The sequence below is a fragment of the Caballeronia sp. LP006 genome (assembly GCF_031450995.1).
In the GTDB taxonomy this organism is placed as follows: domain Bacteria; phylum Pseudomonadota; class Gammaproteobacteria; order Burkholderiales; family Burkholderiaceae; genus Caballeronia.
The window spans coordinates 57672-114123 of record NZ_JARTVW010000005.1; the positions used below are offsets into that span (position 1 = coordinate 57672).

A 56452-nucleotide genomic window follows, 5' to 3' on the forward strand; every position below is an offset into this window, starting at 1 on the left:
AAACTAGCGTTCCGGTTTCATAGCCTCCCACCTATCCTACACAGATCGGTTCAAAGTCCAATGCAAAGCTACAGTAAAGGTTCATGGGGTCTTTCCGTCTAGCCGCGGGGAGATTGCATCATCACAAACACTTCAACTTCGCTGAGTCTCGGGAGGAGACAGTGTGGCCATCGTTACGCCATTCGTGCAGGTCGGAACTTACCCGACAAGGAATTTCGCTACCTTAGGACCGTTATAGTTACGGCCGCCGTTTACCGGGACTTCAATCAAGAGCTTGCACCCCATCATTTAATCTTCCGGCACCGGGCAGGCGTCACACCCTATACGTCCACTTTCGTGTTTGCAGAGTGCTGTGTTTTTATTAAACAGTCGCAGCCACCAGTTTATTGCAACCTCTTCACCCTTCCAGCGCAGGCTGGTTAAGCTACAGAGGCGTACCTTATCCCGAAGTTACGGTACCAATTTGCCGAGTTCCTTCTCCCGAGTTCTCTCAAGCGCCTTAGAATACTCATCTCGCCCACCTGTGTCGGTTTGCGGTACGGTCACTATTAGACTGAAGCTTAGAGGCTTTTCTTGGAACCACTTCCAATTGCTTCGCTTCCGAAGAAGCTCGCGCCACACCCTTGAATTATGTGCCCGGATTTGCCTGAGCACCTTCTCCAATGCAGCGACCGGGACGTCCAACACCCGGACAACCTTCCGCGATCCGTCCCCCCATCGCATCTAACAATGGTGCAGGAATATTGACCTGCTTCCCATCAGCTACGCATTTCTGCCTCGCCTTAGGGGCCGACTCACCCTACGCCGATGAACGTTGCGTAGGAAACCTTGGGCTTACGGCGAGGGGGCTTTTCACCCCCTTTATCGCTACTCATGTCAGCATTCGCACTTCCGATACCTCCAGCACGCTTTTCAACGCACCTTCGCAGGCTTACGGAACGCTCTCCTACCATGCATATAAATATGCATCCGCAGCTTCGGTGACTGGCTTGAGCCCCGTTACATCTTCCGCGCAGGACGACTCGATCAGTGAGCTATTACGCTTTCTTTAAAGGGTGGCTGCTTCTAAGCCAACCTCCTGACTGTTTTTGCCTTCCCACTTCGTTTCCCACTTAGCCAATCTTTGGGACCTTAGCTGGCGGTCTGGGTTGTTTCCCTCTTGACACCGGACGTTAGCACCCGATGTCTGTCTCCCGTGATTGCACTCTTCGGTATTCGGAGTTTGCTATGGCGTAGTAATCCGCAATGGACCCCACAACCATGACAGTGCTCTACCCCCGAAGGTGATACACGAGGCACTACCTAAATAGTTTTCGGAGAGAACCAGCTATTTCCAAGTTTGTTTAGCCTTTCACCCCTATCCACAGCTCATCCCCTAACTTTTCAACGTTAGTGGGTTCGGTCCTCCAGTACGTGTTACCGCACCTTCAACCTGGCCATGGATAGATCACTTGGTTTCGGGTCTACGCCCAGCAACTGATCGCCCTATTCGGACTCGCTTTCGCTACGCCTGCCTTAATCAGTTAAGCTCGCTACTGAACGTAAGTCGCTGACCCATTATACAAAAGGTACGCCGTCACCCCTTGCGAGGCTCCGACTGTTTGTATGCATGCGGTTTCAGGATCTATTTCACTCCCCTCCCGGGGTTCTTTTCGCCTTTCCCTCACGGTACTGGTTCACTATCGGTCGATCACGAGTATTTAGCCTTGGAGGATGGTCCCCCCATCTTCAGACAGGATTTCACGTGTCCCGCCCTACTTGTCGTACCCCTAGTTCTTCCACGCTGTTTTCGCTTACAGGGCTATCACCTGCTATGGCCGCACTTTCCAGAGCGTTCAGCTAACAACACAGATAAAGAGTACAGGCTGATCCCATTTCGCTCGCCACTACTCTGGGAATCTCGGTTGATTTCTTTTCCTGCGGTTACTTAGATGTTTCAGTTCACCGCGTTCGCTTCACTAAGCCTATGGATTCAGCTTAGGATGACCCATTCGGGCCGGGTTTCCCCATTCGGATATCGGTGGATCAAAGCTCGTTTGCCAGCTCCCCACCGCTTTTCGCAGGCTACCGCGTCCTTCATCGCCTGTGATCGCCAAGGCATCCACCACATGCACTTGTTCGCTTGACCCTATAACGAGTGTGTCTGCCAGCATTGCTGCCTTTAAGCCCACCGTCATAGGTTGAGTATTCGCGTTGTGCCGTATTCCAAAGCAATCTTTCGATCACCTTTTCATACTTGATACAATCACAACCCTGATTACCCTACTCACACCCATCTCTAAGTGCTTTCGAATAATCTCTTTACTACTTCTTCCAGATTGTTAAAGAACGACAGCCGATAGCATGATCAAATTCGATCACCTACCCGCGCTGACTGGCTCAATCGCCAATGCGCAACGTTGAACCCCGCGTTCAGCGCTGTGCATTGAGGATTGGTGGAGGATGACGGGATCGAACCGACGACCCCCTGCTTGCAAAGCAGGTGCTCTCCCAGCTGAGCTAATCCCCCCGTGTGTGCCTGACTCAGTCTGCTCGCTTGGTCGTTTTAAGCACCGCTTGCCCGGGTGGTGGGTCTGGTTGGATTCGAACCAACGACCCCCGCCTTATCAAGACGGTGCTCTAACCGACTGAGCTACAGACCCTTAGCCTGTCTTTCTGACAGCCGATAAGCGTGAACACTTGAGTGGGCGAGCGTTTAAGCTCGAGAAAGGAGGTGATCCAGCCGCACCTTCCGATACGGCTACCTTGTTACGACTTCACCCCAGTCATGAATCCTACCGTGGTGACCGTCCTCCTTGCGGTTAGACTAGCCACTTCTGGTAAAACCCACTCCCATGGTGTGACGGGCGGTGTGTACAAGACCCGGGAACGTATTCACCGCGGCATGCTGATCCGCGATTACTAGCGATTCCAGCTTCACGCAGTCGAGTTGCAGACTGCGATCCGGACTACGATCGGTTTTCTGGGATTGGCTCCACCTCGCGGCTTGGCAACCCTCTGTTCCGACCATTGTATGACGTGTGAAGCCCTACCCATAAGGGCCATGAGGACTTGACGTCATCCCCACCTTCCTCCGGTTTGTCACCGGCAGTCTCCCTAGAGTGCTCTTGCGTAGCAACTAAGGACAAGGGTTGCGCTCGTTGCGGGACTTAACCCAACATCTCACGACACGAGCTGACGACAGCCATGCAGCACCTGTGCGACGATTCTCTTTCGAGCACCCCAGGCTCTCACCCGGGTTTCGTCCATGTCAAGGGTAGGTAAGGTTTTTCGCGTTGCATCGAATTAATCCACATCATCCACCGCTTGTGCGGGTCCCCGTCAATTCCTTTGAGTTTTAATCTTGCGACCGTACTCCCCAGGCGGTCAACTTCACGCGTTAGCTACGTTACTAAGGAAATGAATCCCCAACAACTAGTTGACATCGTTTAGGGCGTGGACTACCAGGGTATCTAATCCTGTTTGCTCCCCACGCTTTCGTGCATGAGCGTCAGTATTGGCCCAGGGGGCTGCCTTCGCCATCGGTATTCCTCCACATCTCTACGCATTTCACTGCTACACGTGGAATTCTACCCCCCTCTGCCATACTCTAGCCTGCCAGTCACCAATGCAGTTCCCAGGTTAAGCCCGGGGATTTCACATCGGTCTTAACAGACCGCCTGCGCACGCTTTACGCCCAGTAATTCCGATTAACGCTCGCACCCTACGTATTACCGCGGCTGCTGGCACGTAGTTAGCCGGTGCTTATTCTTCCGGTACCGTCATCCCCACCCGGTATTAACAGGTAGGTTTTCTTTCCGGACAAAAGTGCTTTACAACCCGAAGGCCTTCTTCACACACGCGGCATTGCTGGATCAGGGTTGCCCCCATTGTCCAAAATTCCCCACTGCTGCCTCCCGTAGGAGTCTGGGCCGTGTCTCAGTCCCAGTGTGGCTGGTCGTCCTCTCAGACCAGCTACAGATCGTCGCCTTGGTAGGCCTTTACCCCACCAACTAGCTAATCTGCCATCGGCCGCCCCTATAGCGCGAGGTCCCGAAGGATCCCCCGCTTTCTTCCGTAGATCGTATGCGGTATTAATCCGGCTTTCGCCGGGCTATCCCCCACTACAGGACACGTTCCGATGTATTACTCACCCGTTCGCCACTCGCCACCAGGGTTGCCCCCGTGCTGCCGTTCGACTTGCATGTGTAAGGCATGCCGCCAGCGTTCAATCTGAGCCAGGATCAAACTCTTCAGTTCAATGCCTGTTACTGTTTTCGGTTGTTTTACCAACCGGTCGCTCACTCAACGTACTGACGATGATCAATCCGTCTTTCGACAGATAAACCTTCCTCTAATACTGTGTGAGACTTGATAACTTTCGCTAAACGTCCCAACCCCGAAAGGTCAGAACCGCTCGCGCCATCAAGTGCCCACACTTATCGGCTGTTAGTTTTTAAAGAGCACATTCGCCAAGACTTCCCGCCAAGCGCACCAAGCATTTTACTCAGCACCGCCTCGTCTTGCGTCGCTGCATCTGCAGCAGAGAAACGAGATTATGTACGTCGTTTCAGTTACTGTCAACAAGAATTTGAAGCTTTTCTTATTGACTTGCCATTCAGCTTCTTCAGACCACTGCGGAACATACAACCCGCTCAAACCAAACGGGTCGTGCGGACATCGCACGACCCGTCGACGTTAGTCTTGGTGCCGGCTGCAGGACTCGAACCCGCCACCTGATGATTACAAATCAACTGCTCTACCAGATGAGCTAAGCCGGCGAAGGACGGAATTCTACTTCATTTGACGACTTTGAGGTGCGATCGCCCAGATGATTTTGAAGCATCGTCATCCGAGCTTGCCGAAACGTCGTCGCTCGACGAAGTCCCGTCGGCGTCGGACAGTTCCTCTACCGCGTCTTCCACGATACTTTCGTCTCGCTCGACCGAATGCGGCGCAGTGCTCGCGCCCGACGCGTCGATAGCCGTTTGCGATGAAGGCTCGACCGGGAACGCCATTCCCTGCCCGTTCTCTCGTGCATAGATGGCCAGCACGTTCGTAACCTGCACTTCGATCTTGTGCGACTTACCCGAGAAACGCGCGCTGAATTCGATCCATTCGTTGCCCATCTGAAGCTGGCTCGTCGCCTCGAAACTGATGTTCAGCACGATTTCGTCGTTACGCACGAATTGACGCGGCACCCGCGTGGCGCCGTCGACCCGCACCGCGATGTGTGGGGTGAACCCGTTATCCGTGCACCACTCATAGAGCGCGCGCAGCAGATACGGCTTGGTGGAAATCTCTTGCATCAACTTTCCTCTACAGGAGCGCGGCGGGCGAAATGCGCGCCGCCGCGCTCCGATGCCCGCAAACTATCGACGCATCACCTTTTCGGAAGGCGTCAGCGCTTCAATATAGGCCGGACGGCTGAAAATGCGTTCGGCGTACTTCATCAACGGCGCAGCATTCTTCGACAACTCGATGCCGTAATGGTCCAGACGCCACAACAGCGGCGCGATGGCCACGTCGAGCATCGAGAATTCTTCGCCGAGCATGTACTTGTTCTTCAGGAAAATAGGCGCGAGCTGCGTAAGACGATCGCGAATTGCACTGCGCGCCTTCTCGTGGTTCTTCTCGGCGGCTTTGCCCTTCTCGTTTTCGAGCGTGCCGACGTGCACGAACAATTCTTTCTCGAAGTTCAGCAGGAACAGGCGCGCGCGGGCGCGTTGCACCGGATCGGCCGGCATGAGCTGCGGATGCGGGAACCGTTCGTCGATATATTCGTTGATGATGTTCGATTCATACAGGATCAGGTCGCGCTCGACGAGGATCGGCACCTGACCGTATGGGTTCATGACCGCGATGTCTTCCGGCTTGTTAAACAGATCGACGTCACGAATCTCGAAATCCATGCCCTTTTCGAACAACACCAGCCGGCAGCGCTGGGAGAACGGGCAAGTAGTGCCGGAATACAGAACCATCATGTCTTTAAAGTTCCTTCAGTAAACTCGAAAGGCCGGCCGCGACGCTTCCAAGGGAAACGCCGTCGTGCCGACCCACGCCGTCTAGGGCGCGCTATTTAATATCTTTCCAGTATGCCGCGTTCAGGCGCCATGCGAGGAAACTCAACAACGCCAGGAACAGCAGGACCCATACGCCGAGGCGCTTGCGAGTCTGCTGGGCGGGTTCGGACATCCACGAGAGGTACGAAACCAGATCGGCCACAGCATTATCATAATCCACGGAGGACATGGAACCCGGGCTAACCTGAGTGTAACCCACGAATCTCTTTACCTTTTCGCCGGTGTGCTCGTCGGTTTCGGTTTCGAATTTTGCATCGCGGATACCCTGCATCGTCCACAGCACGTGCGGCATGCCGACATTCTCATACACGCGATTGTTCCAGCCGGTCGGCCGCGCCGGATCGCGATAAAACCCCCGCAAGTACGTGTACAACCAGTCCTTGCCACGCGCCCGCGCTTCGACCGACAGGTCCGGCGGCGACGCGCCGAACCACGCTTTCGCGTCTTCCGGGCGCATTGCAATGGACATCGTGTTGCCGATTTTGTCTGTCGAAAACAGCAGATTTTCCTGAACGTCCTGTGGCGTGATGCCGAGGTCGGTCAGCCGGTTGTACCGCATCAGATTGGCGCTGTGGCAATTCAGGCAGTAGTTTACAAAGATTTGGGCGCCGTGCTGCAACGAAGCAAAATTGTCCGCGTTATCGGGCGCGCGGTCGAGCACCGCTTCTTCCTGCGCGTACGCCGGCGCACTCGCGCCGAACGCGAACATTGCCGCACCGATGATTGCCAGGGAACCGAGCCATTTTTTCATTGTGTTTGTCTCCGGACGAGTGCTCAGTGAGGTTTGAAAGTCACTCGCTCGGGCGGCGTCTTGAATCTGCCGCGCGGCGTCCAGAACGGCATGCCGAGGAAAAACGCGAAGTAGATCAGCGCGCAGACCTGCGCGATCAGCGTCCCCACCGGTGACGGCGGCCTCGTTCCCAAGAAGCCCAGCACCAGGAACACGACCACGAAAATGCCGTAGAACACTTTATGGAAAAACGGCCGGTAGCGAATGGACCTCACCGGACTGCGATCGAGCCAGGGCAGGAAAAAGAGCGATACGACCGCCGTGCCCATGACCACCACGCCCCAGAATTTCGACTCCGTCAGCGCCATGAAGACGATCACCGCGAGCGAGAGCACCGGCAAGCCGATCCGCCATTTGCCGCGCGCGCGTAACAGCGCAAAGAGGCCAAGCAGCGCGATGATGACCATCAGCACGATCTTGAACGGATCGGTGGTGGCGCGAAGCATCGCGTAGAAAGCCGTGAAGTACCAGACTGGCGCGATTTCGGGCGGCGTCTGCAACGGATTGGCCGGCACGAAGTTATTCGCTTCCAAAAAGTAGCCGCCCATCTCCGGCGCGAAGAAAATGATCGCCGCGAAGATCAGAAGGAAGACCGACACGCCCAGGAAGTCGTGCACCGAATAGTACGGATGGAACGGAATGCCATCGATAGGAATGCCGTTCGCGTCCTTCTTCGCCTTGATCTCGATGCCGTCCGGGTTGTTCGAGCCGACTTCGTGCAGCGCGACCAGATGCGCCACGACGAGGCCAATCAGCACGAGCGGAATCGCGATCACATGGAACGCGAAGAACCGGTTCAGCGTGACGTCCGACACGACGTAATCGCCGCGAATCCAGAGCGACAGATCCGGGCCGATGAAGGGAATCGCCGAGAACAGATTCACGATCACCTGCGCGCCCCAGAACGACATCTGCCCCCACGGCAGAAGATAGCCAAAGAACGCCTCGGCCATGAGGCACAGGAAAATTGCGCAGCCGAAAATCCACACCAGTTCGCGCGGCTTGCGATACGAGCCGTACATCAGCCCGCGAAACATGTGCAGATAGACGACGACGAAGAACATCGAAGCGCCTGTCGAATGCATGTAGCGAATGAGCCAGCCCCACGGCACCTCGCGCATGATGTATTCGACCGATGCGAACGCGAGCGTCGCATCGGGCTTGTAGTTCATGACGAGAAAGATGCCCGTGACGATCTGAAGCACGAGCACGAGCAGCGCGAGCGAGCCGAAGAAGTACCAGAAGTTGAAGTTCTTCGGCGCGTAGTACTCGGAAACGTGCTGCTTCCACGTCGCGGTGAGCGGAAAGCGCCGGTCGATCCAGCCGATCAGGCCCGTCGTCTCCACATCCTTGTCTGCGGTCGCCATTAAGCCTCTCCCTTTTCGTCCTTGCCGATCACGAGTTGCGTCGCGGAAGTGAACATGTACGGAGGCACGTCCAGATTCTGCGGCGCGGGCTTGTTCTTGAAGACGCGGCCCGCCATGTCATAGGTCGAGCCGTGGCACGGGCAGAGAAAACCGCCGGGCCAGTTATCGGGAAGATTGGGTTGGGCGCCTTCGGTGAAACGCGGGGTCGGCGTGCAGCCCAGATGCGTGCACACGGCCACCGCCACGAAAATGTTCTTGTGATCGGTGCGGGAACGGAACTCGTTGTTGCAGTACTCCGGCAACGGCATCGAGAATTCCATCTTCGATTTCGGATCGGCCACTTCGGTGTCGGCTTTCTTGACGTCCGAAAGCATTGCGTCGGTGCGGTTGACGATCCACACAGGCTTGCCGCGCCACGCGACGGTCATCATTTCGCCGGGCTTGAGTCCGCTGATATCGACCTCGACCGGCGCGCCTGCCGCCTTCGCCTTCTCCGACGGAGCGAACGATCCTACAAACGGAATTACTGTTGCTACACCTCCGACACCACCTGCTACGGTCGTCGCTATCAGCCAGGTACGGCGGCTACCGTCAACGCGCCCATCGTGCTTATCGTCCTTGTCTCGCATCACACGCCCCACTTCTGAGTTGGATTTATACCGTCACATCAGTGTTCCGTCGCTAGTGTGCGCGAATGGAGTTGGCATTTACAAGGCCCGAATAGGAAAAATCACTCCAAGTGATTGTTCTTTCCGGGTTTTCCCGCACGTTTTCGCGCCATCTTGTGAAGCAATCATTTAAGGCAACTGCAAGGCCGATTAAAACGATAATCGGCGCAAAAAATTTATACCGGATTGTCGATATCGATAAACACATGCTCGATGTCGAATTCTTCCGACAGGTGATTACCCAGCGCCTGGACGCCGTAGCGCTCGGTCGCGTGATGGCCAGCCGCGATGTAGGCCACGCCCGATTCCGCCGCAATGTGCATGGTCTGCTCGGAGACTTCGCCACTGACGTAGACATCCGCGCCCGCCGCGATGGCTTCTTCGAAGTATCCTTGCGCGCCGCCCGTGCACCACGCGACGCGACGCAGTTCGCGGTCCGAATCGCCGAATACGAGCGGCTTGCGGCCGAGCGCGTTTTCGACCGTTGCAGTGAAATGTTCGAGCGAAAGCGGCATGGTAAGCGGCGCGATCCACCCGAGATCCTGGCCTGCAAAACGGCCGTCCGCGATCAAGCCAAGGCGCGCGCCGAGTTGCGCGTTGTTGCCGAACTCCGGATGCGAATCGAGCGGCAAATGGTAGGCAAACAGGTTGATATCGTTGGCGATAAGCGTGCGGATTCGCTGATACTTGCGTCCCGTCAACTGCGGCGCCTCATTGCGCCAGAAGTAGCCGTGATGCACGAGTACCGTGTCCGCGCCCCACTCGAGCGCGGCTTCGAGAAAGGCGAGCGAGGCCGTCACGCCGGTTGCGATCTTCTGAACCCGGCGCGCGCCTTCCACCTGTAGACCGTTCGGGCAATAGTCCTTGAAGCGGCCGATTTCCAGCAGATTGTTCAGATACAATTCGAGTTCGATCCGATCCATGAATTCCTCTATCCCTTCAAATGCTTAGACGCTTCTGGCTATTTTTTGCCCAAGCGGTCACCGTGATTTTGGCCCTGATGTTCATCATCGCGACCTTGAAACCGCAGTGGCTTCAACGTCAGGGCCAATTCGGCAAGCAACTCGCCGAACCAATAGTCGCGCTGCAGGAAGTGGCGCCGAGCATAGGCTCGCGACCGCTTCAATCTTCCTATGCCGAAGGCGCGCAAAAGGCCATGCCCGCTGTGGTCAACGTCTTTTCCAGCAAGGACGGCAATCTGCCGCCGGACCCGCGCGCCAAAGACCCGCTGTTCCGCTACTTCTTCGGCGATAAAAACAAGCGCAAGAGCGACGAGCCGCCAGCGTCGAATCTCGGCTCGGGTGTCATCGTCAGCTCGGAAGGTTACATTCTAACGAACCAGCATGTCGTCGATGGCGCCGATCAAATCGAAGTTGCGCTTGCCGACGGCCGCACGTCCAGCGCGAAGGTAATCGGCGTCGATCCGGAAACCGATCTTGCCGTGCTCAAGATCAACATGACGAATCTGCCGACCATCACGCTCGGCCGCATGGACCAGACGCGCGTCGGCGATGTCGTGCTGGCTATCGGCAATCCGTTCGGCGTCGGGCAGACGGTAACCATGGGCATTGTGAGCGCGCTCGGGCGCAATCACCTCGGCATCAACACGTTCGAGAACTTCATTCAGACCGACGCGGCAATCAACCCCGGCAACTCGGGCGGCGCGCTCGTCGACGTGAACGGCAATCTGCTCGGCATCAACACGGCGATTTATTCGCGCAGCGGCGGCTCACTGGGAATCGGCTTTGCGATCCCGGTGTCGACGGCGCGCAGCGTGCTCGAGAGCATCATCACGACGGGCACGGTCACGCGCGGCTGGATTGGCGTGGAGCCGCAGGACGTGACGCCGGAGATCGCGGAATCGTTCGGGCTCGACCAAAAATCTGGCGCCATCGTGGCCGGGGTGTTGCAAGGCGGCCCGGCGGACAAGGCAGGCATCAAGCCGGGCGACATTCTCGTCAGCATCAACGACGACACCATCACCGACACCACGCGCCTCCTGAACGTGGTCGCGCAGATCAAACCGGGCACGTCGGTGAAGGTTCATTTAATGCGCAAGAACAAGGAACTCGATATCAACGTGACTATCGGCAAGCGCCCGGCTCAACCGCGCGCGCCACAGTTACCGGAAGACGAGGATCAAGGAAACGATCAGGGCGACGAATAAACTCGGTTCTCCGTTGAAAACAAAAAGGCAGCTTCGGTAATCGAAGCTGCCTTTTTTGCGCATCCGACATTTCACTGCCGCGGCAATACGCCGCACCTACTCGGCCGTTGCCTCTTCGCTTTTGATTGGCTGCTTTCCAACCACCAGCCGCGCCGCAATAATCCCCGCTTCGTAGAGAATGATGAGCGGAATGGCCAGGATCAGCTGCGAGAAAACGTCTGGCGGGGTAACGACCGCCGAAATGACGAACGCGCCGACAATCACATACGGGCGAATCTGCTTGAGCTTCTGAATGGACACGACACCCATGCGCGCCAGCAACACGACGACGATCGGCACTTCGAACGTTACGCCGAATGCGAGGAACATCGTGAGCACGAAGCTCAGGTAGTTGTCGATATCCGTGGTCATCTCCGCACCGAGCGGCGCGTTGTAATGCGCCATCACGCGAAAGATGGTCGGAAACACGACGAAATACGCGAAAGCCATGCCGCAAAGGAAGAGCGCGTAGCTGCTGAACACGAGCGGCGCGACAAGCTTCTTCTCGTGCTGATACAAACCCGGCGCCACGAACGCCCAAAGCTGATACAGCACAAGCGGCAGCGCGATGACGAAGGCGACGAGCATGGTCACCTTCATGGGCACGAAGAACGAGCCGGTCACGTCGGTGACGATCATCTTGCCGTCGGCCGGCAGGTTCTGCATCAGCGGCCGGGCCAGTAACTTGAAGATGTCCGGCGCCCAATACACCAGCGATACGAACACCACGATAACCGAAGCGCCCGCTTTAATGATGCGGTCACGCAATTCGACCAGATGCGAAATGAACGTCTCTTCGACGGGCTCGTCTTTATTTTGTAGCGGGTCGCTCACGCCGGCCCTCGGTATGGATCATCGATGAAAGGAAGTAGCCGGGATCAGAAAAACCGGGTCGGGCGGCGCAAGGTTTCTGGCGTATGACGCGCAACGCGAGCCGCGCCAGACTGAACCCGCGTGCGGCGCAGATTCGTTCGCTTGTACCAGTTGGGGATGGCGCTTTGTTTGACGCGCCAGTTCTTGCGCGCGGCGCGGATGCCCGATGTGCGCATCCACGGTTTGTCCGTGACCGCCGCGCTGCCGCCGATCGCCTCGGCCTCTTCTCTCGCGACACTCGGCGACACGGACGTGCCCTGGCTCCACGCGTCGTTCAATTCGGCTTCGTGGCGCTTCAGGTTGTCGTGAATCGACGTTTCGACGTTCGACGCAGCGGTTTCGAAGTCGGTGCGCATCTTCTTAAGCTCGTCGAGTTCCATCTCGCGCGCCACTTCGGATTTGACGTCGTTGATATAGCGCTGCGCGCGCCCGAACAGTGCGCCGGCCGTGCGCGCAACCCCGGGCAGGCGCTCAGGCCCAAGCACCACGAGCGCCACGACGCCAATCAGCGCCATCTTGGTCAGACCGAGATCGAGCATTGAAGAGTAAGTGAAAGATTGCGGTCGATGACCGGATTAGCGATAGTCGCCCGAACGGGTCTTGTCCTTCGCTTCCACGTCAACCGCACCGTTGCGCGGCAGCTCGCGCGGATCGGTGGTCGAAGCCGGCTGCTCACCATCGCGCATGCCTTCCTTGAAGCCCTTGACCGCGCCGCCCAAATCGCCACCGATGTTGCGCAGTTTCTTCGTGCCGAAGACGAGCGCCACGATCAAAAGGACGATCAACCAATGCCAAATGCTCAACGAACCCATGAATGAAAATTCTCCGTAATTCCGCCGCAACGGCTTTGTGCGAACGGAAGATCGGCCTTGCGGCCCGCGCCGAAAAAGTCACTTCGGCTATGAATACCGATTCTGCGCGTCCAATATTGCATTGGAAAGGCGTTTGCCGACAAAATTTGCGGTTTTCAGCCCATCCGGCGCCACGGACGCTCTCCTGCCAGCAAATGCGCGTGGATGTGAAAAACCTCCTGTCCACCGCCCGGCCCCGTGTTGATCACCGTCCGGAATCCCGTCTCGCCACCCGTGTAGGAAACGCCGAGATCTTTTGCCAGACGACCAACGAGACTTACCATTCTACCAAGCAGCGGCGCGTCGCTTTCCGTGCAGTGCGACAGCGTTTCGATGTGCTTCCGGGGAATGACGAGCACGTGAACCGGCGCAGCCGGATTGATGTCGTTGAAGGCGACGAACTCGTCGTCCTCATAGAGCTTCGTGCTTGGCAGTTGTCCTGACGCAATCTTGCAGAAAATGCAGTTGTCTTGGCTCATGAAATTCCCGTGTCTCCTGTTGCCAGGTGTTGCCGTTCAAAACCACGCGCGTGGGTCGAACGTTTTTCCTTCATAAAGATACAGCCAACCTTTGATGACACGATAAAGCGTCCAGATGCCGACCGCGAAAAGAATCACGAAGCCGATCCCGACGAAAATGAGCGCCGCGCCAACCAGATGTCCGAGGACAGCCCACCAGAACGTGCGGATCTGCCAGGTGAAGTGAGCTTCGTAAGGCGTTCCGACGGTATCGCCGCGTTTCAGATAATTGATGATGATCGCGACGAGCACGGTCAACCCGCCCGTCAGCCAATAGAGCGCGTAAAGCGCATACAAGACATGCGTGAGCGTCTTGAGGCTGCTCAGCCGCTGCGGGTCGAGCTGATTCTGATACACCGGCGGCGGGTACTGTTCGTGAGGCGTATTCACGGGGCCCTCCTTCGCAATGGGCGTCTCGTCAGCTGCCGTTCTGCTCGCGCTCGCGCGTTTTGCGCAGCGCTTTTTCTTCGATACCCGACAAACCTTCGCGCCGTTCCAACTCGGCGATCACGTCGGCGGGGCTCAGGTCGAAATGCGACAGCATCACGAGACAATGGAACCACAGGTCGGCGACTTCTCCGACGAGCGCTTTCGGCGCGCCGCCGTGGCGCGCATCCTTCGCGGCGAGTACGACTTCCGTCGCTTCCTCGCCGATCTTCTTCAGGATCGCGTCGTCACCTTTATGAAAGAGTCGCGAAACGTAGGATTGTTCCGGATCGCCGCCTTTTCGACCGTCGATAACCGCGGCGAGGCGCAGCAGCGTGTCCTGCGTGGTGGCTTGCGTCATTTGTAAATACTTACGGGGTCTTTCAGAACCGGCTCGACTGCGACCCACGCGCCGTCTTGCGCCGTTCCTTCGAATTTCTGGAAAAAGCAGGAATGACGGCCGGTGTGGCACGCGATCCCCGATACCTGTTCGACTTTGAGCAGCACGACGTCTTCGTCGCAATCGAGCCGCACCTCGTGCACATGCTGAACGTGCCCCGATTCCTCGCCCTTGAACCACAGGCGCTGACGCGAACGCGAAAAATAGACGGCGCGCTTCAGTTCGATGGTTTTGGCGAGCGCCTCGCGATTCATCCAGGCGAACATGAGCACGTCGTTGCTCGACGCTTCCTGCGCGATCACCGGCACGAGGCCGTTCGCGTCCCAGTTCACCTTGTCGAGCCAATCGGCTTGATCCGTCACCGTCAATTCCTCACCGAAATGCCTTGCTCGGCCATGAAGCGCTTGGCTTCGCCAACCGTGTGTTCGCCATAATGAAAGATGCTCGCGGCCAGAACGGCGTCGGCGCGGCCTTCCGTGATGCCATCCGCCAGATGCTTGAGCGTACCGACGCCGCCCGAAGCGATCACCGGCACGGGCACGGCGTCCGACACGGCGCGCGTGAGCGCGAGGTCGAAGCCGGACTTGGTGCCGTCGCGATCCATGCTGGTCAGCAGAATTTCGCCCGCGCCGAATTCGGCCATCTTGCGCGCCCATTTGATTGCGTCGATGCCCGTTGCCTTGCGCCCGCCGTGCGTGAACACTTCCCAGCGGGGCGGCTCGCCATCGGCGGAAACGCGCTTGGCGTCGATGGCAACGACGATGCATTGCGAACCGTGCTTGTCGGATGCATCGCGTACGAGTTGCGGATTCGCCACCGCCGACGAATTCATGCTGATCTTGTCCGCGCCGGCGTTGAGCAGGCGCCGCACGTCTTCGACGGCGCGCACGCCGCCACCGACGGTCAGCGGAATGAACACCTGAGACGCGACCGATTCGATGATCGGCAAAATGAGGTCGCGCTGGTCGGAAGTCGCGGTGATGTCGAGGAACGTGAGTTCATCCGCGCCTTGGTCGTCGTAGCGTCGCGCGATCTCCACGGGATCGCCCGCGTCGCGCAGTTCGACGAAGTTGACCCCTTTGACGACGCGCCCGGCGGTCACGTCGAGACAGGGGATGATGCGTTTAGCGAGAGCCATGTTCCGCCACTGCAGGTCCAAAACGAATGAAGGGCGGCAAGAGCCGCCGCCCGGCGTGCTGCAACGTGCTCGCGCCCGAAAGAGCCTCAGGCACCGTCCGCTTCGCGCAACGCATCCGCGCGCGTTTGCGCGGAAGTGAAGTCCAGGTCGCCGGAATAGATGGCGCGACCGCAGATCACGCCTTCGATGCCTTCGCCCTCGACTTCGCAGAGCGACTCGATGTCCGCGATGCTCGACAGTCCGCCGCTCGCGATAACGGGAATCTTCACGGCTTGCGCGAGCCGCACGGTGGCGTCGATATTGATGCCCTGAAGCATGCCGTCGCGCCCGATGTCCGTGTAGATGATCGACTCGCAGCCGTAGTCTTCGAACTTGCGCCCGAGATCCACTACTTCGTGGCCGGTCAGTTTGCTCCAGCCGTCTGTGGCGACTTTGCCGTCCTTGGCGTCGAGCCCGACGATGATATGCCCCCCGAACGCGCTGCACGCATCCTGCAGGAAGCCGGGATTCTTCACCGCCGCCGTGCCGATGATGACGAACGAGAGACCGTCGTCGAGATAGCGCTCGATGGTGTTCAGGTCGCGAATGCCGCCGCCTAGTTGCACGGGAATCTCGCTACCCACTTCGTCGATGATTGCGCGGATAGCGTCGCCGTTCCTCGGCTTGCCCGCGAAGGCGCCGTTCAGATCGACGAGGTGTAGTCTGCGCGCCCCTCGGTCGACCCAGTGCCGGGCCATTGCCGCCGGATCTTCTGAAAAAATGGTCGCCTGGTCCATATCGCCTTGTTTGAGGCGCACGCACTGACCGTCTTTGAGATCGATGGCCGGAATGAGCAGCATAGGTATCGCGTATTTTCTGGATTGAGTTGATCGAAACGGCTGCGCGTGAGGTCTCGGTGCCTTACAGCGGGCCGCTTCGCTAGTGTAGTACAAGTATTGCAACGCCCGGTTGCGCGCTTTACGGGTTCCAGTGAACGAAGTTGCGATACAGCCGCAAGCCCGCGTCGGCGCTCTTCTCGGGGTGGAATTGCGTGGCGAAGATGTTGTCGCGCGCCACCGCCGATGTGAACGCGGAACCATAAACGGTTTCGCCCGAAGTGTGCGCCGGGTTGTCCGGCACGACGTAGTAACTATGCACGAAGTAGAAGAACGCGCCATCCGCCACGCCGTCCCACACCGGATGCGCTTGCGTCTGATGCACGCGGTTCCAGCCCATTTGCGGCACCTTGAAGCGCGAGCCGTCGTCCTGCAACTGGCCTTCGAGTTGAAAGCGCACGACCTTGCCGGGGAAAAGCCCGAGGCCCTTCGTGTCGCCTTCTTCGCTCCAGTCGAACAGCATCTGTTCGCCGACGCAAACGCCGAGCATCGGCTTGTTGCGCGACGCTTCGATCACCGCATCCTGCAAGCCCGACGCGCCCAAATGGCCCATGCAATCGCGCATCGCGCCTTGACCCGGCAGCACGATACGATCCGCCGCGCGAATGGCCTCGGGCTGATCGACGATCGCCACGTCGGCGTCGGGCGCGGCCTTCTTAAGCGCCTGATACACCGAGCGCAGGTTGCCCATTCCGTAATCAACAATCGCTATCGAAGTTTTCATTTCAAAGATGGCATCAAGGCCTTCAACCCGTTGACGATGAACTCCACCGCCAGCGCGGACAACATCAAACCCATGAGACGCGTGCCGATATTGATACCCGTGCGCCCGACCCAGCGCGCGATCGGCTCGGCCAGATTCAACGCGCCGAAACACAACGCCGCGATGATCGCGCCCAGCACGACGAGCCCGAAGCGGTCGTACCAGTGCTGCGCATTTGCAGCATAGACGATCACGGTGCTGATCGATCCCGGCCCGGTGAGCAGCGGAATCGCGAGCGGCACAACGGCAACGCTATTGCGCTCCTCGGCTTCCATGCGCTCCTCGACGGTCGAGCGCGCGTTGCCGACTTGCGCGTTCAACATGCTGATCGCCATGAGCAGCATGATGATCCCGCCGCCGACTTCGAACGAGCCGACCGAAATGCCGAAGAACGCGATGATCTGCTGCCCGAGCAGCGCGGTGATCGCGATTACGCAGAACACCGAGATCGATGCCACGCGGATGGTGTTGCGCTTTTCGAGATCGGATTGTTGCGCGGTCAGGCTAAGAAAAAACGGTATCGCGCCGACCGGATTGATCAGCGCAAGCAAGGATATGAACGACTTGAAGAGATCCATCGCGGGCGAGCCTTTCGTGCGCGACGCATTGCTGCGTCGCTTGGAACGGGCTGATCAGAGACTGCCTTTGGTGGAAGGAATTTGTCCTGCGGCGCGTTCGTCGGCTTCGACGGCCATGCGCAACGCGCGGCCGAACGCCTTGAACACGGTCTCGACCTGATGATGCGCGTTGATGCCGCGCAAATTGTCGATGTGCAGCGTCACGCCCGCGTGATTCACGAAGCCACGGAAAAATTCGATGGTGAGATCGACATCGAACGTACCGATGCGCGCGCGCGTAAACGGCACATGGAATTCGAGGCCCGGACGGCCGGAGAAATCGATCACGACGCGCGACAGCGCTTCATCGAGCGGAACATACGAGTGGCCATAACGGCGAATGCCCTTGCGGTCGCCAATGGCTTTCGCCACCGCCTGACCCAGCGTGATACCGGTGTCTTCGACGGTGTGGTGATCATCGATATGGAGGTCGCCATGCGCTTCGACTTCGAGATCGAACAGGCCGTGTCGCGCGATCTGATCGAGCATGTGATCCAGAAACGGCACGCCGGTGGCGAGCTTCTGCTTGCCGGTGCCGTCCAGATCGAGCTTCACACGGATCTGCGTTTCGCTGGTGTTGCGAACGACTTCCGCAATGCGCATGGTGTTTCCTTGAGGCTTTCGAAAAGTGGGGATTTAGTTGAGCGCGAGCTTTTTGAGCGCCGCGACCATGTGCGCGTTTTCCTCGGCCGTGCCGACCGTCAAACGCACGCAATTTGCCAGCAAAGCATGCATTTTACTCACGTTTTTGACGAGAACCCGCGAAGTCAGCAGGGTTTCGAACGCGACGGCGGCATCCGGCACGCGCACGAGCAGAAAGTTGCCCGCGCTCGGATACACCGTCATGCCGGGCAGCGCGGCGACTTCGCGCGCGAGGACGGCGCGCTGCGCGCGCAGATCGGCGGCCTGGGCGTCGAGGACATCGAGATGATCCAGCAGGAAATCAGCGGTTGCCTGCGTTAGCACGTTGATGTTGTACGGCGGGCGCACCTTGTCGAATTGCATGGTCCACGCGGGCAGACCGACCAGATAACCAAGCCGGATGCCCGCAAGACCGAGCTTCGACACCGTGCGCATGACGACCACGTTGTCATACTCGGCCGCGCGCGGCAGCCACGTCTTTTCCGCGAACGGCTGATAAGCCTCGTCGATGACCACGAGACTCTTCTTCGCCGACGCGATCACGCGCTCGATGTCGGCATCGGCGTAAAGCGTTCCGGTCGGATTGTTCGGGTACGCGAGATAAACGAGCGCGGGCTGATGTTCGTCGATAGCCGCGATGAGCGCGTTTGCGTCTAGCGTGAAGTCCGCGTTGAGCGGCACGCCGATGAATTCGAGCTGCGCGAACTTCGCCGACATCTGATACATCACGAAGCCCGGCACCGGCGCCACGACTTTCGCGCCGGGCGTGGCGCACGCCATCGACATCATGCTGATCAGTTCGTCCGAGCCGTTGCCGAGCAGCACGTCGCAGGCTTCCGGCACCTTCATTGCACGCTTGATCTTGGCGAGCAGATCCGCCGGACGCGGCGATGGATAACGGTTCAGCGCCACGCCCGCGAGATGTTCGCCAAGACGCTTGGCGAGATCGGCGGGCAAGGAGTACGGGTTTTCCATCGCGTCGAGCTTGATCAAGCCCGTGGAATCGGCCACGGGATAGCTCGTCATGGAAAGGACGTCGGGACGCAGGATGTCTTGAGGTGTGGTCATGATGTCGCCGACGTCTTTGCGCCGGACATATGGCGGCTCTCAGGCCGCCTTGGTCGTCTAAGCCGGCCAGATTCAGCCGACGTTTTTCATCCGATACTCCGCGCTCTTCGCATGCGCTTGCAAGCCTTCGCCGTAAGCCAGTTCCGCCGCGATCTCGCCGAGCGTCTGCGCGCCTTCCGCGCTTACTTCGATCACACTCGAACGCTTCATGAAATCGTACACGCCGAGCGGCGACGAGAAGCGCGCCGTGCGTGAAGTCGGCAACACGTGGTTCGGGCCCGCGCAGTAATCGCCGAGGCTTTCGCTCGTGTAGCGGCCGAGGAACATGGCGCCCGCGTTGTGGATCTGCGCAGCCCACTGATGCGGATCGAGCGCCGAAATCTCCAGATGCTCGGGCGCGATATCGTTCGCGATCGCGCACGCTTCGGCCATGTCCTTCACCTTGATGAGCGCGCCGCGGTCTTCGAGCGAGCGCTGAATGACTTCGCGGCGCGGCATGGCCGGCAGCAATTCGACGATGGCTTCTTCGACGCGCCGAATGAACGTCGCGTCCGGACACAGCAGAATGGATTGCGCGAGTTCGTCGTGTTCGGCTTGCGAGAACAGGTCCATCGCGACCCAGCGCGGGTCGGTGGTGGCGTCGCAGATGACGAGGATCTCGGACGGCCCGGCGATCATGTCGATACCGACCGTGCCGAACACGCGCCGCTTCGCCGATGCGACATACGCGTTGCCCGGCCCGCAGATCTTGTCGACCGCCGGCACGGATTCGGTCCCGTACGCCAGCGCGCCAATCGCCTGCGCCCCGCCGATGGTGAACACGCGGTCCACGCCGCCGAGCAGCGCCGCCGCGAGCACGAGCGGGTTCTTGACGCCATCGGGCGTCGGCACGACCATCACGATTTCCTTGACGCCCGCGACGCGCGCCGGAATGGCGTTCATCAGCACGGACGACGGATACGCCGCCTTCCCGCCCGGCACGTAGATGCCCGCGCGATCGATCGGCGTCACCTTCTGGCCGAGCACCGTGCCGTCGGCTTCGGTGTAATGCCAGCTATGACTGCCGCATTCGATGCGTTGCTTCTCGTGATATCCGCGCACGCGAGCAGCCGCTGCTTCGAGCGCCGCGCGACGTTTCGGCTCCAGCCCTTCCAGCGCGGCTTCGAGTTCCGCCACGGGCAATTCGAGCGCCGCGACGCTGTGCGCCTTCAGACGATCGAACTGGTTGGTGTAGTCGAGCACGGCGGCGTCGCCGCGCGCTTTGACATCCGCGAGAATTTGCGCGACCGAGCGCTCTATTGCTTCGTCCTCGCTCGCCTCGAATGCGAGAACCGCGCGTAAAGCTTTCTGAAAACCGTCGGTGCTGGAATCGAGTTTGCGAATCTTGATAGACATGCTGGTTTTCCGTTTGCTGTGGCTCGCCGCGCGACTACGCGGCTGCCCTAATTATCCGTTCCTGCCGATGCGCGCTCGAAAGCGTCGAGATACGGCTTGAGCGCCGCGCGCTTCAGCTTGAGCGCGGCCTGATTCACGACGAGGCGCGACGAAATCTGCATGATCTCTTCAACCTCGACCAGATTATTCGCCCGCAGCGTGCCGCCCGAACTGACGAGATCGACAATGGCATCGGCCAGACCGACGAGCGGCGCCAGTTCCATCGAACCGTAAAGCTTGATCAGATCGACGTGCACGCCCTTCGCCGCAAAATGCTCACGCGCGGTTTCCGTGTACTTCGTCGCGACACGCAGACGCGCGCCCTGACGCACCGCGTTCGCGTAATCGAAGCCAGCTTTCACGGCCACCGACATCCGGCAGCGCGCAATGTTCAGATCAACCGGCTGATAAAGCCCGCTTCCGCCATGCTCGATCAACACGTCCTTGCCCGCCACGCCGAAATCGGCCGCGCCGTATTCGACGTAGGTAGGAACGTCGGTGGCCCGCACGATGATCACGCGCAAGTTCGGATTCGTCGTCGGCAAAATGAGCTTGCGCGAGCTTTCCGGATCTTCCACGACCTCCACGCCGGCAGCGGCGAGCAGCGGCACCGTCTCCTCGAAGATACGCCCTTTTGACAGCGCGAGCGTCAGCGGCGCATTGGCGGCAAGCGAGGACGACGTCTGCGGCAACGAACTCATTGTTCGCTCCCGCTGCCCTTGATACGGCTCACCCGCGCGCCGACCGCCGTCAGCTTCGACTCCATGCGGTCGTAGCCGCGATCCAGGTGATAGATGCGGTCGATGAGCGTTTCGCCATCGGCGCACATTGCCGCGATCACGAGACTTGCCGACGCGCGCAGATCGGTCGCCATGACCTTCGCGCCCGACAGCATGTCCACGCCCGAGACGAGCGCCGTGTTGCCGTCGATGGTAATGCTCGCGCCAAGCCGGTTCAGTTCCTGCACGTGCATGAAGCGGTTTTCGAAGATCGTCTCGACGACTTGCGACGTGCCCTTGGCAATAGTGTTCAGCGCCATGAATTGCGCCTGCATGTCAGTGGGGAACGCCGGATATTCGGACGTGCGGATGTTGACCGCTTCGGGGCGCTTGTTCATGCGCACGCGCATCCAGTCGTCGCCTTCCTCGATGCTCACGCCTGCTTCGCGCAGCTTGGCGGTGACGGCATCGAGCAGCGACGGCGTGACGTTGCGCAGCGTGACATCGCCGCCCGCGGCCGCGACCGCGCACAGGAACGTGCCCGCTTCGATACGGTCCGGCACCACGCTATGCTTCGCGCCGTGCAGCTTCTCGACGCCCTCGATGACGAGCCGATCCGTGCCGATGCCATCGATCTTCGCGCCCATCTTCACGAGCAAATGCGCGAGGTCGGTAACTTCCGGCTCGCGCGCGGCATTTTCGATGACCGTCTCGCCGTCCGCAAGCACTGCCGCCATCAGCAGATTTTCGGTGCCGGTGACGGTAATCATGTCGGTGACGATGCGCGCGCCCTTCAGACGCTTCGCGCGCGCTTCGATGAAGCCGTGCTCGATATTGATCTCGGCGCCCATCGCCTGCAGACCCTTGATGTGCTGATCGACCGGACGCGCGCCGATTGCGCAGCCGCCGGGCAACGACACCTTCGCCTCGCCGAAGCGCGCGACGAGCGGACCGAGCACGAGGATCGACGCGCGCATGGTCTTGACCATTTCGTACGGCGCGACGAGGTTGTCTACTTTCGATGCGTTGAGCGTCACGCGGCCATCGCTCGACGCTTCGGAGTGCACGCCCATCTGGCGCAGCAATTTGAGCTTCGTGCGCGTGTCCTGCAAATTCGGCACATTCGACAGATGGACGTCGTCGGCCGTGAGAAGGCTTGCGCACAGAATCGGCAGAGCCGCGTTCTTCGCGCCCGATACGGTGATTTCGCCGGAGAGCTTCGCGCCCCCCGTGATGACCAGTTTATCCATGATGACGTGTCCTTCGACCGAGCGTCCTGCTGCGGAGCCGCTTTCGGCGCCGCGGTTGTCTTGAATGATTCGCACTGTTTCCTGCCGGTGTTGCCGGGTGTTACGGGATGTTGCGTGTTGCGTATTGCTACGAATGTCGCGTATTTACGCGGCTTTGAATTCGTCGGGCGTAAGCGTCTTCATGCTGAGCGCGTGAATTTCTTCGCGCATGCGCTCGCCAAGCGCCGCATAAACCAGTTGATGCCGCGCGATCAGCCGCTTGCCGACGAACGCGTCGCTCACGATGGTCGCGAAGAAGTGCTGGCCATCGCCTTCAACTTCGAGATGCTGGCAGGCGAGGCCGCCAGCGATGTAGTCCTTCACTTGCTCGGGAGTCGGCAACATGAAAGTCTCCTAAAGAATTAGTGGCGCAGCTTGAAGCCGCTCGCGAGCAGACGCACGGCAATGAGCGCGAGCACGGCCAGAAATGCAGCGACGATACCCATGCTCACCAGCGGATTCACGTCCGAAAGACCGAAAAAGCCGTAGCGAAAACCGTCGATCATGTAGAAGAACGGATTCAGATGCGACACCGCGCGCCAAACCGGCGGCAACGTATGCGTCGAATAGAACACGCCGGAAAGGAACGTGAGCGGCATGATCAGGAAGTTCTGAAACGCGGCCAACTGGTCGAACTTGTCTGCCCAGATGCCGGCAATCAAACCCAACGTACCGAGGATTGCCGAACCGAGGATCGCGAACGCAATGATGTAGAACGGCGCGGAAAAAGACATCGGGACGAACCATATCGTCACGACGAAAACGCCGAGCCCGACACAAAGTCCACGCGCTACCGATGCCAAGACATACGCAAAGAACATTTCCCAATGCGCAATGGGCGGCAACAGCACGAACACGAGATTGCCTGTGATTTTCGACTGAATCAGCGACGACGAGCTATTCGCAAACGCGTTCTGCAATACGCTCATCATCACGAGGCCGGGCACGAGAAAGCTCGTATAACCAACGCCAGCATAAACTTGTACGTGCCCGGAAAGCGCGTGACCGAAGATGGTCAGATACAGCAACGCCGTGACGACCGGCGCGAGCACCGTTTGAAACGATACCTTCCAGAAACGCAAAAGCTCCTTGTAGAACAACGTCTGAAAGCCGCTCATGAAAGTCCCTCGACCACGTCGGGTTCGTTCATGACTTGCACGAACACGTCTTCGAGATCGGCTTTGCGAACCTCGATTTCATCCAACGCGCAACCGGCCGTGCGGCACTTCGCAAGAATCGGCTCGACATCGTCGTAGCTCGAAAGGCGCAGCAGATGCTGCATGCCGGACACCGCGTGCGGATCGACTTCCAGCGGACGCAGTTCCACAGGCAGCGAGCCGCTCGAAAAGCGCAGATAAAGTTGCAGACCGGAAAAGCGTTGCAGAAGCGTGCTCGTGCGCTCGAGCGCCACGACTTCACCACGACGAAGCATGGCGAGACGATCACACAGCGCTTCGGCTTCTTCAAGGTAATGCGTGGTCAGCACGATGGTGTGCCCTTCGCGATTCAACCGCGAGATGAACTTCCAGAGCGTCTGACGAAGTTCGACATCGACGCCCGCCGTGGGCTCGTCGAGCACGATCACCGGCGGCCGATGCACCAGCGCCTGCGCCACCAGCACGCGTCGCTTCATGCCGCCCGAGAGCGCGCGCGTGTTGACGTCCGCTTTCTCGGTGAGATCGAGATTGGCCATGACTTCGTCGATCCAGTCGTCGTTCTTGCGCAAACCGAAATAGCCCGACTGAATTCGCAAAGCCTCGCGCACGGTGAAGAACGGATCGAACACCAGTTCTTGCGGCACCACGCCAAGCGCACGGCGCGCCGCGCGGAAGTCGCTCACGACATCGTGGCCGCGCACGGACACCGTGCCGCTATCGGCGCGCGCGAGTCCGGCAAGGATGCTGATCAGCGTGGTCTTGCCGGCGCCGTTGGGGCCGAGCAAGCCGAAAAATTCGCCCTCTTCAACCGTGAGGCTCACGCCTTTGAGCGCCTGAAGCTGCTTGTAGCGCTTTCTGACGTTTCGGATTTCTATGGCTGACATTGACAGTGCGCGTGCCTCGTGTGGCCGCGCCTCGATTGTGCGGATAACGCTTGACGGACCCGGGCTCGATCGAAAAATTGCCGGGTGCGGGCCCGAAAAAGCATTTGATTATAGGGCAAACCGGATGGAGCCGACTTCGGAGCGATCCTGATCGCGGCAACGCATGCCGGGTTGCCGCACCTGATATGGCGTCAGGACAGGATCAATGTCGGAAGGAGAGCAGCGTGTCGACGCCGTAAGCTTGCGCGAGACTGGCAAGCTTGGAAGGAACATTCACGACGCCAAGCGCCGTGCCGCGCTCGGTGGCGGCGCGCTGCCATGCAAGCAGCACGGCGAGCGCGGATGAATCGAAATGCGTGAGCGGCGCGCAGTCGACTTCAGTTGCACCCGCCGCGATACGCGACAAACCCGCGTCGAGCGCAGCCTTCGCGCTTTCGTGGGTCAGCGTGGCGGCCGTTTGGAAGCGGCCGCCCGCGACTTGCGCATTTGCCTGCGTGCTCACGATGCCTTGCCGTTCGCGAGTTGCTGATTACGCTGCGTGAGGAATTGCAGCAAGCCAGCCACGCCATTCTGCGAAATCTGCTCGTTGAACTGTTGCTGATACGCCTGGATCAGCCATGCGCCGAGCACGTTGATGTCGTACACGCGCCAGCCTTGCGGCGTTTTGTACAGGCGGTAGTCGAGTTCGATCGGCGAGCCGTTGTTCATCACGACCGAGCGGACCACGACATCCGTGTCCTCCGGCGACGCGCGGAACGGCTTGTACTGTACCGTCTGATTACGAACCTGAGCGAGCGCGCCCGAATACGTGCGAATGAGCAGCATCTTGAATTGCTCGACGATCTGCTTTTGTTGCTCGGGCGTTGCCGTGTTCCAGTTGCGCCCCATCACGAGACGCGTGGTACGCGTGAAGTCCGTGTACGGCAGGATCTTCTGATTGACGAGTTCAGTGATGCGCTGGATGTCGCCCGACTGAATCTTGCTGTCGGACTTGATGTCGTCGAGCACTTGTTGCGTGACGGTCTTGATCATCACGTCGGGCGCGCTCGAGTCGACGGATTGCGCCGACGCCGCGCCGCAGAACGCGATCAGCATGGCGAAGATAGGAAGCAAAAAGATTTTTTTCATCGCAGATCCTGCAAAAAAAGGGGCTTGAGTTTGAGCGCGCTGGCTAGAACGAGTTCAGACCGCGCGCCTGTCAAACTGTAAAAAATGCTGCCAAGTATTTTACCGGCCGTTAGCGCCAGTCCGCTCAACGCAAGCGGAACGAAGGGAATCCCGGCGCGCGCGGCGGGACGTACTGATGTCCCGGAACCGTGTTGTTGCCCGTGTCGCTCGCTGCGCGCGGCGCGCCAGCGGCTCCAGAAGCAGGCGTCGCGCCCGATGCCGCTTCGGACGGAACCGCCGTGGCCGAAGCGCCCGCCGGAGTCGCGGCTTCCGCGCCTTCCGCATCGTAGTTTGGAAGCGGCGCTTCGCTGTAATCGGGCGAGGTGCCTTCGCCACCGGTAATCAGATATTGCCGCCGCTGCAGGTAAGCGTTACGAACGAAAGAGTATTTGTCGAGCGCGGCATCCGAAAGAATGTCGGATGCATCCAGCAGGTTCGCGCGTGTGTTCACGAGATTTACGCCGTACAAGGCCCAGCTCACGGAATCCGGCTGCACGTAACTCAGCGGATTACCGAAATAATCGACCGCGAGGCCGCCGGTATCGCGCACGGTGCTTGGTCCAAGGAGCGGCAGCACGACGTACGGGCCAGGCGGCACGCCGTAGTGGCCGAGCGTGAGACCGAAGTCGCCCGAATGCTTCGGCAGCTTGGCGATGGTCGCCACGTCGAACAGACCGCCCACGCCGAACACCGTGTTGATCGCGACGCGCATGATGTCCGACACGCCATCCGCGATTCTCAGTTGCAGAAGATTGTTCGCCGCGATGTAGACATCGCCGATATTCGAGAAGAAGTTCGTGACGCTGTTGCGCACGGGTTCCGGGACGGCCCAGACGTAAGCCTGCGCCACCGGCTTGAACGCGTATTGATCGACCTTGTCGTTGATCGTGAACATCGTCCGGTTGTAGCTCTCGAAGGGATCGCCCTTGGTCGGAGTGGTCACTGTCGCGCACCCGCCGAACATGCCCACCGTTGCCGCTAGAACGATTGCGCGCCGCATCCCTGTCGAGTGCATGTTGTTTCTCCTTATTGAGCCGTACCCGAGGCTGCGCTCGCGCCCATCGCGCTTGCCGCACCCGGAAATGCCGGTGCGGGAGCTGCCGTTGCCGCCGGCGCCGCCGAGGATTTCGACGCGCCGGAATCCGCTGCCTTGTTATAGAGGAACTGTCCGATCAGATTTTCCAGCACCACGGCGGACTGCGTCATCGTGATGGTGTCGCCGTTCTTGAGCATCTGATCGTCGCCGCCCGGCTCCAAGCCGATGTACTGCTCGCCGAGCAGACCGGAAGTCAGAATCTTGGCGGACGAATCTTTCGGAAATTGATATTGCTTGTCGATGTCGATGGCGACCACCGCCTGATACGTATTTCCATCGAAGCTGATCGAGCCGACGCGCCCGACCGTCACGCCCGCGCTCTTGACCGGCGCGCGCGCTTTAAGGCCGCCGATGTTGTCGAACTTGAGCTTCACCGCGTAGGTCTGCTGGAACGACAGCGAACTCATGTTGCCCGCCTTCAGCGCAAGGAACAGCAGCGCCACGAAACCGAGCACCACGAAGAGGCCGACCCAAAAGTCGAGAGCAATCTTTTTCATCGTCTTCCCAAAGAGAATCTTGTCGCAGAGCGCGTGTGAGGTCTGTGCCCTTCACAACGCCCACGCCCTCGCGGGCGTTTTGCATTTTGGTTCATTAGCTGGACATCAGCTGAACATCAACGCGGTCAGCAGGAAATCGAGGCCGAGCACCGCGAGCGACGCGTACACGACCGTTTTCGTGGTCGCGCGCGACACGCCTTCCGGCGTAGGCCGTGCTTCGTAGCCCTGGAATAACGCGATGAACGTCACCGCGAAGCCGAACACGATGCTCTTGATGACGCCATTGCCGACATCGCGCCACACGTCCACGCCGCCTTGCATCTGCGACCAGAACGCGCCGGAATCCACGCCGATCAGCAACACGCCGACCACATACCCGCCGATGATGCCGACCGCGCTGAAAATGGCCGCCAGCACGGGCATGGCGATGATGCCCGCCCACATGCGCGGCGCGACCACCACTTTCATGGGATCGACGGCCATCATTTCCATTGCCGTGAGTTGTTCGCCCGCCTTCATCAAACCGATCTCGGCGGTCAGCGACGTACCCGCGCGGCCGGCGAACAACAGCGCCGTGACGACTGGCCCGAGCTCGCGCACGAGCGAAAGCGCGACGAGCAGTCCAAGCGCCTGCTCCGAACCATAGCGGTTCAGTGTGTAATAACCCTGCAGCCCGAGTACGAAGCCGACGAACAGGCCCGACACCGCGATGATGACAAGCGAATAATTGCCGACGAAGTGAATTTGCTTCGTGACGAGACGCGGCCGCCGCAAAAGCGGGAAGAATTCGAGTACGAGGCGCAACAGCATGCGCATTGCATAACCGGCGGTTCCGAAACCGTCGAGCACCCAGCGTCCGAGTGCGCTGATCATGCTTTCCCTCCGATGCCGAAATCCGCCGCGAGCGGCTGGCTCGCGTAATGAAACTTGAAGGGACCGTCCGGCGTGCCGTCGATGAACTGACGCACGGTCGGGTCTTCCGACGCGCGTAATTGCTCCGGCGTGCCTTCCGCGTGAATGCCGCCGTTCGCGACGAAGTACACGTAGTCCGCAATGGCGAACGACTCGGGCACATCGTGCGAAACGAGAATGGACGTGGCGCCGAGAGCGTCGTTGAGCGTACGGATGAGTTGCGCGGTTATGCCGAGCGAGATGGGATCGAGACCGGCGAACGGCTCGTCGTACATCATCAGTTCGGGATCGAGCGCGATGGCGCGGGCAAGCGCGACGCGGCGCGCCATGCCGCCGGAAATCTCCGACGGCGCGAGATCGCGCGCGCCACGCAGGCCGACCGCGTTGAGCTTCATCAGGACGAGATCGCGGATGAGCTCTTCCGGCAGATCCGTGTGTTCCCGCAGCGGAAACGCGACGTTCTCGAACACGGTCTGGTCGGTGAACAGCGCGCCGAACTGAAACAGCATGCCCATCCGGCGGCGCAGCGCGTAAAGGCCGTCGCGCGATTGCGTGCCGACGTCCTTGCCCGCGAACAGCACCTGACCGCGGCTGGCTTTCACCAGCCCGCCGATCAACCGTAAGGTTGTCGTCTTGCCGCAGCCGGAGCCACCCATGACCGCAACCACCTGACCACGCGTGAAACGCATGTTCAGGTTCGAGAGAACGGGCCGATTACCGTAACCGAAATCGACGTCGCGAAGCTCTAGCAGGGGCTCGGGGAAAGCTGGCACGAGGTAAGAAATTCCTTGGACGCAAGAGGCCGAATTATAGGGCCTGCGCGCAATCGGTGCTTTACCTACGCTCTACCCGATATGATTTTCAGAACATTTACCCTTGATTTGCAAAGCTTTGTTGTAGCGACTCGACGGCGGCTTCGGTGTCCGCCGCTTCTGTCACGGCACGCACGACAGCAGCGCTTCCTACGCTGGTCGCCAGCACCTCGGGCAATACCTTGCCGTCGATACCGCCGATCGCGACGAGCGGCACACGTCCTTTCAGAAGCTTTACGTAGCGTGTAAGCCGCGCCAGGCCTTGCGGTTTGGTGGGCATGACTTTCGTCGTGGTGGGAAACACCGCGCCGAGCGCGAGATAGCTCGGCCGGAAGTGCAGCGCGCGAAGCATCTCGTAATAGCCGTGCGTCGAAAGTCCGAGGCGCAACCCGGCTTGCGCGATTGCCTGCAGATCGGCGGTTTCGACATCTTCCTGACCGAGATGCACGCCGTAAGCGCGTGCGGCGATCGCTTCGCGCCAATGATCGTTGATGAAAAGCTGCGCCTGATGCCGCTGCCCCGCCACGACCGAACGCTCGATTTCGCCGTGAAGGTCCGCTGCGTCGGTGGTCTTGCGGCGCAACTGCGCCGTGCGCACTCCGAGGTCCAGCACGCGTTCGACCCAATTCGCGCTCGGCAAGACGGGGTAAAGACCGAGCTTGTCCGGGCAAGCGGGAAAAGCAGGTTCCGGCGCGGGTGGAAGATCGCCGACGCGCGGGAACGTGTCGAAGTCGCTTGGCCACGCGTCTTCTTTCTGTTCGTCGCCGGCGCGCCATGCCATTGCCAGGACGAGCGCATCGTGCGGTTCGAAATTGCAGTCGAGGAACGCCGCCAGCGCGGCCAGCCAGTCGTCGGAACGCTCGCCTTCGAGAACATGGCGCGCGCCTGCATGCAGCAATATCACGCGACGTTCGTACGCTTCCAGCACCGTCGCATTGTCCGCGGCGTACGGCTCGTTGACGACGAGCAGATCCTGCGCACTTGGCGTATCCGGCACGGTCAGGCAAATGCGCCAGCGCGTTGGCGGCGCGGGCCACTCGCCGAGCCGCGCGCGGATACGTTCGGCGACTTCGGTCAACTCATCCGCCGGCGGCCAGAAAACTTCGTGTCCGAGCAAGCTCATGCAGCACCTCCGTCCTGATGCCAGAACGGCATGCCAACGACCGGCGTGCTGGCCTGCGCGCTGTCGCGCTCGGCCATCGGACCGGCGAGAAACGCCGTGCGTCCGGCTTCGACACCCAGCGCGAACGCGCGCGCCATCTGCGACGGAAAGGTCGCCTGCGACACGGCGGTGTTCAAGAGCACGCCGTCGAAACCCCACTCCATCACCTGGCACGCATGCGAGGGCACGCCGAGACCTGCATCGACGATCAGCGGCACGTCTGGCAGCCGCTCGCGCAACGTGCGCAGACCGTAGGGATTGGTCACGCCCTTGCCGGTGCCGATGGGCGCGCCCCAGGGCATCAACGCCTCGCAGCCGGCATCGAGCAGACGGCGGCCGATCACGAGATCCTCGGTGCAATAAGGCAGCACCTTGAAGCCGTCGCGCACGAGCTTGCCCGCCGCTTCGACGAGGCCGATCGGGTCGGGCTGCAACGTGTAGTCGTCGCCGATCAGTTCCAGCTTGATCCACGGCGTGTCGAAAACCTCGCGCGCCATGTAGGCGGTGGTCAGCACTTCATCGACGCTCTGGCAGCCCGCCGTGTTTGGCAGCAGCGCGACGCCGTGACGCTTGAGGACTTCGAAAAAACCGGCCTCGCCAGTCTCGGACTGACGGCGCAGCGCGACGGTCACCATGCCGGGCCGCGCGGCATCGATGGAATCCGAAAGCGATTGCAGCGACGGATAACGCGATGTGCCGAGCAGCACACGGCTCGGGAACGTCTGGCCGTAGAGCGTAAGACTATGGGCGGCGGTGTGTGAGGTCATGATTCGATCCTTCGGATTCGGTGGATTCAGCCGCCCGCGACGGGCGACACGACGTCGAGCTTGTCGCCGGCTCGAAGCGTCTTCGTGCCGTGCTCGCCGCGCGCGACGAACTGTCCGTTGAGCGCGACCGCGAACGGCGGTTTTGCGCCGAATGCGGCGAGCGCGTCGGTGACGGTGGCGGCATCGGTCAGACTGAATTCGCGCTGATTGATGTGGATGTTCATGGCTTTGACTTTCGATGACTAGAGCGCGGCCGCGATGGCCGGTTCGCTATGCAGAAGCTGGGACCAGCGCGCGCCGCCGCGATAATCCGCGAACGATGCGGCGTCCGCGACGGTTCCGCCCGCGATGGCTTGGGCGAGTGCGCAGGCGGCATCGGCGACTTCCGGCGCGATCATGAAGCCGTGCCGATACAGGCCGTTCACGCGCACGGTCCGCGCCCCGTCCCAGACGATGGCCGGCCGATGATCCGGCAGCGTCGGCCGGCACTGAGAATTGAGTTCGAGGATGCGCGCCTCGCCGAAACCCGGATGCACCGCGAATGCCGCACTCATCAGTTCCAGCGCCGAGCGCACGCTCACGGGCGACATGTCCTCGCCTTCGACTTCGGTCGCGCCGATCACGTAAAGATCGTCCTCTTTCGGCGCGATATACAGCGGATAACGCGGATGCAGCAGCCGCACCGGCCGCGACAACCCGATGCCCGGCGCATGCACGCGCGCCACTTCCCCGCGAATACCACGCAACGCGGGCCACGCCGTTTTGCCGCCCAGCCCACGGCAATCGATGATCCAGCGCGCGTCGGGCATGGCATCGACCGGAGAATTCCAGTGCGTGCGCACGCCGCGCGCCCCAAGTCCGGCCGCGAGCGCTCGAAGCGCCTGACGATTGTCGAGTTGACCTTCGTGCGGCAGCAGCCAGCCTTGCGCGAAACGCGTGCCGAGCGCGGGTTCCGCTTGCGCGACTTCCGCGCCCGCGAGCTTGACGAAGCCGCCATCGAGCAAGCTTGCAGGCGCGTTGGCGCGCAACCTGCGTTCGAATAGCGGCGCTTCCGCGCGATCCGCGCCGTGCCAGACGACGAGCGTGCCGTTGCGCTGAAAGTAAACCGGCTCGGGCAAATCGGCGATGAGACCCGGCCAGCGTTCCAGCGACGCCGCGCCGAGTTCGACGACGAGCGGCTCCGCACTCGTCGCCTCGGCGAGCGGCGCGAGCATCGCGGCGGCCACCCACGCAGCCGACTGCGTGCCCGCCTCGTCGCCGCGCTCGTATAGCGCGACGCCGTGGCCCGCGCCCGCGAGTTGCCACGCCACGAGCCGCCCGACGAGTCCTCCGCCGATGACGGCGAAGTCTGGCCGGCGCGCGGCGGGCTGATCGATCGTGTTCACTTTTCCGATGTCTCCTGTCGATCGAAACGAGGCTGTGCGCCGCTCCGGTCTTATCCACGACTGATAACGCCGTGCAGCAAACGCACGAACGCGAAGACAAAACTTGCAGAGGAGAGACCGGCCCGGCAGCGGCAACGCAAACAACGCGCGCCAGGCGGAAAAGAAAGATGATGGAAGAACCTGGAGGAAAGGCGCGACGGCCGCGCGTTCTCCGGAAACTTCCCTCGCCGGTATTACCCGGATCGGGTGCAAAGGGTCTCTCTCAGCCTCGCCGCGCCAGCACACCGATAATTCGATGACATCGCGCGCGAAGCACCCCTGTTTCGTCGAAGATCATTAGACCATGAAAGCCAAAGCCGCTGCAAACCGGGATTCCCCGCCTTTGGTCGCCTCGGTCGGCACTCTGGCACAATGCCGCGAGCATGGTTCTCCGCATGGTTGTGCGAATGAGCACGGAATTAAGCGGCAGTTAAGGGAACCTCTGAACAATCTGCGGGACAGGAAAGAGGCTGCGCGTGCGAGTATCGCGGCGCGGTGCGTCCATTCGTAACTCGGACCGGCATATCATCAGGAAGGTCATGGCCAATTCTCAACCGGAAAACACGCAGCAACAAGCCGACACGGTCTCTGCGTGGAGCCTCATCAAGCCCTACTGGGTCTCGGAGGAGCGCGGCTTCGCATGGGGTCTGCTCGTTGCCATCATCGCGATCAACATGACGGTCGTATGGATCAACGTGCGGCTCAACAGCTGGAGCGCGGCGTTCTACAACGCGCTGCAGAACAAGAACGTCCACGACTTTCCGCATTTGCTGCTGGTCTTCACCGGCCTCGCCTTCGCGTACATTCTGCTCGCGGTTTATGGGAGGTATCTGCGGCAGATGCTCGGCTTCCGCTGGCGCCAGTGGCTGACCAATAAGTATCTCGAACAGTGGTTCGGCGACCGCGCGTTTTACCGCATAGAACGCGACCGTCTCGCCGATAACCCCGACCAGCGGATCAGCGACGACCTGCAATCCTTCGCGACCACCACGCTGTCTCTGTCGCTCGATCTGCTTTCCACGCTCGTCACGCTCGTCACGTTCATCACCATTTTGTGGACGCTCGCGGGCGCGCTGACCATCACGGCATTCGGCACGCCGCTCGTCATTCCCGGCTACATGGTCTGGGCGGCGGCGCTTTACGCGATCATCGGCTCGGTCATCATCCAGAAGGTCGGGCATCCGCTGGTGTCGATCAACTACCAGCAACAGAAGGTCGAGGCCGATTTCCGCTTCGGGCTGATTCGCGTGCGCGAGAATGCCGAGCAGATCGCGTTTTACGATGGCATCGCCACCGAGACGGCCAACGCGAAGACCATTTTCCAGCGCATTCGCGACAACTGGTGGATGATCATGAAGTACACGAAGCGCATGACCTTCGTGCTCAGTTTCTACGGACAGATCGCCATCATCTTCCCGATCATGGTTGCCGCGCCGCGTTACTTCGCGGGCGCGTTCTCGTTCGGCGTCTTGATGCAGATTTCATCGGCGTTCGGCACGGTCAGCGATTCGTTCTCCTGGTTCATCAACAGTTACTCGACCTTGGTCGAATGGCGCGCCACGGTGAATCGTCTGCGCGAATTCAAGCGTGTGATGCGCTCGACGCATATCCGCGAGGAAACGTCGCCGGCAACGGCGCATGGCGGTATCAACCTGCATTACACGAGCACGAAAGCGCTGACGACCAAGGGGCTTGCGCTCGCGTTGCCGAATGGCACGCCGCTTTCGCGCGTGGGCGATGTGACGATAGAACCGGGATCGCGCTGGCTCATAGTCGGGCCGTCGGGCGCGGGCAAGAGCACGCTGATGCGGGCTCTGGCGGGCCTTTGGCCGTTTGGCGACGGTAGTATCGACGCACCCGTCGACGCGAAGATGCTGTTTATCCCGCAAGTGAGCTATCTGCCGATCGGCACGCTGCGCGCGGCGTTGAGCTATCCGTCGCCGGGTGGCACCTTCACCGACGAGGAATCGCGCGAGGCGCTGCGTCTGTGCAATCTGGCCGAGTATGGCGACCGCCTGGAAGAAAATGCGCACTGGGCGCGCAGCTTGTCGCCGGGCGAGCAACAGCGTCTTGCCGCCGCGCGCGTGCTGCTGCACAAGCCCGACTTCCTGTTCCTCGACGAAGCCACCAGCGCCCTCGATGCGGATAACGAACTGCATATCTACAACACGCTCGTCGAACGTTTGCCGAAGGCGGCGATTTTGAGCGTTGCGCACCGGGAGTCGGTGGCGCTGTTCCATGATTATCGGATCGAGATAGAGAGGACGATGGCGGAGGCTTGATTCCGTCTCTTGCTGAATGAAGAACCGCATCCGCGAGCAATTGTGGGTGCGGTTTTTTTTTGTTGGCATAGCCCCGCCAACAAAAAAGGGCGAACCCAAAACGGTCCGCCCTTTTCTCCCATCAACCCCGCTCTCTTATCGCGGCAATTCGCTACTGCCCATCAAATACGCATCCACCGACCGCGCGCACTGACGCCCTTCGCGAATCGCCCACACCACGAGCGACTGACCGCGCCGCATATCGCCCGCGGTAAACACCTTGTCCACCGACGTGTAATACGCCTTGTCACCTTCGGTCGAGGCGCGCACGTTACCGCGCGCGTCCTTGTCGACGCCAAACGCATCCAGCACCGGCGAAGCCGGCTGCGTGAAGCCCATGGCGAGCAGCACGAGGTCGGCCTTCAGCTCGAACTCGCTGTTCGGCACTTCCTGCATCTTGCCGTTCTTCCACTCGACGCGCACCGCGATCAGCTTCTCGACCTTGCCGTTCTTGCCTTCGAAACGCTTCGTCGCAACCGACCAGTCACGCTCGCAACCCTCTTCATGCGACGACGACGTACGCAGCTTGATCGGCCAGTAGGGCCACACGAGCGGCTTGTTCTCTTCCTCGGGCGGCTGCGCGAGCAGTTCGAACTGCACCACGCCCTTCGCGCCATGCCGGTTCGAGGTGCCGACGCAATCCGAACCCGTGTCGCCACCGCCGATCACGACGACATGCTTGCCCTTCGCGACCAGTTGCTCCGCGAGCTTGTCGCCTGCGTTGACCTTGTTCTGCTGCGGCAGGAATTCCATCGCGTAATAGATGCCTTCCAGCTCGCGCCCCGGCACCGGCAGATCGCGCGGCGTTTCCGAACCGCCCGCCACCACGACCGCATCGAACTGTTCTTTCAGTTCGTCCGGCGTGATGGTTTCCTTGGCCGTATTGCCGATGTGCCCCGGCAGCGCGTCCTTGCCGATGAACACGTTGGTGCGGAACGACACGCCTTCCGCTTCCATCTGGCGCATGCGGCGGTCGATCAGCCACTTCTCCAGCTTGAAGTCGGGAATGCCATAACGCAGCAAACCACCAATGCGATCGTTCTTTTCGAACACAACCACGTCGTGACCGGCGCGTCCCAGTTGCTGCGCGACCGCGAGCCCGGCGGGACCGGAGCCGACCACCGCAACCTTCTTGCCGGTCTTGTGTTTGGGCGGCTGCGGCGCGACCCAGCCTTCGGTCCACGCCTTGTCGATGATCGCGTGCTCGATCGACTTGATGCCCACCGGATCGTCATTGATGCCGAGCGTGCAAGCCGACTCGCACGGCGCCGGACAAATGCGTCCCGTGAACTCGGGGAAGTTGTTGGTCGAATGCAGCACTTCGATCGCGCTCTTCCAGTCCTGACGGAACACGAGATCGTTGAAGTCCGGAATGATGTTGTTCACCGGACAACCGTTGTTGCAGAACGGAATGCCGCAGTCCATGCAGCGCGCGCCCTGAACCTTGGCGTCTTCATCGGTCAGCGCGGCGACGAATTCCTTGTAATGCTTGACGCGGGTCAGCGGTGCTTCGTACGCCTCGTGGCGGCGTTCGAACTCGAGAAAACCGGTTGCCTTGCCCATGTGGTTCTCTTCTTTCTCTGTATTTGGTGAGGAACTTGCTCTCCGGCGTACCGGAGAGCTCTTCTATAGTGAGACCGCTCAGGCCGCGAGTGCGTCCTTTGCCTTCTTCGCGCCAATCTCGCCGAGCGCGCGCTTGTAGTCGGTCGGGAACACCTTCACGAACTGACGGCGCGACGCATCCCAGTTCTCGAGCAGCGCCTTGGCACGCGGCGATCCGGTGAACTGGAAGTGACTCTCGATCAAACCCTTGAGCAGCGCTTCGTCGGTCTTGCCGGCATGCCACAGCGCGCGATCCACCGTGCGCTCCTGTTCGGCCTGTTGCAGCACTGGATCGAGGGCCACCATGGTCTTGTTGCACTTGGCGCCGAACGTGCCGTCCGGATCGAACACGAACGCGACGCCGCCCGACATGCCCGCCGCGAAGTTGCGGCCCGTCTCGCCGAGCACGACCACCGTGCCGCCCGTCATGTATTCGCAGCCGTGATCGCCCGTGCCTTCGACGACTGCCGTCGCGCCCGAGTTACGCACGCAGAAGCGCTCGCCCGCGACGCCACGGAAGTACGACTCGCCTTCGATCGCGCCGTACATCACCGTGTTGCCGCAGATGATGTTCTCCTCGGACTTGCCACGGAAGTCGTTGGTCGGGCGAATGATGATGCGCCCGCCCGACATGCCCTTGCCGACATAGTCGTTACCGTCGCCGACGAGGTCGAGTGTCACGCCCTTGGCGAGGAACGCGCCGAAGCTCTGGCCCGCCGTGCCCTTCAACTGGATATGGATGGAGTCGTCGGGCAAACCGTCGTGGCCGTACTTCTTCGCAATCAACCCGGACAGCATGGCGCCGACCGTGCGGTTCACGTTGCGCACCGGCTGGATGAACGAAACGTGCTCGCCCTTCTCGATCGCCGCCTTCGACTTCTCGATCAACACGTGATCGAGCGCCTTGTCCAGACCGTGGTCCTGCACATCGACGTGCTTGCGCGCGACTTCCGCGCCCACCGGCACTTGATAGAACACGCGCGAAAAGTCGAGACCCTTCGCCTTCCAGTGTTCGACGCCCTTCTTCGTGTCGAGCAGTTCGGCGTGGCCGATCAGATCCTCGAACTTGCGGATACCCAGTTGCGCCATGATCTCGCGCACTTCTTCCGCAATGAAGAAGAAGAAGTTGACGACGTGTTCCGGCTGGCCAGTGAACTTTGCGCGCAGCACGGGATCTTGCGTCGCGACGCCGACCGGGCACGTGTTCAGATGGCACTTGCGCATCATGATGCAGCCTTCGACGACGAGCGGCGCCGTCGCGAAGCCGAATTCATCCGCGCCGAGCAGCGCGCCGATCACGACATCGCGGCCGGTTTTCATCTGGCCGTCGGCCTGCACGCGAATACGGCCGCGCAGACGGTTCAGCACCAACGTCTGCTGCGTTTCGGCAAGACCGAGTTCCCATGGCGTGCCCGCGTGCTTCAGCGACGACAAGGGCGATGCACCCGTGCCGCCATCATGGCCCGCGATCACGACGTGATCCGCCTTTGCCTTCGCCACACCCGCAGCGATGGTGCCGACGCCCACTTCGGACACCAGTTTCACCGAAATGCTCGCCGCGGAATTCACGTTCTTGAGATCGTGAATGAGCTGCGCCAAGTCTTCGATCGAATAGATATCGTGGTGCGGCGGCGGCGAGATGAGACCGACGCCCGGCACCGAGTAACGCAGCTTGCCGATATAGTCGGAAACCTTGTGGCCCGGCAGTTGACCGCCTTCGCCCGGCTTCGCGCCCTGCGCCATCTTGATTTGAATCTGATCCGCCGACGACAGATATTCCGCCGTCACGCCGAAGCGGCCCGATGCAACCTGCTTGATCTTCGAGCGCAGCGAATCGCCGTCTTTCAACGCGACGTCGGTGACGATTTCATCGCCGATCAGGGACTTGAGCGTGTCGCCGGTCTTGATCGGAATGCCGCGCAGTTCGTTCCGGTAGCGCTTCTCGTCCTCGCCGCCTTCGCCCGTGTTCGACTTGCCGCCGATACGGTTCATGGCAACCGCGAGCGTGGCGTGCGCTTCCGTGCTGATGGAGCCGAGCGACATGGCGCCGGTCGCAAAACGCTTTACGATGTCCTTCGCCGGCTCCACTTCGTCTAGCGGAATGGCCTTCGACGGGTCGAGCTTGAACTCGAAGAGACCACGGAACGTCATGTGACGCTTCGTCTGGTCGTTGATCAGATGCGCGTATTCCTTGTACGTCTGATACGAGTTGCTGCGCGCCGAGTGTTGCAGCTTGGCGATGGCATCCGGCGTCCACATATGCTCTTCGCCGCGCACGCGATAAGCGTATTCGCCGCCCGCATCGAGCATGTTCGCGAGAACCGGGTTGTCGCCGAAGGCATCGCGATGCAGGCGAATGGCTTCTTCCGCCACGTCGAAGATGCCGATGCCGCCGACCTTGGACGCCGTGCCACGGAAATACTTCTCCACGAGCTCCGAGGACAAGCCGACCGCTTCGAAAATCTGTGCGCCGGTGTAGGACATGTAAGTGGAAATGCCCATCTTCGACATGACCTTGTACAAGCCCTTGCCGACCGCCTTCGTGAAGTTGTAGATGACTTTCTCGGCCGACAGATCGCCCTTGAAGCCTTCCGCCATGTTGGCGAGCGTTTCCAGCGCGAGGTACGGGTGAACGGCTTCCGCGCCGTACGCCGCGAGCAGCGCGAAGTGATGCGTCTCGCGCGCCGACCCGGTTTCGACGACGAGACCCGTGCTCGTGCGCAGACCATGCTGCACGAGATGCGAGTGGATGGCCGACGTGGCGAGCAGCGCCGGAATCGCGACATTGTCGCGGTCCATCTTGCGGTCGGACACGATCAGCATGTTGTAACCGGACTTCACGGCATCGACGGCTTCGGCGCACAACGACGCAATGCATGCTTCCACGCCTTCCTTGCCCCAAGCCACCGGATAGCAGATGTTCAGTTCGTACGAGCTGAACTTGCCGCCGGTGTATTTGTCGATGGCGCGAATCTTCGCGATGTCTTTGAAGTCGAGCACGGGCTGCGACACTTCGAGACGCATCGTCGGGTTGATGTTGGTCGTGTCGAGCAGATTCGGCTTAGGACCGACGAACGAGACCAGCGACATCACCATGTTCTCGCGGATCGGATCGATCGGCGGGTTGGTCACTTGCGCGAACAACTGCTTGAAGTAGTGATAGAGCGTCTTGTTCTTGCCGGACATGACCGCGAGCGGCGAGTCGTTGCCCATCGAGCCCACGGCCTCTTCGCCCGACTGCGCCATGGGCGCCATCAGAAACTTGAGGTCTTCCTGCGTATAGCCGAACGCCTGCTGACGGTCGAGCAGCGCGGCGGCTTCGCGACGCTGCGTTTCGACGTCTTCCGCCTTCGGCTCGATTTCGTCGAGCTTGATACGCACGGCGTCGATCCAGCTCTTGTACGGCTTCGCGTTCGCGAGGTTGTCCTTGAGCTCCTTGTCCTCGATGATGCGGCCTTGTTCCATGTCGATCAGGAACATCTTGCCCGGCTGCAGACGCCACTTCTTGACGATCTTCGATTCCGGGATAGGCAGCACGCCCGATTCCGACGCGAGGATCACGAGGTCGTCGTCGGTGATGAGATAGCGCGCCGGACGCAGGCCGTTACGGTCGAGCGTGGCGCCGATCTGGCGGCCGTCCGTGAACGCGATGGCGGCGGGACCGTCCCACGGCTCCATCATCGGTGCGTGATACTCGTAGAACGCGCGGCGGTTGTCGTCCATGAGCGTGTGCTGTTCCCATGCCTCGGGAATCATCATCATCATGGCGTGGACGAGCGGATAGCCCGCCATCACTAGAAGTTCGAGGCAGTTGTCGAACGAAGCCGTGTCCGACTGGCCGGGATAAATCAGCGGCCAGAGCTTGGGCAGATCGTCGCCGAGCACATAGGAGGCGATCGCGCCGGTGCGCGCGTTCAGCCAGTTGACGTTGCCCTTCACGGTGTTGATTTCACCGTTGTGCGCAATCATGCGATACGGGTGAGCCAGTTCCCACGCCGGGAACGTGTTGGTCGAGAAGCGCTGGTGCACGAGCGCGAGCGCCGAGACCACGCGCTCGTCCTGCAGGTCGCGGTAATACACGCCGACCTGACCGGCCAGCAGCAGGCCCTTGTAGACGACCGTGCGCGACGACATGGACGGCACGAAGTATTCCTTGCCGTGCTTGAGCTTGAGCGCCTGAATGCGGTGGCTCGCCGTCTTGCGGATGATGTAGAGCTTCCGCTCGAGCGCATCCGTCACGACGATGTCCTTGCCGCGCCCGATGAAGATCATGCGGATGAGCGGCTCACTCGCCTTCACGGTCGGAGAAATAGGCATGTTGCCGTCGACCGGGACGTCGCGCCAACCGAGCACGACCTGGCCTTCCGCCTTCACCGTGCGTTCCAGTTCCTGTTCGCACGCGAGCCGCGAAGCATGTTCCTTCGGCAGGAAGATCATGCCGACGCCGTATTCGCCGGCAGGCGGCAAAGTCACGCCTTGCTTGGCCATCTCTTCGCGATAGAAGCCGTCCGGAACCTGAATCAGAATGCCCGCGCCGTCGCCCATGAGCGGATCGGCGCCGACGGCGCCACGGTGATCGAGATTCTCGAGGATCTTGAGACCCTGTTGAATGATCTCGTGGCTCTTTTTCCCCTTGATATGGGCGACGAAACCGACGCCGCAGGCGTCATGTTCGTTGGCAGGGTCATACATGCCCTGCGCGGCGGGAGGCGAACCGACTGCCGGTTGCTGATGATCGTTCATGGGGACACCGTCTCTACTGTGAGGGGCCGACTCGGCCGTTGAACCATTTTTTATGTCGCCCGCGGCGTTTATTTCGACTTGGAAGCCGCGAAGCCGGTCGTGCAACGGGCGCGCTGCGCCGCAAAAACCGCCGGAAATCGAAATATACGCGACCAATCAAAGAGATGGCAAATAAAATATGATGATGCGTCACTAATTATCGATATGGTGCACGCATGCCCCAAAATATTGGTTCCATATCGATATTGGGCAAAAGTAAACGGCGCGCCCGAATCTTCGTGCCGCCGTCCTTTTGAAGCGTCGTTTTCCGCGATGCCCGTGGTTATTGAGATTGAGGCGTCTCGCGCACTTTACGCGGCCGTCCGCGCGGCAATGGCGACACGCGCCGGTTCGCCGCACGCGATGCCCAATCGCGGTACGCATCGCTGCCGAGCACCCAGCCTTTCAGAGTGGCTTGCAGGAGACGATTAGCCTCACGCTCGTCGAGCGGCTGATCGCACAACTCCTTGTATGCATGCTGGCGTTCGAACGGCGTGTTGCCGAGCGACCAGAAGAGCGGATGGTCGGTGATCAGTCCGTCGAGCGTCAGCCCTATATGGTGCCGAAAACTCGACCACTTGTAGTCCTGCGGCACGGCAACCAGACCCGCGCGAACCGGCGCGGTTTCAACCACGCGCGTGGCAAGCAGGAAATAACGTTCACCCTCGATGACCGTTGCGCGATATCGCCCTTCCCACAACGTCCCGCGCCGCGTGTAACGGCGATTGAAATGCGCCACGTAACGACGCCCGACTGCCTGCATCGCCTTCGGAAGGCTCGATTCGTCGCGCGGCGTGACAAGCAGATGCACCGCCTGCGGCATCAACGCATATGCATGAATGGAAAGATGATGATCACGTGATGCAGTTCTCAAGCAGTCGATAAAAAGCTCGTAGTCCTGGTCGTCGACGAAGGCAGGTTGCTGGTCGAGACCGCGCAGGATGACATGCTGCGGCTGATCGGGAACATAGAGTCGTGCAAGCCGTGCCATTCTGGATATTCCATTGGTCGCGTTTGTGTTACCCCAATCGGGGACCTTGTGGAGATGTTGAGGCAGCGTGGACGAAACACATGCAAATGCCATGCAACACGATTCCAACGCCGCACACGTCTTAGGGAAAATGCTCTACGGCGACGCTATGGTTACTTTGAAATCTTATGCTCATAATGAGCGTGCTTTTCTGGAGGAGCACAAATTGAAAATAAAACAAGTCATGGTGGGAGCAGCGGCATTTGCGTGTGTAGCCAGCGCGGCGCACGCACAGTCGGCGGGTTCCTTCTACGCAACCGCTGGCTGGTTTCACTTCGCCCCGCAAGACAGCAGCGGCCCGCTCAAAGAGACAAGTGTAGGCGGATCTCCCGTCAATATCGACGTACAGGGCACGGGCGCCGGCATTTCAAGCGCGGATACGGCAGGCTTCACGCTTGGTTACTTTGCCACCGACCACATTGCGGCGGAATTCGAAATGGGCATTCCGCCCTCCTTCGACCTCGAAGGCACAGGCTCGTTCTCGCAATACGGCAAGCTCGGCAGCGCGAAACAATGGAGCCCAACGCTGCTTTTCAAATACTTCTTTAATGCTCCTCAAGCGAAGTTTCGTCCATTCGTCGGCATTGGCGTAACGCGCACCTGGTTCACCGACGCCAAGATCACGAACTCATCGTTCGAAGGCAACGTCCTGCATGGTCCGACCTCCGTCGACACGGATAGTTCTTGGGCGCCGGTGTTCAACGTGGGCGCCGTCTATAACTTCACGGAGCATTGGTTCGCGGGTTTTTCCGTGTCGTTCATTCCGTTGAAGGCAACGGCGACTTTGAACTCGCAAGCGCAGACGCCGGTTGGCACGTTGAACGTGCAGTCGAAAGCGAAGATCACGTTGAATCCCATCGTGACTTATTTGCGTGTCGGCTATCGTTTCTAAGAACACTGGATTAACCACGGCGTTCCCAAAATTTTATTTGCGGGCATGCAAATAAAAGCGCCGCCATGCATGAAGCGTGGCGGCGTTTGATTTTACCGGCTCTTGTAAATGTGACCCGCGCATTTGCGGAGCTTGCGCATTTATTACGCTGTAGCAACGCCGTTCACCGACAGTCTTGCTGGTGACACGACCGTGCGCGCTCATGGGCATCGAATTTGCTGCATCGTCGATTTCCCGCTCTTCGCGAGCGGTGTGGTCATCCATCCACGATTCATCCATCGACGGAGCGATCTATGAACGCATTGCCTAACACGCGAGACGCCATCGGAGATTCCTGGAGCAGCACCAACCGCCGTGCGCGCCGTATGGCGCGTCATGGCCGTGATGCCGCCGAGGACATCAGCGGCGAGTTGCGCGCGCTGCTTTCCGATCTTGAAGAAACGCTGTCGAACGGCGCATCGGCCGATGCCGCCATCTTGCGCAAGCAAATCAGTTCGCAACTGGACGGCGCACGTTCCCGTCTGAACGACACGCACGCCGCGCTCCGACAACGCGCCGGCGCTGCTCTAGACGACGCCGATGCGTATCTGCACGAAAAGCCCTGGCAGACGATTGCACTCGTCGGCGGCCTGGCGCTCGTCGCGGGCGTTTTGCTGGCCCGCGCTCGCTGACCGAACGAGCGGCGCCAGTATCAATGGCGCCGCGCGCGTCGTTCAACTTCCCGCGAGAAAATCCGCACCAATGATATCGATGCGATCCGTGCAGATCGCATCGACTCCCCATTGGGCGAGCAACTTCACGCGCTCAGGTTCATTGGGCGTATAGGCAAGCACACGCAAGCCCGCGTCCTTGATTTCGCGAACGAGTGCTTCGCTCAAATGCCGGTAACTCGCATGCAGCGACACGCATGCGAGTGCCGACGTTTGCTCGCGCCAGTCGACCGGAACTTCCTCGTACAGCATGCCGCGAGGAAGCTCTGGTGCCGCGTTGCGCGCGGCTTGCAGCGCCTCGTATGAAAACGACGACAATAACGGCGCCGGTTCCGCACTCGCCCACAAGCGCGCCGCCTCACGCGCGACAAGCTCACCCGTCTCGACTTCGCGTCCGGGACACGGCTTGATTTCCACGTTTGCCGCCATGTCGAGTTCCGTGCAACGCGCGTGTACTTCAGCGAGCGTCGGCATATGCGCGCCCGCGAATGGCTTGCCGAACCACGAGCCCGCATCGAGTGCACGTATTTGCGCGTAAGTCATCGAGCGCGCGGGTCCATGACCGTTCGACGTGCGATCGACGTCATCGTCGTGCAGCAGAAAAACCACATTGTCGGCCGAGAGCTTTGCATCGAATTCGATCATGCGCAGACCGCGCCGCGCGCCTTCGTCGATGCCTTCGAGCGTGTTCTCGGGCGCGAGCTTGCCGCCGCCGCGATGCGCGACGATTGCGGGATAAGGCCAGGTTCTCATCGCGGATACTCCCTTCAGTTGACGCGCCGACCGCTCGCCGGATCGAAGAAATGCAGTTGTTGCGGCGGCACGGACACCGCCAGCTTTTCGCCACGCTGCGGCCGGTGCGTATGCGGCAAACGCGCCGCCACGTCGTGCTTGCCCCACTTGCCGTGCGCGAGATTGTCGGCGCCGAGCAGCTCGGTGGAATCGACATCGAGCGTCGCGCTCGCCGCGCCGACGATGCCCGGCGTCATATGCTCGGGACGAAGGCCGATGATCCACTCGCGGCCGTGCATCGTGCCGTTCAAACCGGCAGCGCCCGCAACCGGCAGCTTCGGTCCGCCGTCCGCCACCTCGAACGTCGAGCCGTTTTCCGACAAGCGCCCTTCGAGCAGATTCATCGCGGGCGAGCCGATGAAGCTCGCGACGAACACCGTCGCCGGCCGCTCGTAGACTTCGGTCGGCGCGCCGATCTGCTCGGCGTGTCCCTTGTTCATGACGATGACGCGTTGCGCGAGCGTCATCGCTTCGATCTGGTCGTGCGTAACGTAAAGGCTCGTGGTTGCGAGTCGCGCGTGAAGCCGTTGAATCTCGAGACGCATTTGCACGCGCAGTTTGGCGTCGAGATTCGAGAGCGGTTCGTCGAAGAGGAATACGGCCGGTTCGCGCACGATCGCGCGGCCCATGGCAACGCGCTGACGCTGCCCACCCGACAGTTCGCGCGGCTTGCGCGCGAGCAGCGGTTCGAGTTCGAGAATGCGCGCCGCATTCGCCACGCGGCTCTCGATAGTCGCGCGATCCGCGCCGCCGATCTTGAGCGCGTAAGCCATGTTCTGCGCGACGCTCATATGCGGATAGAGCGCGTAGTTCTGGAACACCATCGCGATGTCGCGATCCTTTGGCTCCAGCTTGTTGACGACCTTGCCGCCGATCTGGATCTCGCCCTCGGACACGCTTTCGAGCCCCGCGACCATGCGCAGCAACGTCGATTTTCCGCAGCCCGAAGGACCGACCATGACGACGAACTCGCCATCCGCGATTGCCACGTCGATGCCATGCAGCACGAAGTTCTTGCCGTCGTAGCTTTTCCTGACCGCCTTGAGATTCAACGCAGCCATCGATCAGTCCCGCAGCGCGCCGCACACCGTCGCGAAATGCGCGACCGCGATGCCCGGCTCATAGAAGCGATGCAGCAGCGCGCGCCATTGCTGGTAACCCGCCGATTGCCGAAAGCCCGGATCATGCGCCGCGACCGAATCCCAACGCACCAGCAACACGTATTGCGAGCCGTTGCCGGCGTCCGCCCCGCGCACGAGCTCATGCGAACGATAGCCCGGCTGCGCCGCGATGATCTTCTGCGCTTCGTCGAAAGCGGCTTCGAATGCGCTTTCCTCGCCGGCCATGACCGGCAACTGCGCGATTTCGAGAATCATGTCTGAAGTCTCCCGTTTGAGCCCGAGCGGACGCTTTCTGTTCTCGGGCGTCATGCCAAGGTGGTTGCGTTATTTTTCCGAATCGACGAGGCCGCGCACGAACCAGCGCTGCATCGTCAGGACGACCGCGAGCGGCGGCAACATGGCGAGCAAGGTCGCGGTCATGACGAGATGCCACTCGGTCGCGGTATCGCCCGATGCGATCATGCTCTTGATGCCCACCACCGCCGTTTGGAGCGACTGCTCGTTGGTGATGAGAATCGGCCACAGATACTGATTCCAGCCGTAGATGAACGTGATGACGAAGAGCGCCGCGATGTTCGTCTTCGACAGCGGCAGCACGACATCCCAGAAGAAACGCAGCGGCCCCGCGCCGTCGATGCGCGCCGCTTCCATCAGTTCGTCCGGCAGCGTCATGAAGAACTGGCGGAACAGAAAGGTCGCGGTCGCCGATGCAATGAGCGGCAGCGTCAGCCCGGCGTACGTGTTCGACAGATGCATCGACGACACGACCTGCACCGTCGGGAAAATACGCACTTCCACCGGCAGCATGAGCGTGACGAAGATCAGCCAGAACGCTAAGTTCTTGAACGGAAAGCGGAAGAACACGATCGCATACGCCGAGATGATCGACACCGCGATCTTGCCGATGGAGATCACGAGCGCCATCACGAGGCTGTTGATCAGCATGCGTCCGAAAGGCGCCGCCGCGTTGCCGCTGCCGTGCGTCCAGATGTTCGCCACGTTTTCGAAGAGATGCGTGCTCGGCACGAGCGAGAGCGGCACGGTGAAGACTTCCTTCGAATTCATCGTGGCCGCGCAGAACGCGACATACACCGGAAACACGATCAGCGCGACGCCTACGAGCAGCACCGCGTGACAGAAGATATCGAAGCCGCGTCGGTTCTCGATCATGAATATTGCACCCTGCGTTCGACGAAGCGGAACTGCACGATGGTCAACGCAACGACGATCACCATCAGCACGACCGATTGCGCGCCCGAACTACCGATGTCGAGACCCTGAAAGCCTTCCGCGAAAATCTTGTAGATGAGTGTCTTGGTCGACTGCGCCGGGCCGCCGCCGGTGGCGGCGTCGATCACGGGGAAGGTGTCGAAGAATGCATAGACCAGATTCACGACGAGCAGGAAGAAACTCGTCGGCGAAAGCAGCGGCAGCGCAATGCCGAAAAAGCGTCGCACGGGACCGGCTCCGTCGATGGCCGCGGCTTCGATCAGCGACTGCGGAATTGCCTGAAGTCCCGCATAGAAGAACAGGAAGTTGTAGCTGACCTGCTTCCACACCGACGCGAGCACGACGAGAAACATGGCTTGCGTGCCGTTCAGCGCGTGGTTCCACACGATGCCCTGCTTCGCGAGCGCATATGTCACGAGCCCGATGCTCGGGTTGAACAGAAACGACCACAACACCGCCGCAATCGCGGGCGCGACGGCATATGGCCAGATGAGCAGCGTCTGATACGCTTTCGCGCCGCGCGTCACGCGGTCGGCGCACGCGGCAAGCAGCAGCGAGATCACGAGTCCCGACACGGTAACGAGCGCGCAGAAGATTATCGTCGTATTGAACGACGACAGATAAAGCGGGTCCGCGAAAAGCTGCTTGAAGTTCGCGAGGCCGACGAATTCGCTCGACGTGCCGAACGCGTCCTGACTCTGCGTGGATTGCCAGAGCGCTTCGCCCGCCGGCCACAGAAAGAACAGCGCGGTGATCGCGAGCTGAGGCGCAACGAGCAGATACGGCAGGACGCTCGTATCGAAACGAGACCGTTTTTCCATCGATGTTTCCTGAAACGGCGCCCGCGAGAAGCACGCGGGCGCGCTGCGTCATGGGCGCTTAACCACCGCTCTTTTCGAAGCGGCGCAGCAGTTCGTCACCGCGCGAAACCGAAGAATCGAGCGCCTGTTGCGGCGTCTTCTTCTCCGCCCAGACCTGCTCCAGTTCTTCATCGACGACGGTGCGAATCTGCGGCATGTTGCCAAGACGCAAACCCTTGGTGAAGGCGAGCGGCGGCTTGTTCAGCATCTGCTTGATGGCGATATCCGCGCCGGGATTCTTGTCGTAGAAACCCTGCTTCTGCGTGAGTTCGTAGGCCGCTTGCGTGACCGGCAGATAGCCCGTGTCTTGATGCCACTTCGCCGCGACCGGCGGCGAGGTCAGATAAGCGAGAAACTTCGCGACGCCCTTGTACACGGCCGGGTCCTTGCCCGACAGCACCCAGAGACTCGCGCCACCGATGATCGCGTTCTGCGGCGCGCCCTTCACGCTCGCGTCGTAAGGCATCATGCCGACGCCGTATTCGAACTTCGCGAACTTGTTGATGGTCGCGCGCGAGCCCGACGAGTTTGTGATGATGCCGCAATCGCCGCTATAGAACTTCGAGACCGGCTCGTCCTTGCGGCCCACGTAGGTGAAGTTGCCTTCTTTCGCCATCTTCTGCAGGAAGGCGATATGCGCGACTTGCAGCGGCTTGTTGAAGTCGAGCTTGGCGTCGATCCCGTCGAAGCCGTTGTTCTTCGTCGCGAACGGCGCCGCATGCCACGCGCTGTAGTTTTCGAGCTGAATCCAGCTTTGCCAGCCCGACGAATAACCGCACGAGTAACCGGCGGCCTTGATCTTCTTTGCGTCGGTTTCGACATCGGCCCAGGTCTTCGGCGGCTGGTTCGGGTCGAGTCCCGCCTTCTTGAAGGCGTCCTTGTTGTAGTACAGAACCGGCGTGGAGCTGTTGAACGGCATCGAGATGAGATGGCCGGTCTTCGCGTCGCTGTAGTAACCGGAGATGGTCGGCACGAAGGCCTTCTCGTCGAGCGGCACGCCTGCCTGCTTGAAGACGTCATAGACCGGAACGACGGCTTTCTTGCCCTGCATCATCGTTGCCGTGCCGACTTCGTAGACTTGCAGGATCGCGGGCGCGTTGCCGCTGCGAAACGCCGCGATGCCCGCCGCGAGCGTCTGATCATACGTACCCTTGAACACGGGGACGATCTTGTAATCGCTCTGCGACGCGTTGAAGTCGTTGGCTATGTCGTTGACGCGCTCGCCGAGCGCGGCTTCCATGGCGTGCCAGAACTGGATTTCCGTCGCGGCCTGCGCTGCGGTGCTGCCGGCGAACGCGAGCACGGCAGCTGCTGCGATCGAGCGGAACGAGGGCATGCGTCTCATCGAGAAAGTCTCCTTGAATTGATTCTTGCGCGTTGAAACGCGCGATATTAGTTGTTGTCGATGACAAACAGGCGTTGATACTCCTTCAGTGCATAGCGGTCGGTCATGCCCGCGATGTAATGCGCGACGAGCCGCGCCTGCGAGCTGTCGTGGCCGGTTGAACTCGCGTCGTTGGCCGACTCCTCCACCGCGGCCTGACGCGCCTGATAAGCGGGCGGCAACAGGCGCGGGTCGTCGGTGAACGCGTCGAAGAGACCCGTCACGACGCGCTTCGCCTTGTTTGCCATGCGCATCACGCGATAGTGCCGGTACAGGTTCCTGAACAGAAAACGCTTGAGCGCGGCAGCTTGCGCGGCAATTTCATCGCTATGCGCGACGAGCGGCGGCGCGTTGCGGATATCGTCGATGGACTTCGGCGCCACGCGCGTGAGATTGCGGCTCGTCGCCTCGATCAGATCGACGATCAGCGTGTTGATGATGCTGCGAATGGTCTCGTGAATCAGCCTGCGTCCGCCGGTGTCCGGATACGCGGCGCGCGCCACATCGAAATGCGTATGCCAGAGGCTGACTTCGGAAAGCTGTTCGAGCGTGATGAAGCCGGAGCGCAAGCCGTCGTCGACATCGTGATTGTTGTAGGCGATTTCGTCGGCGACATTGGCGATCTGCGCTTCGAGCGACGGCTGCTTGCCCGTGAGAAAGCGTTCGCCGAGATCGCCGAGCTTGCGCGCATTTTCGCGCGAGCAATGCTTGAGAATGCCCTCGCGCGTCTCGAAGCAGAGGTTGAGGCCGTCGAATGCGCCGTAATGCTCTTCGAGCTGATCCACCACCGCGAGGCTTTGCAGATTGTGCTCGAAGCCGCCGTGATCGCGCATGCATTCGTTGAGCGCGTCCTGGCCCGCGTGACCAAACGGCGTGTGGCCGAGATCGTGCGCAAGCGAAATCGCTTCGACCAGATCTTCGTTCAAATTCAGATTGCGAGCGACCGAACGCGCGATCTGCGCGACTTCGAGACTATGCGTGAGACGCGTGCGAAAGAGGTCGCCTTCGTGATTAACGAACACCTGCGTCTTGTATTCGAGCCGCCGGAACGCAGTGGAGTGCACGATGCGGTCGCGGTCGCGCTGGAATTCGGTACGGGCGGCAGGCGGCGCTTCGGCATACCGGCGTCCGCGCGACAACGCCGAATGCGCCGCGTACGGCGCGAGATACGCTTCGAACGAGCCCGATGGCGGCCCGCTCGACGGAAGTAGACTTTCTATTTCGCTCACCGGCTGCTCCGCTCAAGTCGTGGTTCCGGTTGTCTCCGGCATTGCCGCCGGGTCGGCGCCGATCCGATTCTCAGACGCTTGCGGCGAGCGTCTCGCGCACGGCGTGGTCGGGCGCCTTTGCTATTTCGACCTCGCCGAAGCGGGTCAGCAAAATGAACTTGATCTCGCCGGCTTCGGCTTTCTTGTCGACCTTCATCAGATCGATATAACGCGCCGCGCCGAGCGTGGGCGCCACGACCGGCAGCTTCGCGGCTTCGATCACGCGCACGAGACGCTTGCGCGCGGGTTCATCCAGTTTGCCGAGGCGCACGGAAAGATCCGCCGCCATCACCATGCCGCAGCCCACCGCTTCGCCGTGCAGCCATTCGCCGTAGCCCAGGCCCGCTTCGATGGCATGCCCGAAGGTATGACCGAAGTTGAGAATTGCGCGGCGTCCGCCTTCGCGTTCGTCCGATGCCACCACCGACGCCTTGATCTCGCACGAACGCTTGACCGCGTGAGCAAGCGCTTCTTCGTCGCGGTCGTTCAGCTTCGCGATGTTCGCTTCGATCCACTCGAAGAACTCGGCGTCCGCGATTGCCGCCGTCTTGATGACTTCCGCGAGTCCCGCAGCGAGTTCACGGTCCGGCAGCGTGCGCAAAGCGCCGATGTCCGCGATCACCGCTTGCGGCTGATAAAACGCGCCGATCATGTTCTTGCCGAGCGGATGATTGATGCCCGTCTTGCCGCCCACCGATGAATCCACTTGCGAGAGCAAAGTGGTCGGCACTTGAATGAACGGCACGCCGCGCATATACGATGCCGCCGCGAAGCCGGTCATGTCGCCCACCACGCCGCCGCCGAGTGCGATCAGCGTGGTCTTGCGGTCGGAGCGTTCGCTGAGGAGCGCGTCGAAGATCGTGTTGAGCGTTTCCCAGTTCTTGTGCGCTTCGCCATCCGGCAGCACGACGGTCGTCACCTTCTTGCCGAGCGTGGCGAGTGCGGCGCGGAGTTCGTCGCCGTAGAGCGGATCAACGGTGGAGTTGGTGACGATGGCGACCGACACGCCCTTGACATGCGGCGCGAAAAGCTCCGTGCGACCGATGAGGCCCGCACCGATATGAATGGGATAGGCGCGTTCGCCCAGTTCGACGTCGACGGTAATCGAGGGGGAAATCATGACGGACATTATGACTGAGCCGGTTTGATGACGCCGGCCACCTCCAATTGCATCAGGACCATGTTGACGAGCGCGTTGACGGTAGGTCGGCCGGTTTCCACGACGAAATGCGCGCACTCGTTGTAGAGCGGATCACGCGTCTGAAAGAGCGCTTCCAGCTTGCCGCGCGGATCGTCGGTCTGCAAAAGCGGCCGGTTCTTGTCGCGCCGCGTGCGCTGCCAGAGATCGTGCGGATTTGCACGCAGATAGATGACGACGCCGCGATTCTTCAGATGTTCGCGATTCTCCGGGCGCAGCACCGCACCGCCGCCCGTAGCGAGCACGATACCGCTCTTTTGCGACAGCTCGTCGATAACGTTGGCTTCGCGCTGACGAAAACCCGCCTCGCCTTCGAGCTCCCAGATCACCGGGATGCGCGCGCCGGTGCGCGCCTCGATTTCCTGATCCGAATCGATGAATGAGCGCTGCAAGCGGCGCGCAACCGCGCGGCCCACGGTGGTTTTACCCGCCCCCATGAGTCCGACGAAAAAGATGTTCGCGTTCGCGTGCCCTTCCTGCAACTCGGTTTCCTTCAAGTCAATCGAATTTTGTTCGTGCGGCAGCTTAAGGGCAAATAGCCCGCTTTGTCGAGTCGGGCCGCCCGCTCGCGGCCCCGCTTTCCGCTTCTTTCCGCCTTCATCCACTCGAAGCAATGACGCGCGGCGTAATCAGGATCACCAGCTCGTTGCGCGAGCTGCGGCGCGCGTCATGGCGAAACAGCCAGCCGAGCCACGGCAGCTTCGACAGTCCGGGCACGCCCGTGACGTCGTTGCGCTCGTCTTCCGAGTAGATGCCGCCGATCGCCACCGTGCCGCCGTCCTCGACCTCGACGCGCGTCTGGACGTGCTTGGTGTTGATGGCCGGACCCGCGTCGGTCTGCTCGCCGACGCTGTCTTTCGCGACATCGAGATCAAGAATGACATGCCCGTGCGGGGTAATCTGCGGCTCGACCTCCAGTTTGAGCGCCGCGCGCCGAAACTGCACGCCGGAAACGCCGTTGCCCACTTTCGCCTGATACGGCAGCTCCGTGCCCTGCTCGACCAGCGCCTTCGCGCGGTCAGCCGTCACCACACGCGGCCGGGAGACGATCTGACCGCGTCCCTCGGCTTCGAGCGCGCTCAGTTCGATGTTCAGAAGCCGTGTGGCCTGAGCCGCGAACAGCGTGAGTCCGGCCGTGGCGGCGTCGAAACCGTTGATCGGCCGCGCCGATAAATCGTACACGACGCCGTCCTTGCCGCCCGAGAGACCGCGCGCCGGGTCGTTCACGCCCGCGACGCCCAGCTTGACGCCAAGCGTGCGCGAAATGCCCGCCTCGCCTTCGAGGATCTTCGCTTCTATCACGACCTGCGGCGTGGGCTTGTCGATCTGCGCGACGAGTTCGGCAATTTGCTTCACGCGCGCGTCGAGGTCCGTCACGAAGAGCAGATTGGTGCGCGTGTCGGCCATGGCGGAGCCGCGTTTGGACAGCACGCGCTGGCTCCCGGAGCCTGTCAGCAGCTTGCGGACGTCTTCCGCGCGCGGATAGCGCAGCACGAACGTGCGGCTTGCGAGCGGTTCGAGATCGGCGGCGCGCGCGTGCGTCTCGTAGCGCAGCTTCTCGCGTGCGGCGAGTTCCGCGAGCGGCGCGACCCAGATCACGTTGCCGTGCTGCTCCATGGCGAGGCCGTTCACGTCGAGCAGCGTGTCGAACGCACGGCGCCACGGTACGGCGACGAGATTGATCGACACCTGGCCGCGCACCTTGTCGCTCGCGATGATATTGAGCCCGCTGAAGCGGGCAAACGCATGCAGCGCGGCGCCCAGGTCGGCGTTCTTGAGATCGAGCGTGATCGGCTTGCCGTCGTCGGCGCTGCCGGGCGATTGCGTGCTCAGACGTTCGGGCTGCGGCATCGGCACGGGCGGGCCTTCGAGCGCCTCGCTCGTTTCCGTCGATGACTTCGCGGCAGCCACGGGCTCCGCACTCGCCGCAACGGGCGGCGACAAGAGCGCGGGCGGCGCGCTCGTATCGATGGCGAACTGGTCGGTCGGCAAAGTCTCGTAGCCCGCGGGCAACGGCGGCAAAGGCGCAATGGGTTCGCTTTGATCGGCTTCGGCCCAGACCGCGTGCGACGCGAAAAGGAGCGCCAGCGCCAGAACGACCCTCTTGAAACGAAAAGTTGGCGGCGCGATCACTTGCGGTCCTCCACGAAACTCAGCGTGCGCGAAGCGCCGTCGTCACTCGCGAGCTCGACCGCGCGCGGCCGCACGCGTCCGAGCCATTCGTCTCCGATCTTCTCGCCGGGCCGGAAGTCGCCAACGCCCTCGCTGCTCTGCATCAGCGCCATCGCGCGATGACGTCCGAGAAGCGTCCCGACGAGCAGCAAGTCCGCGCTGCGCGAAAAGCCGCCGGCGCTTTCCTTGCCGAACGGATCGATGACGAAGGCGTTCGTGCGCGCCGGTTCGGGCAGCGGCACGGCCGGAAGATCATCGTGGATGCGCAAGGTCGTATCGATGGAAAGTACACCCGTCTGCCGCCGGATTTGCACGCCTTCCGGTATGACGAGACGCGGCAAACCCGCGAGCGCCTCGATGAACCGCTTCATCTCGGCAAAGCCGCCTTCCGCGCGAAACCGGAGCGCGCGCGGTGCCTGGACCTCGGCGAGTTTCGTCTGAAGCGGCTCGATCTCCGTTACGTGCAACCCGCTTTGCGCGGCGAGACTGGCTACGGCGTGCAGCGCATCGGCGGCAGTCCAGTGTTCAGGGTTCAGACCGCCCGCCGCCACGCGTTTGCGCAGATCGGGCAATTGCGCCTCGATACCGCGCAGTTGGCCCGCTTTCTCCTGCGCGGCGGAGAGCGCCGCGTGGCTTGCCTCGAGATCGATCAGACCGGCCGCGCGCCAGCCCTGCACGCCGATGACGCAGATGATCGCCGCGAGAAGCATCGCGCCGCAGAGCGTCCATCGAAGCGGCCATTCATGGAAGGCCGCGACTGAGCGCAGACGGCCGGCATCGTTGAAGGACATCGTGTTCATTGACTGCTCCCGTGAGCGGTGTTGGTCGTGCGGCGGACGGCGAGCGCGGGTTGCGCGGTCTTTGCCGCCGCCGCGGTTTTGCGTGCGTAGCGCACCAGCGCCGTGAATTCGTAGCGTTCGACGTTCGATACGGCATCGCGCCTCGCCGGCGCCGGCGTGGTTGGCCGCCGCTTCATCTCGATCACTTCCACCGACTGCACGTCGCGCACGTCCTCCAGACGCTTGAGCCAGTTCGCCGCCGCTTGCGAATCGGGTGCGAGCGCCGCGAGTTCGACTTCGTCGGTCCGTTGCGAGACGCGTTGCAGCTCGACGCCGGGTTGCCGGGGCGCGTCAGCCAGCGCGTCGAGAAGCGCGAGAAAACGGTCGCGCGGCGCGGCAAGCGGTTGCGCGTTTTGGCGCGCGCGCCGCCGGTCGGCTTCGGCACGCGTGAGCCGTGCGTGCTCTTCGAGCTGCGCGCCCGACGTCCGTAGCGACGCTTCCAGCGCGAGACGCCGTTCATCCAGACGCGCGCGCTGCAAGGCATCCCAGCCCGCGACCGCGCCGACCGCCGCGCATCCGGCAAGACTCGCCGCCGCGAGAATCGCGAGCCGCTGACGGCGCATCTCGCGGCGCTTGCGCAAGCGGTAAGGAAGCAGGTTGAAGCCTTCGACCACGCTCGCGCCGCTCATTGCAGCACCTCGCGCAACGCCAGACCGAACGCCACCGCGAAGAGCGGCGAATGTTTGAGCGACGCATCGATGCCCGCCACGCCATTGCAATACGGCGCGCACTCGAACGGCAGCGCCGGGCAGCCGAACATCTTCGCCAGCGCGGGAAGTGGCAGCGCGGCCTGCGCCATCAGGTCCGCTTCGCCGCCGACGTACACGCAGTCGAGCGGCGCATCGGTGCCAGCGAGATCGCGGAGCGCGTCGGCGAGACATGAATGCTCGGGCGCCGGATACCGCACTTCGGACTCGACGCCGTGAGCGCCGGCGACCCAGCCGTGCAGCCCCGTTTTTTCGAGCCAGCAAAACATGAAGCGCGCATCCGGACCGAGCTCCACCTTGCCGGAATGACGCATTGCGCGCATGGCGGCCGCCGGTTCGCCGTCGATGGCGGACAGCGCGATTCCCGCCGCAGCCGCCGTTTCGACGCGCGCCTCGACATGCCGGCGCGCAGTGGCGGCAATCGCGACTTGCGCGCGGCCGTCCTCCTGCGTTTCGACTGACCAGTCCACCGCGAGCGCGCCGCGTTCGATGCCCGAGATGCGCTCGGCCTCCGCGAGCACGGCGGGTTCGAGCACGCCGCGCGGATCGCCGTCCGCCACGAGCGCGGGCGCATCGCGCGTCTCCAGCAACGCGGTGAGCGGCACGCGCGTGGTGAGCGTCGCGGACGACGGCAAGCCCATTGCGCAACGCAGCGCGCGCGACACGCCGTTCTGCGGCAAGCGCTCGACCGTACCGCAGAGCGCCGCGATCACGGCGGCGCGATCGACGAACTCGCCGTCGATCACCGCGCCCGGTTCGAGCGCCACCCAATCGATATGCTCGACGCACACCGCCGAGGGCGAACGCACGCGCTTGCTGAGCACCACTATCCGCACCGCGCTTTCGCTCACATCGATACCCGCTGCAAAGCGGCGCGTAACTGTCAATAAGGCCTTGTTCATGACTCACTCCATCGTCTCTTGCGCGCCGAACCTTTCGAGCGCTTGCACGAGAAGAATT

At 61.1% G+C, this 56452-nt stretch carries 55 protein-coding genes, 3 tRNA genes, 2 rRNA genes, 1 pseudogene and 1 riboswitch (1 of these 62 running past the window's edge); of the genes and pseudogenes, 4 read left to right on the forward strand and 57 right to left on the reverse strand.

Features of this window, described 5'->3' with window-relative positions:
* The 11 genes from P9250_RS16820 to P9250_RS16870 form a co-directional block, all read right to left on the reverse strand.
* A 23S ribosomal RNA gene (locus P9250_RS16820) occupies positions 1-2128 on the reverse strand; it reaches 753 nt to the left of the window's first position.
* Between the two features lie 305 nt (positions 2129-2433).
* Positions 2434-2509: transfer RNA gene (locus P9250_RS16825), tRNA-Ala, on the reverse strand.
* Positions 2510-2565: 56 nt separating this feature from the next.
* Positions 2566-2642, reverse strand: a tRNA-Ile gene (locus tag P9250_RS16830).
* Between the two features lie 64 nt (positions 2643-2706).
* Positions 2707-4239: ribosomal RNA gene (locus P9250_RS16835) — 16S ribosomal RNA — on the reverse strand.
* Together the 16S and 23S rRNA genes with 3 tRNA genes alongside form the textbook arrangement of a ribosomal RNA operon.
* 445 nt (positions 4240-4684) lie before the next feature.
* Positions 4685-4760, reverse strand: a tRNA-Thr gene (locus P9250_RS16840).
* A gap of 18 nt (positions 4761-4778) precedes the next feature.
* A complete protein-coding gene (locus tag P9250_RS16845; protein WP_250465797.1) occupies positions 4779-5288 on the reverse strand; it encodes a ClpXP protease specificity-enhancing factor in 510 nt (169 codons plus the stop codon).
* Positions 5289-5351: 63 nt separating this feature from the next.
* Positions 5352-5963, reverse strand: a complete 612-nt coding sequence (locus tag P9250_RS16850; RefSeq protein ID WP_008344155.1) for a glutathione S-transferase N-terminal domain-containing protein — start codon at positions 5961-5963, stop codon at positions 5352-5354.
* Between the two features lie 91 nt (positions 5964-6054).
* Positions 6055-6813, reverse strand: coding sequence for a cytochrome c1 (locus tag P9250_RS16855; RefSeq protein WP_244826358.1), 759 nt, complete (start codon positions 6811-6813; stop codon positions 6055-6057).
* A 23-nt stretch (positions 6814-6836) separates the two neighbouring features.
* On the reverse strand, positions 6837-8219 hold the full coding sequence (locus tag P9250_RS16860; protein WP_250526309.1) for a cytochrome bc complex cytochrome b subunit: 1383 nt from the start codon (positions 8217-8219) through the stop codon (positions 6837-6839).
* Positions 8219-8848, reverse strand: a complete 630-nt coding sequence (gene petA, locus P9250_RS16865; RefSeq protein ID WP_310394247.1) for a ubiquinol-cytochrome c reductase iron-sulfur subunit — start codon at positions 8846-8848, stop codon at positions 8219-8221. The genes P9250_RS16860 and petA overlap by 1 nt, the downstream gene beginning before the upstream one ends.
* A gap of 215 nt (positions 8849-9063) precedes the next feature.
* Positions 9064-9810, reverse strand: a complete 747-nt coding sequence (locus tag P9250_RS16870; RefSeq protein WP_250465803.1) for a Nif3-like dinuclear metal center hexameric protein — start codon at positions 9808-9810, stop codon at positions 9064-9066.
* A 20-nt stretch (positions 9811-9830) separates the two neighbouring features.
* Here P9250_RS16870 and P9250_RS16875 point away from each other — a divergent pair, with 20 nt between their 5' ends.
* A complete protein-coding gene (locus P9250_RS16875) occupies positions 9831-11054 on the forward strand; it encodes a S1C family serine protease (RefSeq protein ID WP_244826361.1) in 1224 nt (407 codons plus the stop codon).
* A 96-nt stretch (positions 11055-11150) separates the two neighbouring features.
* Here the strand turns inward: P9250_RS16875 and tatC are convergent, their stop codons facing one another.
* The 29 genes from tatC to P9250_RS17020 form a co-directional block, all read right to left on the reverse strand.
* Positions 11151-11927 (reverse strand): twin-arginine translocase subunit TatC, encoded by a 777-nt coding sequence (gene tatC, locus P9250_RS16880; RefSeq protein WP_244826362.1) that lies wholly within the window; start codon positions 11925-11927, stop codon positions 11151-11153.
* Between the two features lie 44 nt (positions 11928-11971).
* Positions 11972-12505, reverse strand: coding sequence for a Sec-independent protein translocase protein TatB (gene tatB / locus P9250_RS16885; protein ID WP_244826363.1), 534 nt, complete (start codon positions 12503-12505; stop codon positions 11972-11974).
* 36 nt (positions 12506-12541) lie between these two features.
* Positions 12542-12778, reverse strand: coding sequence for a Sec-independent protein translocase subunit TatA (gene tatA / locus P9250_RS16890; protein WP_250465805.1), 237 nt, complete (start codon positions 12776-12778; stop codon positions 12542-12544).
* Between the two features lie 155 nt (positions 12779-12933).
* Entirely contained in the window at positions 12934-13296 is a 363-nt protein-coding gene (locus P9250_RS16895) for a histidine triad nucleotide-binding protein (RefSeq protein WP_310394251.1), read from the reverse strand.
* Positions 13297-13332: 36 nt separating this feature from the next.
* Positions 13333-13725 carry a hypothetical protein gene (locus tag P9250_RS16900; protein ID WP_244826366.1) on the reverse strand — a complete coding sequence of 131 codons (393 nt, stop codon included), beginning with the start codon at positions 13723-13725 and terminating at the stop codon, positions 13333-13335.
* A gap of 28 nt (positions 13726-13753) precedes the next feature.
* A complete protein-coding gene (locus P9250_RS16905) occupies positions 13754-14122 on the reverse strand; it encodes a phosphoribosyl-ATP diphosphatase (protein WP_250509558.1) in 369 nt (122 codons plus the stop codon).
* Positions 14119-14523 carry a phosphoribosyl-AMP cyclohydrolase gene (gene hisI, locus P9250_RS16910; protein ID WP_310394254.1) on the reverse strand — a complete coding sequence of 135 codons (405 nt, stop codon included), beginning with the start codon at positions 14521-14523 and terminating at the stop codon, positions 14119-14121. The genes P9250_RS16905 and hisI overlap by 4 nt, the downstream gene beginning before the upstream one ends.
* 2 nt (positions 14524-14525) lie before the next feature.
* Positions 14526-15299: an imidazole glycerol phosphate synthase subunit HisF gene (gene hisF / locus P9250_RS16915; protein WP_310394257.1), complete on the reverse strand. Its 774-nt coding sequence runs from the start codon at positions 15297-15299 to the stop codon at positions 14526-14528.
* A gap of 86 nt (positions 15300-15385) precedes the next feature.
* A complete protein-coding gene (gene hisA / locus P9250_RS16920; protein WP_244826370.1) occupies positions 15386-16138 on the reverse strand; it encodes a 1-(5-phosphoribosyl)-5-[(5-phosphoribosylamino)methylideneamino]imidazole-4-carboxamide isomerase in 753 nt (250 codons plus the stop codon).
* Between the two features lie 118 nt (positions 16139-16256).
* Positions 16257-16898, reverse strand: coding sequence for an imidazole glycerol phosphate synthase subunit HisH (gene hisH / locus P9250_RS16925; protein ID WP_250509559.1), 642 nt, complete (start codon positions 16896-16898; stop codon positions 16257-16259).
* Complete coding sequence (locus P9250_RS16930; protein ID WP_244826372.1) at positions 16895-17515, reverse strand: MarC family protein; 621 nt, start codon at positions 17513-17515, stop codon at positions 16895-16897. The genes hisH and P9250_RS16930 overlap by 4 nt, the downstream gene beginning before the upstream one ends.
* Before the next feature lie 54 nt (positions 17516-17569).
* Positions 17570-18157, reverse strand: a complete 588-nt coding sequence (gene hisB, locus P9250_RS16935) for an imidazoleglycerol-phosphate dehydratase HisB (protein WP_244826373.1) — start codon at positions 18155-18157, stop codon at positions 17570-17572.
* A 33-nt stretch (positions 18158-18190) separates the two neighbouring features.
* Positions 18191-19264, reverse strand: a complete 1074-nt coding sequence (hisC, locus tag P9250_RS16940; RefSeq protein ID WP_244826374.1) for a histidinol-phosphate transaminase — start codon at positions 19262-19264, stop codon at positions 18191-18193.
* Positions 19265-19336: 72 nt separating this feature from the next.
* Positions 19337-20659, reverse strand: coding sequence for a histidinol dehydrogenase (gene hisD, locus P9250_RS16945; protein ID WP_310394260.1), 1323 nt, complete (start codon positions 20657-20659; stop codon positions 19337-19339).
* Between the two features lie 47 nt (positions 20660-20706).
* Positions 20707-21399, reverse strand: coding sequence for an ATP phosphoribosyltransferase (gene hisG / locus P9250_RS16950; protein WP_244826376.1), 693 nt, complete (start codon positions 21397-21399; stop codon positions 20707-20709).
* Entirely contained in the window at positions 21396-22667 is a 1272-nt protein-coding gene (gene murA, locus P9250_RS16955) for a UDP-N-acetylglucosamine 1-carboxyvinyltransferase (RefSeq protein WP_244826377.1), read from the reverse strand. The genes hisG and murA overlap by 4 nt, the downstream gene beginning before the upstream one ends.
* Before the next feature lie 144 nt (positions 22668-22811).
* Positions 22812-23051, reverse strand: coding sequence for a BolA family protein (locus P9250_RS16960; RefSeq protein WP_244826378.1), 240 nt, complete (start codon positions 23049-23051; stop codon positions 22812-22814).
* A 17-nt stretch (positions 23052-23068) separates the two neighbouring features.
* Complete coding sequence (locus tag P9250_RS16965) at positions 23069-23824, reverse strand: ABC transporter permease (protein WP_244826379.1); 756 nt, start codon at positions 23822-23824, stop codon at positions 23069-23071.
* A complete protein-coding gene (locus P9250_RS16970) occupies positions 23821-24747 on the reverse strand; it encodes an ABC transporter ATP-binding protein (RefSeq protein ID WP_310394263.1) in 927 nt (308 codons plus the stop codon). The genes P9250_RS16965 and P9250_RS16970 overlap by 4 nt, the downstream gene beginning before the upstream one ends.
* A gap of 202 nt (positions 24748-24949) precedes the next feature.
* A complete protein-coding gene (locus tag P9250_RS16975) occupies positions 24950-25249 on the reverse strand; it encodes an STAS domain-containing protein (protein ID WP_250509561.1) in 300 nt (99 codons plus the stop codon).
* The gene (locus P9250_RS16980; RefSeq protein ID WP_244826382.1) at positions 25246-25875 is read right to left on the reverse strand and encodes a phospholipid-binding protein MlaC; all 630 of its coding nucleotides are present in this window, start codon (positions 25873-25875) and stop codon (positions 25246-25248) included. The genes P9250_RS16975 and P9250_RS16980 overlap by 4 nt, the downstream gene beginning before the upstream one ends.
* Before the next feature lie 124 nt (positions 25876-25999).
* Positions 26000-26929 (reverse strand): VacJ family lipoprotein, encoded by a 930-nt coding sequence (locus P9250_RS16985; RefSeq protein WP_250509562.1) that lies wholly within the window; start codon positions 26927-26929, stop codon positions 26000-26002.
* A gap of 11 nt (positions 26930-26940) precedes the next feature.
* On the reverse strand, positions 26941-27507 hold the full coding sequence (gene mlaD / locus P9250_RS16990) for an outer membrane lipid asymmetry maintenance protein MlaD (RefSeq protein WP_310394266.1): 567 nt from the start codon (positions 27505-27507) through the stop codon (positions 26941-26943).
* Between the two features lie 105 nt (positions 27508-27612).
* Positions 27613-28380, reverse strand: a complete 768-nt coding sequence (gene mlaE / locus P9250_RS16995; RefSeq protein WP_244826385.1) for a lipid asymmetry maintenance ABC transporter permease subunit MlaE — start codon at positions 28378-28380, stop codon at positions 27613-27615.
* Positions 28377-29192 carry an ABC transporter ATP-binding protein gene (locus tag P9250_RS17000; protein WP_244826386.1) on the reverse strand — a complete coding sequence of 272 codons (816 nt, stop codon included), beginning with the start codon at positions 29190-29192 and terminating at the stop codon, positions 28377-28379. Before P9250_RS17000 ends, mlaE begins: the two co-directional genes overlap by 4 nt.
* Positions 29193-29289: 97 nt before the next feature.
* Positions 29290-30354, reverse strand: a complete 1065-nt coding sequence (gene thiE / locus P9250_RS17005; protein WP_310394268.1) for a thiamine phosphate synthase — start codon at positions 30352-30354, stop codon at positions 29290-29292.
* On the reverse strand, positions 30351-31160 hold the full coding sequence (locus P9250_RS17010) for a thiazole synthase (RefSeq protein WP_309844573.1): 810 nt from the start codon (positions 31158-31160) through the stop codon (positions 30351-30353). Before P9250_RS17010 ends, thiE begins: the two co-directional genes overlap by 4 nt.
* Positions 31161-31186: 26 nt before the next feature.
* Positions 31187-31384, reverse strand: a complete 198-nt coding sequence (gene thiS, locus P9250_RS17015; RefSeq protein ID WP_244826389.1) for a sulfur carrier protein ThiS — start codon at positions 31382-31384, stop codon at positions 31187-31189.
* Positions 31385-31402: 18 nt separating this feature from the next.
* Entirely contained in the window at positions 31403-32545 is a 1143-nt protein-coding gene (locus P9250_RS17020) for an FAD-dependent oxidoreductase (RefSeq protein ID WP_310394270.1), read from the reverse strand.
* 202 nt (positions 32546-32747) lie between these two features.
* A riboswitch (TPP riboswitch) is annotated at positions 32748-32875 on the reverse strand.
* A gap of 248 nt (positions 32876-33123) precedes the next feature.
* Between P9250_RS17020 and P9250_RS17025 the strand changes: the two genes are divergently transcribed.
* Entirely contained in the window at positions 33124-34866 is a 1743-nt protein-coding gene (locus P9250_RS17025) for an ABC transporter ATP-binding protein/permease (RefSeq protein ID WP_250526316.1), read from the forward strand.
* 135 nt (positions 34867-35001) lie between these two features.
* Here the strand turns inward: P9250_RS17025 and P9250_RS17030 are convergent, their stop codons facing one another.
* The 3 genes from P9250_RS17030 to P9250_RS17040 form a co-directional block, all read right to left on the reverse strand.
* Entirely contained in the window at positions 35002-36468 is a 1467-nt protein-coding gene (locus tag P9250_RS17030; protein ID WP_250465834.1) for a glutamate synthase subunit beta, read from the reverse strand.
* 78 nt (positions 36469-36546) lie between these two features.
* Complete coding sequence (locus tag P9250_RS17035; RefSeq protein WP_310394273.1) at positions 36547-41250, reverse strand: glutamate synthase-related protein; 4704 nt, start codon at positions 41248-41250, stop codon at positions 36547-36549.
* A gap of 322 nt (positions 41251-41572) precedes the next feature.
* The gene (locus tag P9250_RS17040) at positions 41573-42280 is read right to left on the reverse strand and encodes a transposase (RefSeq protein WP_250509568.1); all 708 of its coding nucleotides are present in this window, start codon (positions 42278-42280) and stop codon (positions 41573-41575) included.
* 223 nt (positions 42281-42503) lie between these two features.
* Here P9250_RS17040 and P9250_RS17045 point away from each other — a divergent pair, with 223 nt between their 5' ends.
* Positions 42504-43211, forward strand: a complete 708-nt coding sequence (locus P9250_RS17045) for an OmpW family protein (protein WP_370652139.1) — start codon at positions 42504-42506, stop codon at positions 43209-43211.
* Positions 43212-43244: 33 nt separating this feature from the next.
* Here P9250_RS17045 and P9250_RS17050 read toward each other — a convergent pair whose 3' ends face one another.
* Positions 43245-43475: a hypothetical protein gene (locus P9250_RS17050; RefSeq protein WP_309844595.1), complete on the reverse strand. Its 231-nt coding sequence runs from the start codon at positions 43473-43475 to the stop codon at positions 43245-43247.
* A gap of 29 nt (positions 43476-43504) precedes the next feature.
* Here P9250_RS17050 and P9250_RS17055 point away from each other — a divergent pair, with 29 nt between their 5' ends.
* Entirely contained in the window at positions 43505-43882 is a 378-nt protein-coding gene (locus P9250_RS17055; RefSeq protein ID WP_244826399.1) for a YqjD family protein, read from the forward strand.
* A gap of 42 nt (positions 43883-43924) precedes the next feature.
* On the opposite strand, the gene ugpQ is transcribed toward P9250_RS17055, so the two are convergent.
* The 13 genes and pseudogenes from ugpQ to pilM all read right to left on the reverse strand — a co-directional run bounded on the left by ugpQ (position 43925) and on the right by pilM (position 56394).
* Entirely contained in the window at positions 43925-44674 is a 750-nt protein-coding gene (gene ugpQ / locus P9250_RS17060; RefSeq protein WP_310394275.1) for a glycerophosphodiester phosphodiesterase, read from the reverse strand.
* A gap of 14 nt (positions 44675-44688) precedes the next feature.
* Complete coding sequence (locus P9250_RS17065; protein WP_250465841.1) at positions 44689-45774, reverse strand: sn-glycerol-3-phosphate import ATP-binding protein UgpC; 1086 nt, start codon at positions 45772-45774, stop codon at positions 44689-44691.
* A gap of 3 nt (positions 45775-45777) precedes the next feature.
* Positions 45778-46089 carry an antibiotic biosynthesis monooxygenase gene (locus P9250_RS17070; RefSeq protein ID WP_244826402.1) on the reverse strand — a complete coding sequence of 104 codons (312 nt, stop codon included), beginning with the start codon at positions 46087-46089 and terminating at the stop codon, positions 45778-45780.
* 69 nt (positions 46090-46158) lie between these two features.
* Positions 46159-47004: a sn-glycerol-3-phosphate ABC transporter permease UgpE gene (gene ugpE / locus P9250_RS17075; protein ID WP_244826403.1), complete on the reverse strand. Its 846-nt coding sequence runs from the start codon at positions 47002-47004 to the stop codon at positions 46159-46161.
* Entirely contained in the window at positions 47001-47885 is an 885-nt protein-coding gene (gene ugpA / locus P9250_RS17080) for a sn-glycerol-3-phosphate ABC transporter permease UgpA (protein WP_310394277.1), read from the reverse strand. Before ugpA ends, ugpE begins: the two co-directional genes overlap by 4 nt.
* Before the next feature lie 58 nt (positions 47886-47943).
* Complete coding sequence (gene ugpB, locus P9250_RS17085; protein ID WP_310394279.1) at positions 47944-49269, reverse strand: sn-glycerol-3-phosphate ABC transporter substrate-binding protein UgpB; 1326 nt, start codon at positions 49267-49269, stop codon at positions 47944-47946.
* 47 nt (positions 49270-49316) lie between these two features.
* A pseudogene (locus tag P9250_RS17090) lies at positions 49317-50483 on the reverse strand (deoxyguanosinetriphosphate triphosphohydrolase); the annotation flags it as partial.
* Between the two features lie 124 nt (positions 50484-50607).
* On the reverse strand, positions 50608-51696 hold the full coding sequence (gene aroB / locus P9250_RS17095) for a 3-dehydroquinate synthase (RefSeq protein WP_310394282.1): 1089 nt from the start codon (positions 51694-51696) through the stop codon (positions 50608-50610).
* Positions 51697-51704: 8 nt separating this feature from the next.
* Positions 51705-52211 carry a shikimate kinase gene (locus tag P9250_RS17100; RefSeq protein WP_244828131.1) on the reverse strand — a complete coding sequence of 169 codons (507 nt, stop codon included), beginning with the start codon at positions 52209-52211 and terminating at the stop codon, positions 51705-51707.
* A gap of 160 nt (positions 52212-52371) precedes the next feature.
* A complete protein-coding gene (locus P9250_RS17105) occupies positions 52372-53907 on the reverse strand; it encodes a type IV pilus secretin PilQ (protein WP_310394284.1) in 1536 nt (511 codons plus the stop codon).
* Entirely contained in the window at positions 53904-54746 is an 843-nt protein-coding gene (pilO, locus tag P9250_RS17110) for a type 4a pilus biogenesis protein PilO (protein WP_310394286.1), read from the reverse strand. Before pilO ends, P9250_RS17105 begins: the two co-directional genes overlap by 4 nt.
* A complete protein-coding gene (locus tag P9250_RS17115; protein WP_250465850.1) occupies positions 54743-55414 on the reverse strand; it encodes a PilN domain-containing protein in 672 nt (223 codons plus the stop codon). The genes pilO and P9250_RS17115 overlap by 4 nt, the downstream gene beginning before the upstream one ends.
* A complete protein-coding gene (gene pilM, locus P9250_RS17120; RefSeq protein WP_310394288.1) occupies positions 55411-56394 on the reverse strand; it encodes a pilus assembly protein PilM in 984 nt (327 codons plus the stop codon). Before pilM ends, P9250_RS17115 begins: the two co-directional genes overlap by 4 nt.
* Positions 56395-56452 lie beyond the last annotated feature (58 nt).

Coding starts and splice junctions, on each gene's coding strand:
- tatB (WP_244826363.1), bottom strand. CDS start 12,505: ATGCTCGATCTCGGTCTGACCAAGATGGCGCTGATTGGCGTCGTGGCG.
- hisG (WP_244826376.1), bottom strand. CDS start 21,399: ATGAGTTCGTTGCCGCAGACGTCGTCCTCGCTTGCCGCCAATGCGCCG.
- P9250_RS16970 (WP_310394263.1), bottom strand. CDS start 24,747: ATGTCAGCCATAGAAATCCGAAACGTCAGAAAGCGCTACAAGCAGCTT.
- P9250_RS16855 (WP_244826358.1), bottom strand. CDS start 6,813: ATGAAAAAATGGCTCGGTTCCCTGGCAATCATCGGTGCGGCAATGTTC.
- P9250_RS17025 (WP_250526316.1), top strand. CDS start 33,124: ATGGCCAATTCTCAACCGGAAAACACGCAGCAACAAGCCGACACGGTC.
- hisB (WP_244826373.1), bottom strand. CDS start 18,157: ATGCGCATTGCGGAAGTCGTTCGCAACACCAGCGAAACGCAGATCCGT.
- murA (WP_244826377.1), bottom strand. CDS start 22,667: ATGGATAAACTGGTCATCACGGGGGGCGCGAAGCTCTCCGGCGAAATC.
- P9250_RS16985 (WP_250509562.1), bottom strand. CDS start 26,929: ATGCACTCGACAGGGATGCGGCGCGCAATCGTTCTAGCGGCAACGGTG.
- P9250_RS16870 (WP_250465803.1), bottom strand. CDS start 9,810: ATGGATCGGATCGAACTCGAATTGTATCTGAACAATCTGCTGGAAATC.
- P9250_RS17050 (WP_309844595.1), bottom strand. CDS start 43,475: ATGGATGACCACACCGCTCGCGAAGAGCGGGAAATCGACGATGCAGCA.
- mlaD (WP_310394266.1), bottom strand. CDS start 27,507: ATGAAAAAGATTGCTCTCGACTTTTGGGTCGGCCTCTTCGTGGTGCTC.
- P9250_RS16860 (WP_250526309.1), bottom strand. CDS start 8,219: ATGGCGACCGCAGACAAGGATGTGGAGACGACGGGCCTGATCGGCTGG.
- P9250_RS17045 (WP_370652139.1), top strand. CDS start 42,504: ATGGTGGGAGCAGCGGCATTTGCGTGTGTAGCCAGCGCGGCGCACGCA.
- P9250_RS17065 (WP_250465841.1), bottom strand. CDS start 45,774: ATGGCTGCGTTGAATCTCAAGGCGGTCAGGAAAAGCTACGACGGCAAG.
- ugpA (WP_310394277.1), bottom strand. CDS start 47,885: ATGGAAAAACGGTCTCGTTTCGATACGAGCGTCCTGCCGTATCTGCTC.
- tatA (WP_250465805.1), bottom strand. CDS start 12,778: ATGGGTTCGTTGAGCATTTGGCATTGGTTGATCGTCCTTTTGATCGTG.
- P9250_RS16930 (WP_244826372.1), bottom strand. CDS start 17,515: ATGGATCTCTTCAAGTCGTTCATATCCTTGCTTGCGCTGATCAATCCG.
- ugpQ (WP_310394275.1), bottom strand. CDS start 44,674: ATGAGAACCTGGCCTTATCCCGCAATCGTCGCGCATCGCGGCGGCGGC.
- P9250_RS17035 (WP_310394273.1), bottom strand. CDS start 41,250: ATGAACGATCATCAGCAACCGGCAGTCGGTTCGCCTCCCGCCGCGCAG.
- P9250_RS17115 (WP_250465850.1), bottom strand. CDS start 55,414: ATGAGCGGCGCGAGCGTGGTCGAAGGCTTCAACCTGCTTCCTTACCGC.
- mlaE (WP_244826385.1), bottom strand. CDS start 28,380: ATGATCAGCGCACTCGGACGCTGGGTGCTCGACGGTTTCGGAACCGCC.
- P9250_RS16905 (WP_250509558.1), bottom strand. CDS start 14,122: ATGACGCAAGCCACCACGCAGGACACGCTGCTGCGCCTCGCCGCGGTT.
- P9250_RS17055 (WP_244826399.1), top strand. CDS start 43,505: ATGAACGCATTGCCTAACACGCGAGACGCCATCGGAGATTCCTGGAGC.
- P9250_RS16960 (WP_244826378.1), bottom strand. CDS start 23,051: ATGTTGCCGACTCCCGAGCAAGTGAAGGACTACATCGCTGGCGGCCTC.
- thiE (WP_310394268.1), bottom strand. CDS start 30,354: ATGAGCTTGCTCGGACACGAAGTTTTCTGGCCGCCGGCGGATGAGTTG.
- hisC (WP_244826374.1), bottom strand. CDS start 19,264: ATGACCACACCTCAAGACATCCTGCGTCCCGACGTCCTTTCCATGACG.
- thiS (WP_244826389.1), bottom strand. CDS start 31,384: ATGAACATCCACATCAATCAGCGCGAATTCAGTCTGACCGATGCCGCC.
- P9250_RS17100 (WP_244828131.1), bottom strand. CDS start 52,211: ATGGGGGCGGGTAAAACCACCGTGGGCCGCGCGGTTGCGCGCCGCTTG.
- P9250_RS16875 (WP_244826361.1), top strand. CDS start 9,831: ATGCTTAGACGCTTCTGGCTATTTTTTGCCCAAGCGGTCACCGTGATT.
- P9250_RS17030 (WP_250465834.1), bottom strand. CDS start 36,468: ATGGGCAAGGCAACCGGTTTTCTCGAGTTCGAACGCCGCCACGAGGCG.
- pilM (WP_310394288.1), bottom strand. CDS start 56,394: ATGAACAAGGCCTTATTGACAGTTACGCGCCGCTTTGCAGCGGGTATC.
- P9250_RS16845 (WP_250465797.1), bottom strand. CDS start 5,288: ATGCAAGAGATTTCCACCAAGCCGTATCTGCTGCGCGCGCTCTATGAG.
- aroB (WP_310394282.1), bottom strand. CDS start 51,696: ATGATTTCCCCCTCGATTACCGTCGACGTCGAACTGGGCGAACGCGCC.
- P9250_RS16980 (WP_244826382.1), bottom strand. CDS start 25,875: ATGAAAAAAATCTTTTTGCTTCCTATCTTCGCCATGCTGATCGCGTTC.
- P9250_RS16965 (WP_244826379.1), bottom strand. CDS start 23,824: ATGAGCGGCTTTCAGACGTTGTTCTACAAGGAGCTTTTGCGTTTCTGG.
- P9250_RS17010 (WP_309844573.1), bottom strand. CDS start 31,160: ATGACCTCACACACCGCCGCCCATAGTCTTACGCTCTACGGCCAGACG.
- petA (WP_310394247.1), bottom strand. CDS start 8,848: ATGCGAGACAAGGACGATAAGCACGATGGGCGCGTTGACGGTAGCCGC.
- hisF (WP_310394257.1), bottom strand. CDS start 15,299: ATGGCTCTCGCTAAACGCATCATCCCCTGTCTCGACGTGACCGCCGGG.
- hisH (WP_250509559.1), bottom strand. CDS start 16,898: ATGAAAACTTCGATAGCGATTGTTGATTACGGAATGGGCAACCTGCGC.
- ugpE (WP_244826403.1), bottom strand. CDS start 47,004: ATGATCGAGAACCGACGCGGCTTCGATATCTTCTGTCACGCGGTGCTG.
- P9250_RS17040 (WP_250509568.1), bottom strand. CDS start 42,280: ATGGCACGGCTTGCACGACTCTATGTTCCCGATCAGCCGCAGCATGTC.
- P9250_RS16895 (WP_310394251.1), bottom strand. CDS start 13,296: ATGAGCCAAGACAACTGCATTTTCTGCAAGATTGCGTCAGGACAACTG.
- pilO (WP_310394286.1), bottom strand. CDS start 54,746: ATGAACACGATGTCCTTCAACGATGCCGGCCGTCTGCGCTCAGTCGCG.
- ugpB (WP_310394279.1), bottom strand. CDS start 49,269: ATGAGACGCATGCCCTCGTTCCGCTCGATCGCAGCAGCTGCCGTGCTC.
- P9250_RS16850 (WP_008344155.1), bottom strand. CDS start 5,963: ATGATGGTTCTGTATTCCGGCACTACTTGCCCGTTCTCCCAGCGCTGC.
- P9250_RS17070 (WP_244826402.1), bottom strand. CDS start 46,089: ATGATTCTCGAAATCGCGCAGTTGCCGGTCATGGCCGGCGAGGAAAGC.
- hisD (WP_310394260.1), bottom strand. CDS start 20,659: ATGTCTATCAAGATTCGCAAACTCGATTCCAGCACCGACGGTTTTCAG.
- hisA (WP_244826370.1), bottom strand. CDS start 16,138: ATGCTGCTCATTCCGGCCATCGATCTCAAAGACGGTCAGTGCGTGCGC.